This window comes from Pseudarthrobacter sp. 1C304 (genome assembly GCF_052245515.1).
In the GTDB taxonomy this organism is placed as follows: domain Bacteria; phylum Actinomycetota; class Actinomycetes; order Actinomycetales; family Micrococcaceae; genus Arthrobacter.
The window spans coordinates 172,125-227,688 of the sequence record NZ_JBQQCH010000002.1; the positions used below are offsets into that span (position 1 = coordinate 172,125).

The 55,564-nt window shown below is 69.5% G+C and carries 56 protein-coding genes and 1 riboswitch; of the genes, 23 read left to right on the plus strand and 33 right to left on the minus strand.

Annotation, left to right across the window (positions count from 1 at the left end):
* The first annotated feature begins 304 nt into the window (after positions 1-304).
* From ACTWQD_RS04805 to ACTWQD_RS04815, 3 genes are all read left to right on the plus strand, one after another.
* A complete protein-coding gene (locus ACTWQD_RS04805; protein WP_443195041.1) occupies positions 305-1,381 on the plus strand; it encodes a methionine ABC transporter ATP-binding protein in 1,077 nt (358 codons plus the stop codon).
* Positions 1,378-2,049: a methionine ABC transporter permease gene (locus ACTWQD_RS04810; RefSeq protein ID WP_066432690.1), complete on the plus strand. Its 672-nt coding sequence runs from the start codon at positions 1,378-1,380 to the stop codon at positions 2,047-2,049. Before ACTWQD_RS04805 ends, ACTWQD_RS04810 begins: the two co-directional genes overlap by 4 nt.
* Positions 2,050-2,211: 162 nt before the next feature.
* Positions 2,212-3,054, plus strand: a complete 843-nt coding sequence (locus ACTWQD_RS04815; protein WP_443195042.1) for a MetQ/NlpA family ABC transporter substrate-binding protein — start codon at positions 2,212-2,214, stop codon at positions 3,052-3,054.
* Positions 3,055-3,166: 112 nt separating this feature from the next.
* Here ACTWQD_RS04815 and hemL read toward each other — a convergent pair whose 3' ends face one another.
* The 10 genes from hemL to hemE form a co-directional block, all read right to left on the minus strand.
* The gene (hemL, locus tag ACTWQD_RS04820) at positions 3,167-4,498 is read right to left on the minus strand and encodes a glutamate-1-semialdehyde 2,1-aminomutase (RefSeq protein ID WP_443195043.1); all 1,332 of its coding nucleotides are present in this window, start codon (positions 4,496-4,498) and stop codon (positions 3,167-3,169) included.
* A 22-nt stretch (positions 4,499-4,520) separates the two neighbouring features.
* Positions 4,521-5,627 carry an LLM class flavin-dependent oxidoreductase gene (locus ACTWQD_RS04825; RefSeq protein ID WP_443195044.1) on the minus strand — a complete coding sequence of 369 codons (1,107 nt, stop codon included), beginning with the start codon at positions 5,625-5,627 and terminating at the stop codon, positions 4,521-4,523.
* Positions 5,624-6,607, minus strand: a complete 984-nt coding sequence (gene hemB / locus ACTWQD_RS04830) for a porphobilinogen synthase (protein WP_443195045.1) — start codon at positions 6,605-6,607, stop codon at positions 5,624-5,626. The genes ACTWQD_RS04825 and hemB overlap by 4 nt, the downstream gene beginning before the upstream one ends.
* Complete coding sequence (locus ACTWQD_RS04835; protein ID WP_443195046.1) at positions 6,604-7,584, minus strand: uroporphyrinogen-III synthase; 981 nt, start codon at positions 7,582-7,584, stop codon at positions 6,604-6,606. Before ACTWQD_RS04835 ends, hemB begins: the two co-directional genes overlap by 4 nt.
* A 20-nt stretch (positions 7,585-7,604) precedes the next feature.
* Positions 7,605-8,603 (minus strand): hydroxymethylbilane synthase, encoded by a 999-nt coding sequence (gene hemC, locus ACTWQD_RS04840; RefSeq protein ID WP_443195047.1) that lies wholly within the window; start codon positions 8,601-8,603, stop codon positions 7,605-7,607.
* Positions 8,600-9,862 carry a ferrochelatase gene (locus ACTWQD_RS04845; protein ID WP_443195048.1) on the minus strand — a complete coding sequence of 421 codons (1,263 nt, stop codon included), beginning with the start codon at positions 9,860-9,862 and terminating at the stop codon, positions 8,600-8,602. Before ACTWQD_RS04845 ends, hemC begins: the two co-directional genes overlap by 4 nt.
* Positions 9,859-10,572: a hydrogen peroxide-dependent heme synthase gene (hemQ, locus tag ACTWQD_RS04850; protein WP_443195049.1), complete on the minus strand. Its 714-nt coding sequence runs from the start codon at positions 10,570-10,572 to the stop codon at positions 9,859-9,861. Before hemQ ends, ACTWQD_RS04845 begins: the two co-directional genes overlap by 4 nt.
* Positions 10,573-10,705: 133 nt before the next feature.
* Positions 10,706-11,374: a hypothetical protein gene (locus tag ACTWQD_RS04855; RefSeq protein ID WP_443195050.1), complete on the minus strand. Its 669-nt coding sequence runs from the start codon at positions 11,372-11,374 to the stop codon at positions 10,706-10,708.
* A 244-nt stretch (positions 11,375-11,618) separates the two neighbouring features.
* Positions 11,619-13,106, minus strand: coding sequence for a protoporphyrinogen oxidase (hemG, locus tag ACTWQD_RS04860; RefSeq protein ID WP_443195051.1), 1,488 nt, complete (start codon positions 13,104-13,106; stop codon positions 11,619-11,621).
* A 3-nt stretch (positions 13,107-13,109) separates the two neighbouring features.
* On the minus strand, positions 13,110-14,207 hold the full coding sequence (gene hemE / locus ACTWQD_RS04865; RefSeq protein WP_066440414.1) for a uroporphyrinogen decarboxylase: 1,098 nt from the start codon (positions 14,205-14,207) through the stop codon (positions 13,110-13,112).
* A gap of 182 nt (positions 14,208-14,389) precedes the next feature.
* Between hemE and ACTWQD_RS04870 the strand changes: the two genes are divergently transcribed.
* Entirely contained in the window at positions 14,390-15,718 is a 1,329-nt protein-coding gene (locus ACTWQD_RS04870; protein ID WP_443195052.1) for a glutamyl-tRNA reductase, read from the plus strand.
* A gap of 67 nt (positions 15,719-15,785) precedes the next feature.
* Here the strand turns inward: ACTWQD_RS04870 and ACTWQD_RS04875 are convergent, their stop codons facing one another.
* Complete coding sequence (locus tag ACTWQD_RS04875; RefSeq protein WP_443195053.1) at positions 15,786-16,487, minus strand: TetR/AcrR family transcriptional regulator; 702 nt, start codon at positions 16,485-16,487, stop codon at positions 15,786-15,788.
* A gap of 105 nt (positions 16,488-16,592) precedes the next feature.
* Here ACTWQD_RS04875 and ACTWQD_RS04880 point away from each other — a divergent pair, with 105 nt between their 5' ends.
* Positions 16,593-17,804, plus strand: coding sequence for a glycosyltransferase (locus ACTWQD_RS04880; protein WP_443195054.1), 1,212 nt, complete (start codon positions 16,593-16,595; stop codon positions 17,802-17,804).
* 63 nt (positions 17,805-17,867) lie between these two features.
* Here the strand turns inward: ACTWQD_RS04880 and moeB are convergent, their stop codons facing one another.
* A complete protein-coding gene (moeB, locus tag ACTWQD_RS04885) occupies positions 17,868-19,079 on the minus strand; it encodes a molybdopterin-synthase adenylyltransferase MoeB (RefSeq protein WP_443195055.1) in 1,212 nt (403 codons plus the stop codon).
* Between the two features lie 6 nt (positions 19,080-19,085).
* On the opposite strand from moeB, the gene ACTWQD_RS04890 reads away from it, so the two are divergent.
* The 3 genes from ACTWQD_RS04890 to ACTWQD_RS04900 all read left to right on the plus strand — a co-directional run bounded on the left by ACTWQD_RS04890 (position 19,086) and on the right by ACTWQD_RS04900 (position 20,484).
* Positions 19,086-19,829: a TetR/AcrR family transcriptional regulator gene (locus ACTWQD_RS04890; protein ID WP_443195525.1), complete on the plus strand. Its 744-nt coding sequence runs from the start codon at positions 19,086-19,088 to the stop codon at positions 19,827-19,829.
* 77 nt (positions 19,830-19,906) lie between these two features.
* On the plus strand, positions 19,907-20,131 hold the full coding sequence (locus ACTWQD_RS04895; protein ID WP_066440444.1) for a DUF3107 domain-containing protein: 225 nt from the start codon (positions 19,907-19,909) through the stop codon (positions 20,129-20,131).
* Between the two features lie 50 nt (positions 20,132-20,181).
* Positions 20,182-20,484: a hypothetical protein gene (locus tag ACTWQD_RS04900; protein ID WP_443195056.1), complete on the plus strand. Its 303-nt coding sequence runs from the start codon at positions 20,182-20,184 to the stop codon at positions 20,482-20,484.
* Between the two features lie 101 nt (positions 20,485-20,585).
* On the opposite strand, the gene ACTWQD_RS04905 is transcribed toward ACTWQD_RS04900, so the two are convergent.
* The 4 genes from ACTWQD_RS04905 to ACTWQD_RS04920 form a co-directional block, all read right to left on the minus strand.
* Positions 20,586-20,915, minus strand: coding sequence for a 4a-hydroxytetrahydrobiopterin dehydratase (locus ACTWQD_RS04905; protein ID WP_443195057.1), 330 nt, complete (start codon positions 20,913-20,915; stop codon positions 20,586-20,588).
* Positions 20,916-20,950: 35 nt separating this feature from the next.
* Positions 20,951-21,778 carry a thiazole synthase gene (locus tag ACTWQD_RS04910; protein ID WP_443195058.1) on the minus strand — a complete coding sequence of 276 codons (828 nt, stop codon included), beginning with the start codon at positions 21,776-21,778 and terminating at the stop codon, positions 20,951-20,953.
* Positions 21,779-21,783: 5 nt separating this feature from the next.
* The gene (gene thiS, locus ACTWQD_RS04915; RefSeq protein WP_443195059.1) at positions 21,784-22,020 is read right to left on the minus strand and encodes a sulfur carrier protein ThiS; all 237 of its coding nucleotides are present in this window, start codon (positions 22,018-22,020) and stop codon (positions 21,784-21,786) included.
* Complete coding sequence (locus tag ACTWQD_RS04920; protein ID WP_443195060.1) at positions 22,017-23,453, minus strand: FAD-dependent oxidoreductase; 1,437 nt, start codon at positions 23,451-23,453, stop codon at positions 22,017-22,019. The genes thiS and ACTWQD_RS04920 overlap by 4 nt, the downstream gene beginning before the upstream one ends.
* Positions 23,447-23,575: riboswitch (TPP riboswitch) on the minus strand. (Overlaps the previous gene by 7 nt.)
* A gap of 26 nt (positions 23,576-23,601) precedes the next feature.
* Between ACTWQD_RS04920 and thiE the strand changes: the two genes are divergently transcribed.
* Positions 23,602-24,315: a thiamine phosphate synthase gene (gene thiE / locus ACTWQD_RS04925; protein WP_443195061.1), complete on the plus strand. Its 714-nt coding sequence runs from the start codon at positions 23,602-23,604 to the stop codon at positions 24,313-24,315.
* Positions 24,316-24,371: 56 nt separating this feature from the next.
* On the opposite strand, the gene ACTWQD_RS04930 is transcribed toward thiE, so the two are convergent.
* Complete coding sequence (locus ACTWQD_RS04930) at positions 24,372-25,043, minus strand: ferritin-like fold-containing protein (protein ID WP_443195062.1); 672 nt, start codon at positions 25,041-25,043, stop codon at positions 24,372-24,374.
* Positions 25,044-25,084: 41 nt separating this feature from the next.
* Here ACTWQD_RS04930 and ACTWQD_RS04935 point away from each other — a divergent pair, with 41 nt between their 5' ends.
* The 3 genes from ACTWQD_RS04935 to ACTWQD_RS04945 all read left to right on the plus strand — a co-directional run bounded on the left by ACTWQD_RS04935 (position 25,085) and on the right by ACTWQD_RS04945 (position 29,590).
* Entirely contained in the window at positions 25,085-26,632 is a 1,548-nt protein-coding gene (locus tag ACTWQD_RS04935; RefSeq protein WP_443195063.1) for an RNB domain-containing ribonuclease, read from the plus strand.
* A gap of 301 nt (positions 26,633-26,933) precedes the next feature.
* Positions 26,934-28,712 (plus strand): DEAD/DEAH box helicase, encoded by a 1,779-nt coding sequence (locus ACTWQD_RS04940; RefSeq protein WP_443195064.1) that lies wholly within the window; start codon positions 26,934-26,936, stop codon positions 28,710-28,712.
* 8 nt (positions 28,713-28,720) lie between these two features.
* Positions 28,721-29,590, plus strand: coding sequence for a DNA-methyltransferase (locus ACTWQD_RS04945; RefSeq protein WP_443195065.1), 870 nt, complete (start codon positions 28,721-28,723; stop codon positions 29,588-29,590).
* Positions 29,591-29,668: 78 nt separating this feature from the next.
* Here the strand turns inward: ACTWQD_RS04945 and ACTWQD_RS04950 are convergent, their stop codons facing one another.
* Together ACTWQD_RS04950 and ACTWQD_RS04955 are read right to left on the minus strand one after the other, a co-directional pair.
* Positions 29,669-30,514, minus strand: a complete 846-nt coding sequence (locus ACTWQD_RS04950; RefSeq protein ID WP_443195066.1) for a PHP domain-containing protein — start codon at positions 30,512-30,514, stop codon at positions 29,669-29,671.
* Positions 30,515-30,523: 9 nt separating this feature from the next.
* The gene (locus ACTWQD_RS04955; protein ID WP_443195067.1) at positions 30,524-31,927 is read right to left on the minus strand and encodes a DUF2254 domain-containing protein; all 1,404 of its coding nucleotides are present in this window, start codon (positions 31,925-31,927) and stop codon (positions 30,524-30,526) included.
* Between the two features lie 63 nt (positions 31,928-31,990).
* Here ACTWQD_RS04955 and ACTWQD_RS04960 point away from each other — a divergent pair, with 63 nt between their 5' ends.
* Complete coding sequence (locus ACTWQD_RS04960) at positions 31,991-33,574, plus strand: aminopeptidase P family protein (protein ID WP_443195068.1); 1,584 nt, start codon at positions 31,991-31,993, stop codon at positions 33,572-33,574.
* Positions 33,575-33,676: 102 nt separating this feature from the next.
* Here the strand turns inward: ACTWQD_RS04960 and ACTWQD_RS04965 are convergent, their stop codons facing one another.
* On the minus strand, positions 33,677-34,546 hold the full coding sequence (locus tag ACTWQD_RS04965; RefSeq protein WP_443195069.1) for a general stress protein: 870 nt from the start codon (positions 34,544-34,546) through the stop codon (positions 33,677-33,679).
* A 77-nt stretch (positions 34,547-34,623) separates the two neighbouring features.
* Between ACTWQD_RS04965 and ACTWQD_RS04970 the strand changes: the two genes are divergently transcribed.
* The 3 genes from ACTWQD_RS04970 to ACTWQD_RS04980 are packed head-to-tail and all read left to right on the plus strand — an operon-like array spanning position 34,624 to position 37,854.
* Complete coding sequence (locus ACTWQD_RS04970) at positions 34,624-35,907, plus strand: magnesium transporter MgtE N-terminal domain-containing protein (RefSeq protein ID WP_066440376.1); 1,284 nt, start codon at positions 34,624-34,626, stop codon at positions 35,905-35,907.
* A complete protein-coding gene (locus tag ACTWQD_RS04975) occupies positions 35,900-36,661 on the plus strand; it encodes a DUF1003 domain-containing protein (protein ID WP_443195070.1) in 762 nt (253 codons plus the stop codon). The genes ACTWQD_RS04970 and ACTWQD_RS04975 overlap by 8 nt, the downstream gene beginning before the upstream one ends.
* 11 nt (positions 36,662-36,672) lie before the next feature.
* Positions 36,673-37,854 (plus strand): Mrp/NBP35 family ATP-binding protein, encoded by a 1,182-nt coding sequence (locus tag ACTWQD_RS04980; protein ID WP_443195071.1) that lies wholly within the window; start codon positions 36,673-36,675, stop codon positions 37,852-37,854.
* 17 nt (positions 37,855-37,871) lie between these two features.
* On the opposite strand, the gene ACTWQD_RS04985 is transcribed toward ACTWQD_RS04980, so the two are convergent.
* The 3 genes from ACTWQD_RS04985 to sigE form a co-directional block, all read right to left on the minus strand.
* Positions 37,872-38,270, minus strand: coding sequence for a Sec-independent protein translocase TatB (locus ACTWQD_RS04985; protein WP_443195072.1), 399 nt, complete (start codon positions 38,268-38,270; stop codon positions 37,872-37,874).
* Positions 38,271-38,351: 81 nt separating this feature from the next.
* Positions 38,352-39,407 carry a hypothetical protein gene (locus ACTWQD_RS04990; RefSeq protein ID WP_443195073.1) on the minus strand — a complete coding sequence of 352 codons (1,056 nt, stop codon included), beginning with the start codon at positions 39,405-39,407 and terminating at the stop codon, positions 38,352-38,354.
* A gap of 23 nt (positions 39,408-39,430) precedes the next feature.
* A complete protein-coding gene (gene sigE / locus ACTWQD_RS04995) occupies positions 39,431-40,066 on the minus strand; it encodes an RNA polymerase sigma factor SigE (protein ID WP_443195074.1) in 636 nt (211 codons plus the stop codon).
* Between the two features lie 338 nt (positions 40,067-40,404).
* Between sigE and ACTWQD_RS05000 the strand changes: the two genes are divergently transcribed.
* A complete protein-coding gene (locus ACTWQD_RS05000; protein ID WP_443195075.1) occupies positions 40,405-41,037 on the plus strand; it encodes an O-methyltransferase in 633 nt (210 codons plus the stop codon).
* A gap of 109 nt (positions 41,038-41,146) precedes the next feature.
* Here ACTWQD_RS05000 and ACTWQD_RS05005 read toward each other — a convergent pair whose 3' ends face one another.
* The 4 genes from ACTWQD_RS05005 to ACTWQD_RS05020 all read right to left on the minus strand — a co-directional run bounded on the left by ACTWQD_RS05005 (position 41,147) and on the right by ACTWQD_RS05020 (position 44,307).
* Entirely contained in the window at positions 41,147-41,314 is a 168-nt protein-coding gene (locus tag ACTWQD_RS05005) for a DUF3117 domain-containing protein (protein ID WP_443195526.1), read from the minus strand.
* Positions 41,315-41,557: 243 nt separating this feature from the next.
* The gene (locus ACTWQD_RS05010; protein WP_443195076.1) at positions 41,558-42,970 is read right to left on the minus strand and encodes a hypothetical protein; all 1,413 of its coding nucleotides are present in this window, start codon (positions 42,968-42,970) and stop codon (positions 41,558-41,560) included.
* The gene (locus ACTWQD_RS05015) at positions 42,960-43,328 is read right to left on the minus strand and encodes a DivIVA domain-containing protein (RefSeq protein WP_443195077.1); all 369 of its coding nucleotides are present in this window, start codon (positions 43,326-43,328) and stop codon (positions 42,960-42,962) included. The genes ACTWQD_RS05010 and ACTWQD_RS05015 overlap by 11 nt, the downstream gene beginning before the upstream one ends.
* Before the next feature lie 43 nt (positions 43,329-43,371).
* Positions 43,372-44,307: a TIGR00730 family Rossman fold protein gene (locus ACTWQD_RS05020; protein WP_443195078.1), complete on the minus strand. Its 936-nt coding sequence runs from the start codon at positions 44,305-44,307 to the stop codon at positions 43,372-43,374.
* Between the two features lie 204 nt (positions 44,308-44,511).
* Between ACTWQD_RS05020 and ACTWQD_RS05025 the strand changes: the two genes are divergently transcribed.
* The 4 genes from ACTWQD_RS05025 to ACTWQD_RS05040 all read left to right on the plus strand — a co-directional run bounded on the left by ACTWQD_RS05025 (position 44,512) and on the right by ACTWQD_RS05040 (position 47,788).
* Positions 44,512-45,267 carry an amino acid ABC transporter ATP-binding protein gene (locus tag ACTWQD_RS05025; protein ID WP_443195079.1) on the plus strand — a complete coding sequence of 252 codons (756 nt, stop codon included), beginning with the start codon at positions 44,512-44,514 and terminating at the stop codon, positions 45,265-45,267.
* 60 nt (positions 45,268-45,327) lie between these two features.
* Complete coding sequence (locus ACTWQD_RS05030; protein ID WP_443195080.1) at positions 45,328-46,209, plus strand: glutamate ABC transporter substrate-binding protein; 882 nt, start codon at positions 45,328-45,330, stop codon at positions 46,207-46,209.
* Positions 46,210-46,307: 98 nt separating this feature from the next.
* Complete coding sequence (locus ACTWQD_RS05035; protein ID WP_443195081.1) at positions 46,308-46,958, plus strand: amino acid ABC transporter permease; 651 nt, start codon at positions 46,308-46,310, stop codon at positions 46,956-46,958.
* The gene (locus ACTWQD_RS05040; protein WP_443195082.1) at positions 46,955-47,788 is read left to right on the plus strand and encodes an amino acid ABC transporter permease; all 834 of its coding nucleotides are present in this window, start codon (positions 46,955-46,957) and stop codon (positions 47,786-47,788) included. Before ACTWQD_RS05035 ends, ACTWQD_RS05040 begins: the two co-directional genes overlap by 4 nt.
* 105 nt (positions 47,789-47,893) lie before the next feature.
* Here ACTWQD_RS05040 and dapE read toward each other — a convergent pair whose 3' ends face one another.
* A complete protein-coding gene (gene dapE, locus ACTWQD_RS05045; protein WP_443195083.1) occupies positions 47,894-49,048 on the minus strand; it encodes a succinyl-diaminopimelate desuccinylase in 1,155 nt (384 codons plus the stop codon).
* A gap of 58 nt (positions 49,049-49,106) precedes the next feature.
* On the opposite strand from dapE, the gene dapD reads away from it, so the two are divergent.
* Positions 49,107-50,117 carry a 2,3,4,5-tetrahydropyridine-2,6-dicarboxylate N-succinyltransferase gene (gene dapD, locus ACTWQD_RS05050; protein WP_443195084.1) on the plus strand — a complete coding sequence of 337 codons (1,011 nt, stop codon included), beginning with the start codon at positions 49,107-49,109 and terminating at the stop codon, positions 50,115-50,117.
* Between the two features lie 68 nt (positions 50,118-50,185).
* Positions 50,186-51,034, plus strand: a complete 849-nt coding sequence (locus ACTWQD_RS05055; RefSeq protein WP_443195085.1) for a hypothetical protein — start codon at positions 50,186-50,188, stop codon at positions 51,032-51,034.
* On the opposite strand, the gene ACTWQD_RS05060 is transcribed toward ACTWQD_RS05055, so the two are convergent.
* The 5 genes from ACTWQD_RS05060 to fdxA all read right to left on the minus strand — a co-directional run bounded on the left by ACTWQD_RS05060 (position 51,023) and on the right by fdxA (position 55,508).
* Positions 51,023-51,634, minus strand: a complete 612-nt coding sequence (locus ACTWQD_RS05060) for a hypothetical protein (protein WP_443195086.1) — start codon at positions 51,632-51,634, stop codon at positions 51,023-51,025. The genes ACTWQD_RS05055 and ACTWQD_RS05060 overlap by 12 nt on opposite strands.
* 57 nt (positions 51,635-51,691) lie before the next feature.
* Positions 51,692-52,339: a TetR/AcrR family transcriptional regulator gene (locus ACTWQD_RS05065; RefSeq protein ID WP_443195087.1), complete on the minus strand. Its 648-nt coding sequence runs from the start codon at positions 52,337-52,339 to the stop codon at positions 51,692-51,694.
* Between the two features lie 169 nt (positions 52,340-52,508).
* Positions 52,509-53,792 (minus strand): citrate synthase, encoded by a 1,284-nt coding sequence (locus ACTWQD_RS05070; RefSeq protein ID WP_443195088.1) that lies wholly within the window; start codon positions 53,790-53,792, stop codon positions 52,509-52,511.
* A 228-nt stretch (positions 53,793-54,020) separates the two neighbouring features.
* The gene (dapC, locus tag ACTWQD_RS05075) at positions 54,021-55,169 is read right to left on the minus strand and encodes a succinyldiaminopimelate transaminase (protein WP_443195089.1); all 1,149 of its coding nucleotides are present in this window, start codon (positions 55,167-55,169) and stop codon (positions 54,021-54,023) included.
* A gap of 12 nt (positions 55,170-55,181) precedes the next feature.
* Positions 55,182-55,508 carry a ferredoxin gene (fdxA, locus tag ACTWQD_RS05080; RefSeq protein ID WP_226762298.1) on the minus strand — a complete coding sequence of 109 codons (327 nt, stop codon included), beginning with the start codon at positions 55,506-55,508 and terminating at the stop codon, positions 55,182-55,184.
* Between the last annotated feature and the right edge of the window lie 56 nt (positions 55,509-55,564).

The following is a 55,564-nucleotide window of genomic DNA, read 5'->3' on the forward strand; positions in this document are numbered from 1 at the left end:
CGCCTGCCCCTCCCGCCGCGGCCCGCCACCTACCGCAGCCCCCGGCCGCCGCGGGGGCTTTGGGAGGGAAATCACACCCCGCTCCGGCGCGCTGCGGACAGAGCGGCCCAACGGGGATTCCGCCGTCCGGGGCCTCACCCGCCCCCTTTCCACCCTGCAACGGCCTGCGCCGAATTTACCGCGCCGGAACCGCCTTTGTTACGAACATGCTGCGCGAGTGGCCGCCGAATTGCCCCCCTGACATAATTTAGTTCAGAGCCGGGCGTGTGTTATGCCGCCTTGGCACCCAACCGCCAAGGGATCAATGATCACAGTTACTGACCTGCGCAAGGTCTACCAGCAGGGCAAAAAGGAAGTGGTGGCCCTCGACGGCGTCACCCTCTCCGTGCCGAAGGGCTCGATTCACGGCATCATCGGCCACTCGGGCGCGGGCAAGTCGACCCTCGTCCGCTGCCTGACGCTGCTGGACCGTCCGACGTCGGGCTCTGTCAGCATCGACGGCACCGAGCTGAGCTCCGTGAAGGATTCCGAAATCCGCGCCGCGCGGCGGCGCATCGGCATGGTCTTCCAGCACGCGAACCTGATGGATTCCCGGACCGCAGCCGGGAACGTGGCGCACCCCCTCGAACTCGTTAAGACTCCCAAGGAGCAGATCCGGACCAAGGTTGCCCAGCTCCTGAAGCTCGTGGGACTCGAAGGTTTCGAGAACGCCTACCCGTCTCAGCTGTCCGGCGGCCAGCGCCAGCGCGTCGGCATCGCCCGCGCCCTCGCGGCGGACCCGGACGTGCTGCTGTGCGACGAGCCCACCTCGGCCTTGGACCCGGCCACGACGGACGAGATCCTGGACCTGATCCAGGACCTCACCAAGCGCCTGCAGCTCACTGTCCTGATCATCACGCACGAGATGAACGTCGTAAAGCGGGTCTGCGGGTCCGTCTCCCTGCTGGCCAAGGGCCGCATCGTGGAACACGGTGCCCTGCAGGACGTGGCCGGCGACCTGGACAGCAAGCTGGCCCGGGCGCTGCTGCCCCTGCCGGCGTCGGAGCCCCTGGCCGGTGCCCTGCAGCGCGGCCCGGTGCTGGAGATCCTCTTCTCCGGCGAGAGCGCCAAGGAACCCGTCCTCACCGGCGTCGCCCGGCATTTCGACATTGACCTCAACGTCCTGGCCGGCAGCGTCGAGACCCTCGGCGGCGAGCAGTTCGGCCACCTGCGTGTGCAGCTGGCCGAAGACGCCGACGCCGACGCGGTGCTGGACTACCTGCACCAGCGCGGCATCGGCGCGAAACGCTCGCCCGCCGCCGCGGCCCCGGACCCCGACTTCGCGCACTCCGCGCCCGCAGCCCCCGTCCCCGCCAGCGGCGACCAGGGAGGTAACTCATGAACGACATTTTCAGCAACCCCGTCCTGGCCAAGGCACTGCCCGAAGCCATTCTCGAGACCCTCCAGATGGTGGGGATCTCGTCCTTCTTCACGGTGCTGATCGGACTTCCGCTGGGCGTGTTCCTGCACGTCTCCGCACCGGGCGGGCTGCGCCCGATGCCGGTCACCAACCGCGTGCTCAGCGACGTGGTGGTCAACATCACCCGCTCCATCCCGTTCGCCATCCTGATGGTGGCGCTCATCCCCGTAGCCCGTGCCCTCACCGGCACCAGCCTGGGTCCGGTGGCGGCGTCCGTCTCGCTGTCCATCGGCACCATCCCGTTCTTCGCCCGCCTGGTGGAAAACTGCCTGCGCGACGTGCACCACGGCAAGATCGACGCCGCCCAGGTGATGGGGTCCACCAAGATGCAGGTCATCAACAAGGTGATGCTGCGCGAATCCCTGCCCGCCCTCGTTGCGGCTGCCACCACCACGGTGGTCACGCTGGTGGGCTACTCCGCGATGGCCGGCCTGGTGGGCGGCGGCGGCCTCGGCAAGCTGGCCTACAACTACGGTTTCCAGCGCTTCGACGTCACGGTCATGCTCGTCACCATCGTGCTGATCATTGTGCTGGTCCAGGTCATCCAGCTGGTGGGCGAGCGGATCTCCCGCAGCCTCGACCACCGCTGACGGGCCCGGCGCCAGCCACCCACAACACCGGCCGCCCGGGCCGCACCCCGGCCCGGCGGACCGCCACATACCACCGACCCTGCAGCGGGTAGCCGCCCTCTGCATTTGCGCGGATCACGCCCCCTGGCCGTGAATCCTGCTATTTCGAAAGGAACGCATCCAATGCGTAAGTCACTCTCCCTCCTGGCCACCGGCATTGTCACTGCCCTGGCGCTGACGGCTTGCGGTGGTTCGTCCACCCCCAGCGCCCAGGTCACCACTCTGGACCCGGCAACCCCCGCCACGCTCACCGTCGGCGCCAGCCCGGTGCCGCAGGCGAAGATCCTTGAGTTCATCAACCAGGACCTCGCCCCGAAGGCCGGCCTGAAGCTCGACATCAAGGAAATCGAGGATTACCAGACCCCGAACACGGCCCTCAGCGACGGTTCCCTGGACGCCAACTACTACCAGCACCTGCCGTGGTTCGAAGACCAGGTGCAGACCAAGGGCTACAAGTTCGGCCACGGCGAGGGCGTCCACATCGAGCCGTACGCCGCGTTCTCTGAGAAGGTCCAGGACATCCAGGACATCCAGGACGGCGCCAAGGTTGCCATCACGAACGACCCGTCCAACCAGGTCCGCGCTCTCAAGGTGCTCCAGGTTGCCGGCCTGGTCAAGGACATCCAGGACGATTCCTCCGTGCTGACCCTGAGCGACGAGCAGAACCCGAAGAAGCTGAAGTTCTCCGAGAACCAGCCGGAACTGCTGATCAACGACCTCAAGGACCCGTCGGTTGACCTGGCCCTGATCAACGGCAACTTCATCCTCAAGGCCGGCCTGAGCACCAAGGATGCCCTCGCGGTGGAGTCCGTGGAGAACAACCCCTACGCCAACTTCCTGGCCTGGCGCGAGGACTCCAAGGACGACGTCCGCATCAAGAAGCTCGATGAGCTGCTGCACTCCCCCGAGGTCAAGGCCTTCATCGAGAAGGAATGGCCCAACGGCGACGTGACCGTGGCGTTCTAATCCCCGCCGCAACAACCGCTTAAACACTTTGGGCACCCGCCGCGGCGGGTGCCCAAAGTGTTTAACAGACGACGCCGGGACCGGCGCCTGCCTGCTGTGCCCGGCTCCGGCGTCAGGCCCTGGCAGCGGCCGCGGCCTTGGCGGCGGCGGGCAGGGCGTCGAAGATCCGGTTCATCGCGGCGTCGTCGTGCGCGGCGGAGAGGAACCAGGCCTCGAAGACCGACGGCGGCAGGTAGACGCCGGAGTCCAGCATCGAGTGGAAGAAGGGCGCGTAGCGGAACGCCTCCTGGCCCTGCGCGTCGTCGTAGTTGTGCACACCCCGTGCGGAGGTGCCGAACGCCACGGAGAACAGGTTGCCGGCACGCTGGATCGAGTGGTCCACGCCCGCCGTGTCCAGGGCGGAGGACAGGGCCGCGGACAGCTCCAGCGAGCGGGCGTCGACGAACGAGTACACCTCGTGGGTGGCGTGCGTCAGGGTCGCGACGCCGGCGGCCATCGCCACCGGGTTGCCGGACAGCGTGCCCGCCTGGTAGACGGGGCCCACCGGGGCGAGATAGTCCATGACATCCGCGCGGCCGCCGAGGGCCGCCGTCGGCATGCCGCCGCCAATGACCTTGCCGAAGGTCAGCAGGTCCGGGGCCCACGGCTCGGCGGCGCCGGCCGCCCCGCCGGTCAGGCCCCAGTAGCCCGCGTAGCCGGTCCGGAAACCGGTGAGGACCTCGTCGAGGATCAGCAGGGCGCCGTGCTCGCGCGTGATCCGGGCCAGCCCGGCATTGAAGCCCTCACCCGGGGTGACCACGCCCATGTTGGCCGGCGCGGCCTCCGTGATGACAGCGGCAATGTTGGGTCCGTGCGCCTGGAAGGCCGCCTCGACCGCGGCGAGGTCGTTGTACGGCAGCACCAGGGTCTCGGCGGCGGTGGCGGCGGTGACGCCGGCGGAGCCGGGCAGCGCCAGGGTCGCCAGGCCGGAGCCGGCGGCGGCGAGGAGTCCGTCGAGGTGGCCGTGGTAGCAGCCGGCGAACTTGATGATGAGGTTCCGGCCGGTGAACCCGCGGGCCAGCCGGACCGCCGTCATGGTCGCCTCGGTGCCGGTGGACACCATCCGGACGCGCTCAGCGGCGGGAACGCGCTCCTGCACGATCGCAGCCAGGTTGGCCTCGTCCGGCGTGGAGGCGCCGAAGGACAGCCCGCGGTCGACGGCGGCATGCACCGCGGCGAGGACCTCCGGGTGGGCATGTCCCAGCAGCGCCGGGCCCCAGGAGCACACCAGGTCCACGTACTCGGCGCCGTCGGCGTCGGTCAGGTACGGGCCCTTGGCGGAGACCATAAAGCGCGGGGTTCCGCCGACGGAGCCGAACGCGCGGACCGGGGAGTTGACGCCGCCCGGCATCAGGTGGCGGGCGCGGTCGAAGAGTGCCTCGTTGCGAGGGTGGCTGGAAGTCATGGTTCCTATTCTTTCAGTTCCGTCAGTCGTTGGGGGCCGCGGCCAGCAGGCTGGCCACGCGGGGCGCCACTACCGTGCCGAACAGCTCGATCGAGCGCATCATGGCCTTGTGCGGCAGCGAGCCGCTGCCGTATTTGAGGTCGAAGCGGTCCACGCCCAGGTTCTGCTTGAGCAGGAGGATCTTCTGCGCCACGGTCTCCGGGGATCCGACGTACAGGGCTCCCTCCGGGGTGCACATCGCGTCGAATTCACGCCTGCTTCCCGGGCCCCAGCCGCGTTCGGCCCCCAGCCGGTTCCGCAGGCCCAGCCAGTGCGGGAAAAACTCCTCGCGGGCTTCCTCGTCCGTTTCGGCTACATGGCCCGGCGAGTGGGTGGCGACCTGCTGCATCGGGTGCCCGTACCTGGCCATGGCCTCGCGGTAGAGGTCGGCCAGCGGCGCGAACGACCGGGGTTCCCCGCCGATGATCGCGAAGATGATGGGGTACCCGTATTCGGCGCAGCGCAGCACGGATTCAGGGGTTCCGCCCACACCGATCCAGGCCGGCAGCAGGTGGTGCTCCAGCGGCGGATAGACGCTCAGTCCGTTGATGGCCGGGCGGGTGCGGCCTTCCCAGCGGATGGGCTTCTGGGCGCGGGCCTTGTCGAAAAGCTCCAGCTTCTCCTCGAACAGGACCTCATAGTCGGCCAGGTCCAGGCCGAACAGCGGGAACGACTCAATGAAGGAGCCACGGCCCAGCATGACCTCGGCCCTGCCGTTGGAGATGGCGTCAACTGTGGAGAAGCGCTGGAAGACCCGGATGGGGTCATCGGAGCTCAGGACGGTGACGGCCGAGCCGAGCCTGATGCGTTTGGTCCGGGCGGCCGCCGCGGCGAGGAACACCTCGGGTGCCGAGACGGCGTAGTCCTGGCGGTGGTGCTCCCCCACACCGAACGCGTGGAGGCCCACCTCGTCCGCGAGTTCGGCCTGCTCCAGCAGCTGGCGCAGCACTTGGGCGTGCGGGACGGGGTGCCCGTCCGGGAAGACACCTACGTCGCCGAAGGTGTTCAGTCCCAGCAGGATGCGTTCCGGGCCGACGGGGGCCGTGGGGTTCGCCGGCGACGCCGGGTCGAGTGCGGCCGCGGCGTTCACCGGGCCTCCTTCAGCCAGCCGGCGAGTTCGCTGGCCCAGTAGGTCAGGACCATGTTGGCCCCGGCCCGCTTGATGCCCAGCACGGATTCCGTGATGGCGGCCCGCCGGTCGATCCAGCCGTTGGCGGCGGCTGCCTCGATCATCGAGTACTCGCCGGAGATCTGGTAGGCGGCCACCGGCACGGGGCTCATGGCGGCGACGTCGGCGAGGATGTCGAGGTAGCTCATGGCGGGCTTGACCATGACCATGTCGGCGCCCTCCTCAAGGTCCAGTTCCACCTCGAGGAGCGCCTCGCGGCGGTTGGCGGCGTCCATCTGGTAGGTGCGGCGGTCACCCGTCAGCTGGGAGTCGACGGCCTCGCGGAACGGGCCGTAGAAGGCCGAGGCGTATTTCGCGGCGTAGGCGACGACGGCGGTGTTGGCGTGCCCGGCGTCTTCGAGCGCCTGTCGGATCACGCCGATCTGGCCGTCCATCATCCCGGACGGGCCGAGCACGTGGGCGCCGGCCTCCGCCTGGGCCACGGCCATGCGGCCGTAGATCTCCAGGGTGGCGTCGTTGTCCACGTAGCCGTGGGCGTCGAGGACACCGCAGTGCCCGTGGTCCGTAAATTCGTCCAGGCAGACGTCGCTCATCACCACCAGGTCGTCCCCGACCTCGGCACGGACGTCCCGGATGGCCTTGTTCAGGACGCCGTCGGGGTCGAGCGAGGCGGTGCCGGCGGCGTCGCGGACGGCGGGGATGCCAAAGAGCATGATGCCGCCGACGCCGCGTTCCACGGCCTCGGCGGCGGCGCGCTTCAGGGTGTCCGTGGTGTGCTGCTGGACGCCCGGCATCGAGGCGATGGGGTTCGGCTCGGTGAGCCCCTCGCGGATGAAGGCCGGCAGGATCAGCTCCGCGGCCGAGAGGCGGTGTTCGGCCGTCAGCCGGCGCATGGCGGGGGTGGTGCGGAGCCGGCGGGGGCGGTGGGTCGGGAAGCTCATGGGGTGTCCTTTGCTGGAGTCTCGGCGGCGGGCGGTGCGGCTGATGGGTGCGGGGCGGCAGGAGGGCCGGCCAGGGACCGGAGGACGGCGTCCACCAGCCCCGACGCCGTGGGTTCGTCGGCGACGGCGGCGACGGCCAGGCCCAGCGTCTCCGCCTCGGCGGCGGTGGACCGTCCGATCGCGACGAAGCGGCAGGGGCCCAGCGGGGCGAGGTCCCCATGGATGCGGCGTGCCGCGCTGGGCGAAGCGGCGACGACGGCGTGCACCCGTCCGGCGTCGACCTCGGCTTTCGCCTGGGCCGGGGTGAGCACGGCCGCCGGGGTGCCTTGCTCGGGGCTCTCCCGCTCCACGTCGTCCCGCTCTGTATTATCCCGCTGCGGCGGCAGGGACGCGGCGAGGCTGCGGCGCGGGTCGGCAGGGTAGTCCACGGTGCGGTACGCGGTGACGGCCTGCACGGAGGCGCCGCGGGCCACCAGGCCGCGGCGGAGCCGGGGGTCGGCAATATCGGCCTGCGGCAGGAGCACGCTGCCCTGGTGCTCGGGCCAGATGTCCAGCAGGCCGGCTCCGGACTTCTGCCCCGTCGGGCAAAGGTCGACGGCGACGCCGCGGGATTCGAGGAAACGCCGGGTGGCGGGGCCGATCGTGGCCACGAGGAGGTTGCCCGGCAGCCAGCTGCTGAGGGTAGTGCCCCGTTCGGCGGCCTTGGCCTCAAGCGCCTGGACCGTGGTCACGCTGCTGACCACCAGCCACGCATAGGCGCCGGCGCCGAGCGCGTCGAAGGCGACATCCAGCGAGTGCTGGTCGCTGGCGACTTCGAAGTCGATGAGCGGCAGCAGCAGGGGTTCGGCACCGGCGCCGCGCAGGGCGGTGACGAGCTCCGCCGCGCGGTCCGGGCTGCGGGCGACGAGCACCCGGGCGCCGGACGGGGCGCGCGTTCCGCGCGGCCCGTCCCCGGAAGGGGCACTGTGCCGTCCCATGGACTGGTGGCCGCCGCGGTTCAGGAGGCGGCCAGGTCCGCGATGTCGCCGGCACCGCGGGCCAGCAAGACTTCGGCGAGCTCTATCCCGAGCAGGGTGGCCCCGACCTCGGTCAGCCCGTCCGTGGCCTTCTGGTCCCGGACAGTGGCTGTCCCGTCGACGGCGCACACCACGGCCTCAAGGTGCAGCATGCTGCCCTTGCGGTAGGCGTAGGCTCCCACCGGCGCGGCGCACCCGGCTTCGAGCCGGGCCAGGAGTGCCCGCTCGGCAGTGACGGCCAGGCGGGTGTCGGGATCGTCGAGGGCAGCGAGGGCCTGCGCCAGCACACCCTGGGACCCTTCGGTGGATCCCGCCTTCCGGGGTGCGTCGGCGGAACGGCACTCGATCGCGAGGGAGCCCTGTCCGGCGGCGGGCAGCATGACCCCGGTATCGAGGTACTCGCTGACCGCGTCGAGCCGGCCGATCCGGTGCAGTCCGGCGGCGGCGAGAACCACCGCGTCAAGATCGCAGCTCTTGCCGTCCACCACGGCGTCGGTGGTGTTGCCCGGCAGCCCCGGGACGCGGCCCAGGCGGGTTTCCACGTTGCCGCGGATATCCCGGATGTCCAGGTCGGGGCGGGCGGCGCGCAGCTGGGCCGCGCGGCGCGGCGAGCCAGTGCCCACGGTGGCGCCCTGGGGCAGGTCGGCCAGCTTGAGCCCGTCGCGGGCGCACAGGACGTCCCGGACGTCGACGCGTTTCGGCGTCGCGGCGAGGCTCAGTCCGAGGGCCGGCCCGGTGGGCAGGTCCTTGAGCGAGTGCACCGCCACGTCGCAGGCGTCCTGAAGCAGGGCATCGCGCAGGGCGGCGACGAACACGCCGGTGCCGCCCATCTGCGACAGCGAGCCCTTGAGGACATCGCCGTCGGTACGGATGCGGACCAGTTCAACCGGGAACCCGCCGACGGCGGCGAGCTGGTCCGCGGTCTGCTGCGTCTGGGTCAGGGCCAGTTTGCTGGCCCGGGTGCCGATCCGGACGGTCACGGTGCTTCCGTGCCTGCCGGAGCGGAGGAACCTGCCGGGTAGGGGTCGTGGCCGGTCCCGACGGTGGTGTCGGCCCCCGCGATGGTGGGCTTTTCGCCGCGGAAGTTGGCGCAGCAGCCCGGGCGGCAGACGTCGTACCAGGGGCCGAGGTCCGTCAGGTGCGGCCTGTCGGCGATGTTGTTGGCAGCCGTCCGCTCGCAGACCAGGTCCACGATGCCGGCGACGAACTTGCGGTGCGTCCCGGGCGTGGGGACCCGGCTGGCGGCGAGGCCCAGGTTGGCGCACGTTTCGAGGGCTTCAGTATCGAGGTCCCAGACAACTTCCATGTGGTCGCTGACGAAGCCGAGCGGCACAATCACAATGCCCTGGACGCCCTGGTTGGCGAGTTCCTCGATGGCGTCGTTGATGTCCGGCTCCAGCCACGGCACGTGCGGGGCGCCCGAGCGGGACTGGTAGACGAGGGACCAGGGGGCGGTGTCGCCGGTTTCGGCTTCGACCCGGCGGATGACCTCGGCCCCGGTGGCGAGGTGCTGCGCGACGTAGGCGGAGTCCTCCTCGAAGCGGCGCGGTTCGGCGTCGGAGCGCCCGGCTGCCTCCGCATCGCGGGTGGGGATGGAGTGGGTGGCGAAGAGGACGTGCACCGGCGCGTCGGGGGTGCCGGCCGCGGCCAGTTTCGCGCGGACCTCGGCGAGGCCGGCCGCGGTGCCTTCAATGAATGGTTCGACGAAGCCGGGGTGGTCGAAGTACTGCCGGACCTTGTCGACTTCGAGCTTTCCGTCGAGGCCGGTCTCGGTCAGGGCCATGCCGATGTCCTCGCGGTACTGGCGGCAGCTGGAGTAGCAGGAGTAGGCGCTGGTGGTGACCATCAGGACCTTGCGGTGCCCGGCGTCGTAGATGTCTTGGAGGGTCTGCGGGATGTAGGGGTCCCAGTTGCGGTTGCCCCAGAACACCGGCAGGTTGATTCCGCGGGCGGAAAGCTCGGCCTCGATGCCGGCTTTGAGCGCACGGTTCTGGCCGTTGATGGGGCTGATGCCGCCGTTGGCGCGGTAGTGGTGCGAAACTTCTTCGAGCCGCTCGTCCGGGATGCCGCGGCCGCGGGTGACGTTGCGCAGGAACGGAATAACGTCGTCCTGGCCCTCGGGCCCGCCGAAGGAGGCGAGGAGGACGGCGTCGTAGTCCTTGGGGGCCATCCGGCCGGCCTCGGTCACCGGGTTGAGGGACGTGGCGGCGGCGGTGGACTGGTTTTCCAGCGGGCTCATGACAGGACCTCGGCGATCTCGGCTGCGCTCACGCGGCGGCCGGTGTAGAACGGGACTTCTTCACGGACATGGTGGCGGGCTTCGGTGGCGCGCAGGTGGCGCATCAGGTCCACGAGGTCCACAAGCTCGGGGGCCTCGAGGCCAAGGATCCATTCCCAGTCGCCCAGGGCGAAGGAGGACACGGTATTCGAGATGACCTGGGGGAAGTCGCGGCCCAGCAGCCCGTGGTCGCGGAGCATGGCGCCGCGTTCGGCGTCGGGCAGCAGGTACCACTCGTAGGAGCGGACGAAGGGGTAGACGCACAGCCACTCCGCCGGTTCAACGCCCCGGGAGAAAGCGGGCGTGTGGTTCTTGGCGAACTCCGCCTCCCGGTGCACGCCCATGGCGGACCAGGCAATCTCGGTGCCGGTGAAAAGTTTGCTCCGGCGGATGTCCCGGACGGCCCGCTGCAGGGCTTCGGGCTGGGGACCGTGGAGCCAGACCATGATGTCCGCGTCTGCGCGCATGGCGGAGACGTCGTAGCTGCCGCGGTGCACCACACCGGCCTCGGCCAGCCGCGCCGTCAGGGCGTCGAACTCGGCGGCAGCATCGGTGCTGCGGAGCACGTCCGCGGAGCGCTTGAAAACCGTCCAGAGCGTGAAGAACTGCTCCCCTGATTCTTCGCTGGCTGTTTCAGTTTTAGTGACAGTTTCGGCAGAAGTGTGGCTCATGGATACCAGTTTGCCCCTTCCCCTCAGCTAAGTCGAAATAAAGCACTTCTACAGCGCGTAGAAGTGCTTTATTTCACAAAGCCGGCTGCTCTGTCGCTGGGGCTGGGGCTCCTCCGGGGTGCCGGGCCGGGACTCAGGCCCGGCGCATCCGCAGGACCACGACGCCGGCGACGAGGGACAGGGCAACAAGGCCGACGCCGAGGCCCAGCAGCGGCGACGGGCCGGCCGGTTCACGGGTGGACGTCGCCTCCATGGAGGTGCTGCCGGAGCGTGGCGTGGCGGACGGTGTCGCCGTGCCAGCCACGGCTGACGGGGACGCAGCTGACGGGGAAGCGGCCGCCGGGGCGGGGGCCTGGGCCGGAGCCTCCGCGGCGGGGGTGCCGGCCGGGACCTCCGTCACGGGGACGGCGTCGGCCGGTGCCGGCTGCTTGGCCGGCGCGGCCGGGGCGGGCACGGCCGGAGCAGCGGGAGCGGCGGGTACTGCCGGCTGCGGCGCAGCGGTCGGGGCCGGTACCGGGGCGGCGGGCGGCGCAACAGGCTGCGGGGTGACCGACGGCGGCGGGGACTTGCTTGGGGGCTGGCTGGGCTCCGGATCGTCCGGGTCGTCCGGGTCCTCGGAGGGGGTGGGCTTCGGTGAGGAGCCCGAGGGTGAGGGAGTCGGCGAGGGGTGCTTCGCGGGGCCGAAGAGGCCGTCCACCAGACCGTTGAGGTCGAGGGACAGCACCTGTGCCGCGGCCGGAGCGGATGTTTGTGCGCCCGCGGCAGCGTGCGCTGCAGGAGCGCCTGCGGAAAGTGCCAGCACCACTCCAAGCGCTGCAGCTGCCGTGCTGCGCCGGAGTCCCCCATGGCGGCCGGCCTGCGTTTTTTTAACGTGGGACCTGTGCGTAACCATGGTCATCGAGCCTAGCCGCCCGGGCGGGCGGGGGAAAATTTGCCGTTCCCCCGGATTCCGGGTATCCGCCGCGCGTTCCGGCGTGTTCCGGCGGCCGGACCGGCGCCTGTTCCGGCGGCTGTTCCGACGCCTCGAGGCGGCGCGCCGGAGACGCTCAGGACAGCAGGTGCCGGACCTGGTCCGGGGTGTCGGCGGCGATCGCCGCGAGCCCGTTGCCGGAGAGCCAGCCGCCGACCACGGCCACGGTGCCGTCCGCGGCGCAGATGCCGCGCACCTCGGCCACGCGCTGCTTGTGTCCGAGCGAGGCGAAGGGCAGGGCGCCGCCCCACCGCACAACGTCCCAGTCCACAACGTTCCCGGCCGTGACCTGCGCGGACAGCAGGGCTGAGGCGTCCTGCAGCGCCGCCTGGAACAGCTCGCCGTCGGTGCGGGGCTCCGGCCGCTGGCGGACGCCGTGGCGTGCGTCGCCGCGGCCGTAGGAGAGCCGGAGGACGTGGGTACCGGGGCGGGTCTGCTCCGCGAGCCAGCCCCATTTGGCGGTGGCGTGGGTGAGGGCCTTGGCCTGGATTCCCGGGCTCTGCGGCGCGACCAGGACGCCGGTGCCGCGCGGCCTGGCGTCGAGCTGCGGGAGGTCCACAACAAGTGTGACGAGGCTGACGTCGGGCCCGGCGTCGGGACGGAGGGCGGCCAGCCCGGGCAGGGCCCCGGCGAGCAGCTCGACGGCGGCCGGTCCTTCCACCGCGACCACCAGGAGCCCGGCGTCGTGCGCAGTGCCGCCGGCGGATACCCGCCAGCCGCCGGCGGTGCGCTCCACAGAGTCAGCGCGGGTTCCGGCGAGCAGCGTTACTCCCTGGCCGCGGAGCTCGGCGAGCAGTGCGGAAATGAGTGTGTGCATCCCGCCGCGCAGCCCGGCAACGGCCGATCCCGCCTTCTGCAGCCCCGCCGGGGGCGACATCCGGGACGACGCCGGGGCCGGCCCTCGGTTGCGCTGGATTCCCCTGCTGCGCTGGGCGGCGACGGCGGCGGCGAGGGATCCGTGGCTCCTGATCCCGGCGCGCAGGCCGGGCGCCACCATGTCGATGTCGAGGACGTCCGGATCTGCGGAGTGGACCCCGCCGACCACCGGCGCCACCAGCCGTTCGAGCACGCGCCGGCCCATCCGGGCCCGGACCAGCGCCGAGACGCTGGTCGCCTGCTCCCGGGTGCCCACGGACGCGGGCAGCAGCCTGTCGAGCGAGGCCCGGAGCGAGCCGGCCAGGCCGAGGGAGCGGCGGACTTCCGGGTCCCAGGGGCTGGCCGGAATGCCAAGCACCCCGGTGCGGGGAAGTTCGCGGGGGCCGTCGGGCAGCTGCACCCAGGCGCCACCTGGATTCGGTGTCACGATGGCGCCGGCAAGGCCCAGCTCTGCCGCCAGATCCGCCACCGCGGAGGACCGGGTGGCGAAGGACTCGGCGCCGCTGTCCAGGGTGAGGCCTGCCACCACGTGGCTGCCGACGCAGCCGCCCCAGGTGGCGGCGGCCTCCAGCACGGTGGTGCTGACACCAGCCTGTGCCAGCGTGCGGGCTGCGAGCAGGCCGGAGATTCCGCCGCCCACCACCACGGCTGTCCGGCCAGGTGTGACGGGCGCGGCGGCTGCCTCCATGGCCTACTCCGGGGAGATCGAGTGGATGAGTTCCACCACGCGCGTCAGCACGGTGGGGTCCGTCTCCGGCGGCACACCGTGGCCGAGGTTCAGCACGTGGCCCGGGGCTGACGCGCCGGCGGCGATGACGTCGCGGACGTGCGCCTCCAGCACCTCCCACGGAGCGGACAGCAGGGCCGGGTCGATATTGCCCTGCAGCGGCACGGTGCCGCCCAGCCGGCGGTTGGCCTCGTCGAGCGGCAGCCGGTAGTCCACGCCCACGACATCGACGCCGACGTCGCGCATGGCGACCAGCAGCTCCGAGGTTCCGGTGCCGAAGTGGATCAGCGGGGCGCCCAGTCCCCGGACGTGGTCCAGGGCGCGGGAGGAGGCCGGCGCGACGAAGCGCTGGTAGTCGGCAAGGCCCAGGGAACCCGCCCACGAGTCGAAGAGCTGGCCCGCGGAGGCGCCGGCTTCCAGCTGGGCACGCAGGAACATGCCCGAGGCGTCCGCGGCCCAGTTCGCCAGCGCGGTCCAGGTTTCGGGGTCGGCGTGCATCATGGTGCGCGGGCCGAGGTGGTCGCGGGACGGCCTGCCTTCCACCATGTAGGCGGCCAGGGTGAACGGCGCGCCGGCGAAGCCGATCAGCGGTGTGCTGCCCAGCTCGGCAACGGTGAGCCGGACGGCCTCGCGGATCGGTTCCAGCGCCTCCCAGGTCAGCTGCGGGAGGGCCGCGACGTCGGCTGCGGTGCGGACCGGGGCGTCCAGCACGGGGCCGACGCCGGGGACGATGTCTACCCCCACACCCGCCAGCTTGAGCGGGATGACGATATCCGAGAAGAAGATGGCGGCGTCGACGTCATGCCGGCGGACCGGCTGCAGGGTAATTTCTGCGGCCAGTTCGGGCCGGAGGCAGGAATCCAGCATCGCGACCCCCTCGCGCACCTTCAGGTACTCGGGCAGGGAGCGCCCGGCCTGCCGCATGAACCAGACGGGCCGGCGGGAGGGCTTGCCGCCGCGGTAGGCGGTGATCAGCGGGGAACCCGCGGTGCGGCCGTCCATCAGGGGGTGCCCGGCGCCGAGGCCGGAGATTTGGGGAGTTGCCGCAGTGCTAGGAGTCATGACTCCGATTGTGCCGAAAATCGGCTCCAAAAGATAACGACAGCCTGTCACCGGCAGTGCCTTGCGGCCCGGCCGGAACGCGCGCGGCTCCTGCCCGTGGCCGGAATCACATCCCTGCGTGTGCGGTCACACCCCCGCGCAGTTGTTCTACGGGGGAACGAAAAAGCTATGATGATCCTGCTGTGGTTCTTTTTTCTCTGGTGGCGACTCACGCCGACATCGACCTCGAGACCGTTGCTCAACTGAGCACCGGCGCTTCAGCGCTCGCCACATCCGCCCTTGCCGGATCGCCGGCCGTCGCCGGCGCCATTGTCCTTTCCACCTGCAACCGCTTCGAAATCTACGGCGAAGCCCCGCACCCGGATGACGTCGACAGCGCCCGGGCTGCCCTGATTGCCCAGCTCAGCGGATCCACCGGACTCAACGAACAGCTCGTCGCGCGGTCCTTTAATACCCACACGGGCCCGGACGTCACCCGGCACCTGTTCTCGGTGAGCTCCGGGCTCGATTCCGCCGTCGTGGGCGAACGCGAGATCGCCGGCCAGGTGCGCCGGGCCCTGATCACCGCCCAGCACGAGGGCACCGCCAGCTCCGGCCTGGTCCGGCTGTTCCAGGCCGCGTCAAAGACCGCCAAGGACGTGGGGGCGCAGACCGCCCTCGGCGCCCGCGGCCTGTCAGTCGTCTCCGTGGCCCTCGACCTCGCCACGGAACTTTCCGAAAATCCCGACTGGTCCGCCAAGAAGATTGTTGTCTTCGGCACCGGAGCGTACGCCGGCGCCACCATGTCGCTCCTGCGCGAACGTGGCTGCACCGACGTTTCCGTCTACTCCTCCTCCGGCCGCGCCGCCGGCTTTGTCGCCACCCGGGGCGGGACGGCGCTCGACGCCGAAACGCTTCCGGCCGCCGTTGCCGCCGCCGATGTGATGATCGGCTGCAGCGGCGCGGACACCCGCGTCGAGGCCGCAGAGCTCGCCGCCATCCGGGCGGACTCGCCCCAGCCCCTGATCGCCATCGACCTCGCCCTCACCCACGATTTTGATCCGGCCGTCGGTTCGCTCGACGGCGTCGAGCTCCTCACCCTGGAATCGGTGCGCCTGGCCGCCCCGCAGGAACAGGCCGAGTCGCTGGCCCAGGCCAGCAGCATTGTGGCCGGCGCGGCCAGCGCTTTCGAGCAGGAACGCGAAGCCCGCTCGGTGGACTCGGCCATCGTCGCCCTGCGGCGCCACACCATGGATGTGCTGGACTCGGAAATGGAGAAGGTCCGGGCGCGCCACGGCTGCACCGCCGCGGCCGAAGAGGTGGAGTTCGCCCTCCGCCGCATGGTCAAGCAGCTGCTGCACGTCCCCACGGTCCGGGCCCGCGAGCTGGCCTCCAACGGCCAGCAGGAGGACTACGTCGCCGCCCTCGAGGCGCTGTACGGCATCACCGTGGAGCCGGCCGCTGCAAAGCCCGCCGCCGAGTGCCCCGTTGTCCACGATGCCGGGGACGAAGCCCGCCGGCACACTGCCTAAGCGGACCGCCGCTCCCCCGCACGCCGTGGCGGTCCAACCGCAGGCCAAGCTGCAGGCTCAGCCGGACTCAAGCCGTACCCGAGGCCGGAACCCCCGCGCCCGCCAAGTAAGTGGTGAGGACGCTGGTGAATACTTCTTCCGGCCTCTCGGGTTCGTGCTGCCCGGTCATTGCGCCGGCAAGCAGCGGGTAATCCCCGGACATAAGAACCTCGGTGACGTACCGCGCGCGTGCCGGTGCGGCGCCGTCGCCAGTCCCGGCCACGGCGGCCAGCTCATTCTGCACAAAGGCTGAGGTAATGGCCGTCATCATGGCCACAGTCTGCAGCTTGGCGGGGCCGGGCATGTCCACCGCCTGCAGGGCAGCCAGGGCCCGCTCGAGGTAGCGGAGCGAATTGGGCCCCATCGAGGGCCGGGTCAGCAGCAGCGGGGCCAGCCACGGATGCCGGTGCATGACGGCCCGCCCCTGCAACGCCAGATCCAGCAGCTGGGCCCGCGGCGGTCCGGCGGAGGGGCCGACGCCGTATTCACCGCTGACCGTGTCCATCATGAGTTCGACGAGTTCGTCGTGGGATTTCACGTAGCGGTACAGGGACGCGGCACCGGCCCCGACAGCGGCAGCGACGCCCCGGATGGACACCGCTGCCAGGCCGTCCCGGTCGGCGATCGCTACCGCCGCGAGCGCGATTTCCTGGCGCGAGTGCCCCGGCTTAGGGCCGACGCCCGCGCGCTCCGGCCGCCGCCAGATATCGGTGGGGTCATTTAATGGCAACTCCGTCCCGCCTTTCATCCCGTCAACTGCACTTGTCCCAGTACCCATTCCACTCTATCTTTAACTGCGAACACTGATTGCAATTAGGGGAAATGAGGGAACGGCATGCGGGTACTTATGGTGACGCCCGGGACCCGGGGCGATGTAGCCCCGATGGCGGGGCTGGGCAGCAGGCTGCGGCCTTTGGGCTTCGACGTCGCCATCGCGGCCGATGCCGCCTATGCGCCGCTGGTCACCACGGCTGGGTGCGAGTACCGCGAACTGCCCGGGGACATGAGCCACCTGGTCAGCCCCGCGCCTCCCGGACAGAAGGCCACCGGCGCAGATTTGCGCTGGTATCTGCGTGAACTCGGTGACTATTTCGCCCTGGCCGCAGCCGGTACGGTGGCCGCGGCCGAGGCAGGCGCCGACGTGATTATGGCCAATGCGGTGGCCCCGTTCGCCTACGACGTCGCCGAGGCTCTTGGCGTCCCCGCCCTCGGCGCCCACCTGCAGCCCAGCGAACCCAGCGGCGCCTACCCGCCCGTGGTCCTGGGGACCGCCCGCAGCCTGGGCCCGGTTGCCAATAAACTGCTCGGCTCGCTGGTCTCCGCCGGCAAGGCGCCGTATGACGCCCCGGCAGCGCGCATCCGCCAAGACCTCGGACTGGACACAAAATCCCGGGCCGCCGCCGAGCGGCACCGCAGAAAAGCCAACAGCCCCATCCTCCACGGCATCAGCCCCACTGTCCTGCCGCGCCCGGCGGACTGGCGGTCCGGACTCGCCTTGACCGGCTACTGGTGGCCCGGGGCCGAGCCGGGCTGGCAGCCATCCGCCGAGTTGCTGGGGTTCCTCGCGGACGGACCGCCCCCGGTCTTCGTCGGCTTCGGCAGCAGCGCAGCCCTGGACGCGGATTTTATGCTCGACGCCGCCCGCCGCGCGGGCGTGCGCGCGGTGCTGCAGGGCGTGGAAGGTGTCTCCGATCCCGGAGCCATCGGCGTCGGAGCCGTGCCGCATGAATGGCTGTTCCCGCAGATGGCCGCGGTGGTCCACCACGCCGGGGCCGGGACCGCCGCGGCCGGGCTCCGCGCCGGTGTGCCGACGGTCAGCGTGCCGATCTACACGGACCAGCCGTTCTGGGCCGCGCGGATCGCGTCCCTCGGCGCGGGCCCGCCAGCGGTCCCCTACAAGGAACTTTCGGTTGAACGGCTGGCTGCCGCCATCACGCAGGCGACGACGGCGCCGGGGTACGCCGCACAGGCACGCCGGCTGGCGGCCGCCCTCGCGTTGGAGGACGGAACCGCGCCCGTCGCAGCCGCACTTCGGGCCGCCGGATAGCACACGCCGGCCCGCGGGCCCGGCGCGTCACGCCCTTTGCCGCGGCAGACACCGGCTGATCCGTTAGTAGACCGGCTTCCCGGGCTCAACGTCCCGCACCCAAGCCAGGATGCCGCCGTCGAGGTGGCTGACCCGTTCGTAGCCGGCGGCCCGGGCAGCGGCGAGGACAGCTGCGGACCGGGTGCCGGCCTTGCAGTGGAACACGATGTCCGTGTCCTGCGGCAGCTCCTGCCATGCCTCCCCGGCGAGGATCCGGCCCTGCGGGATCAGCACCGCCCCGTCGATCCGGACGACCTCGTATTCCCCGCTTTCGCGCACGTCCACGAGGTGGAAGTCCTTGAGCCCGGCGGTGCGGGAGGCCAGCATCGTGGCCAGCTGCGTCGCCGTCACGGTGTGCTCGGTGCCCGCCTCGGCGGGCGGTGCGATGCCGCAGAACGCCTCATAGTCCGTCAGTTCCGTGATCCGCTCCGCCTCAGGATCGCGGGAAACCTTGATTTCGCGCCAGGAGCCGCCGAGGGCGTCGAAGAGCGCCACGCGGCCCAGCAGGGACCGCCCGACGCCGGTGATCAGCTTGACGGCCTCCGTCACCATCAGCGAGCCGACGGCTGCGCAAAGCATGCCGAACACGCCGCCTTCGCCGCAGGACGGCACGGAGCCTGCCGGCGGGGCTTCGGGGTACAGGTCGCGGTAGGTGGGGCCGTATTTTTCCCAGAAGACGCTGACCTGTCCGTCGAAGCGGAAGATCGATCCCCAGACATAGGGCTTGCCCAGGATCGCCGCGGCGTCGTTCACGAGGTAGCGGGTGGCGAAGTTGTCGGCGCCGTCGAGGATGAGGTCGTACCCGGCAAACAGTTCCAGGGCGTTGGAGGCGTCGAGGCGGACGTTGTGCAGCTGCACCTTAACGAGCGGGTTCAGGGCGGCGATGGCGTCGCGCGCGGACTCGATTTTGGGCCGGCCCACGTCCGCCACCCCGTGGATGACCTGGCGCTGGAGGTTGCTCAGGTCCACGGCGTCGTCGTCGATGATCCCCAGGGTCCCCACCCCGGCGGCGGCCAGGTAGAGCAAGGCCGGGGAGCCGAGCCCGCCGGCGCCGATCACCAGGACCTTGGCGTTTTTCAGGCGGCGCTGCCCCACGGCCCCGATTTCCGGGATGATGAGGTGCCGGGAGTAGCGTTCGACTTCTTCCGAGCTCAGGCCATCCGCCGGCTCCACCAGCGGTCCGGGCACCGGTTCCGGGGTTGCGGGGGCTGCATGCGCGGTGTTCTTGGAAGCCATACTTCAATCTATGCCCGAAGATGCCGCCAGGTCATATTACTGCCACGTAAAGTAGGAGTAACAGCAAGCGAAAGAAGGCCGACAGTGGTTCATCAGGCACCGGTTGAGCGGGGTCACGCAGGTAAGTCGCCGGAGGCACCGGCACGGGGCGGGCAGCGGTCGGCGCGGCTGCCCCGCGATGAACGCCGGGCGCAGCTGCTCGCGGCGGCCCAGGAAGTGTTCGTCGCCAACGGGTACCACGGTGCCGCCATGGACGAGATCGCCGAGACCGCCCACGTCAGCAAGCCCGTGCTGTACCAGCACTTCCCGTCCAAACGCGAGTTGTACATCGCCCTGCTGGAGAGCCAGCTGAGCAAGCTGACCGAGCTCCTGCTGGGAGCCCTCAACTCGACCACGGACAACGATGAGCGCGTCCAGGCCGTCATGCGGGCGTACTTCCACTTCATCGCCAGCGACGATCAGGCCCACCGCCTGGTGTTCGAGTCCGACCTGGTCAACGACCCCGACGTCAGCGCCCGGCTGGAAACGTTCAACAAGACCTTCGCCGACGCCGTCGCCCGGGTCATTGCCGAAGACACGAAGCTGCCCGAACTGGAGTCCCAGCTGCTGGGCCGCGGGCTCGCCGGACTGGCGCATGTCAGCGCCCGGTATTGGCTGGAAACCGACGGCAATCTTGACCTCGATGTGGCCAGCGACCTGATCTACCGTTTAGCTTGGCGCGGAATCTCCCGCTTCCCGAAGGAAACCTAGACTACAAATAGAGTTAACGCTTTGATTTTGTTGGTCCTTGATTTTTGTTGGACTTTGATTGGCTGGGAGGCCTTGCTGTGGAAGTAAAGATCGGCATTCAGAACATCGGCCGCGAGATTGTCCTGGAATCGGCACAGGATGCCGACGCTGTGGCCAAGGTGGTGGGCGAGGCGATTGCCAAGGGCACGGAGCTGCGCCTGACCGATGAGAAGGGCCGCCAGATCATCGTTCCCGCGAACGTGCTGGGCTACGTTGAAATCGGCGCCCAGGAAGTACGCCGCGTCGGTTTCGGCGCGCTCTAGCACCACCGGCCGCTGCTGACCCGGTTCCCAGATCTGCGAGGAGTCCAAACGTGCTTTCCCTGATTGTGGTTGCCCTGGTGACCGTGGCCGCGGGCTTTGTGGTGTGGGCCAATGACAAACGGCACGCCAAGTACGGCATCGCCGTCCCGGCGGGTGTCTCACTCACCGCCGGGATGGTGAGCTGGATGATCCTCATCGCCGCCGGCCTGGGCTACCAGCCCGGGCTGACGTGGATTCCCTGGGTGCTGCCGATGGTCCTGGGCGCTGCCGCAGCCGTGGCGGCCGTCCTCTATCTGGGCAAGACCCGCACCGGCCGCGACACCGCCAGGCTCACCGCCATCCTGCGCGCCTAGCACTTCGCCGGGCAGCAGCCCCGCAACTGTGACCGCCACCCGCCCGGGTGGCGGTCACAGTTCGTCTAGGGCCCGCCGTCCGCCGGCGGAAGGGCGCGCGCCTACTGCGGCGGAGGCTCCGCGACGGCGCCGATCCGGGCGGCCGCGGCCGCGGCGGCCGTTGCAGCGGCGACGTCCCGCCGCGTGACCTTGCCCCCGGCGTCATGGGAGCTGTACCGCAGGAAGACCCTCCGGTAGCGCCAGTCCAGGTCGGGGTGGTGGTTCTGCTCTTCGGCCAGGCGCCCGACGGCGGCGATCAGCTCCAGCGCTGCGGCCGCCGTCGGCGCCTTGTAGACGGTGGCCAGGGCGCCGAGGCTGTGGCGCCAGTCCGGCAGCCCGGCCAGGGCCGCGTCGATCTGGCTCTCGGTGAGGACGTCCTCTGCGGCTGCCATGGCAGGCTCCCTTCTACTGAGTGGTCCGGCGGGGCCTAAAGGAATTCCGCCCGGCCCTCCATGGCGGAGGACGCCAGCGCGTGCTCCCGGCGCGGAATCCGGCCGGCCCTTTTCGCCAGCCTACCGGCGATCACCGCGTGCCTGAAGGCCTCCCCCATGAGCACCGGATTCTGCGCCCGGGTCACGGCGGTGGCCAGGAGGACGGCGTCGCAGCCAAGCTCCATGGCCAGGGCGGCGTCGGACGCGGTGCCGATCCCGGCGTCGAGCACCACGGGAACGGAGGCCCGCGCAACGATCAGTTCGATGTTGTGCGGGTTCAGGATGCCCAGGCCGGTGCCGATGGGCGCGCCGAGAGGCATCACCGCAGCTGCGCCAAGATTTTCCAGCCGCAGGGCAAGGACGGGATCGTCGTTCGTGTAAGCGAAGACCTTGAACCCCCGGCCCACAAGTTGCTCGGTGGCTTCGACGAGTTCGACGGCGTCCGGCAGCAGGGTGTGCTCGTCCGCGATGACCTCCAGTTTCACCCAGTCCGTTTCGAGGGCTTCGCGGGCCAGTTCGGCGGTCAGCACCGCGTCCCGGGCGGTGAAGCAGCCCGCGGTGTTGGGCAGCACCCGGATGTTGTGGTCCAGGAGCAACTGGAACAGCGACCCGGTTTCCGCCGTGGAGTAGCGGCGCATGGCGACGGTGGTCAGCTCGGTGCCGGACGCCAGCAGTGCCGCCCCCAGCCCGTCGAGGCTCGGTGCCCCGCCGGTGCCCATGATCAGCCGCGACCCCAGCTGCACGCCGTCGACAATGAACGGATCCTTGGCCGCGGTAAACGTGTCCGGCGCCGCGCCCGCTGCCTGCACCGTGTTTTCCTGCACGCTGCTCATCCTCCCTGCACCGCCGTGACCAGCTCGATGTCGTCGCCGTCGGCGAGCGCGGTGCCGTGCCACTGGCTGCGGGGCACCACCTCCGCGTTGCGTGCGACGGCGACGCCCAGCTTCCGGCCGTCCGCCGACTGCCCGTCCGGGGCGAGCTTCCGGCCGGTGACCCGGCTGACCAGGGTGCCTACCGAAGCGCCGTCAGGCACGGTGTGCCCGGTTCCGTTGAGTGTGATGTTCATGCCGTGTCCTTGCTGTGCTCGGGGGTGGAGTGTGTGCTGGTGGATGCTGGGTCCCGCGTGGCGCCGGCCGGGACGCCGAGGGGCCTGCCGTCAGCGGCAAGCGTGCCGGCGGCGAACCTGTCCGGCCGGAAGCGGTACCACCGGGGGTCCTCGGTGCCGTCCAGCAGCTGCCGGCAGATCTCGCCGGCCGCGGGCGTCAGCAGGACGCCGTGCCGGAAGAAGCCGGTGGCAATGACCAGCCCGGCAATGTCCCCCGTCCCGCCCCGCTCCGCCACCCGGCCCAGCAGCGGCGCATTGTCCGGGGTGCCGGGGCGTGCCCTGGCGGTGGCTTCCAGCAGCTCCAGTTCGGCGACGGCGGGGACCAGCTGCTGGGCGTCCCGCAGCAGCTGGTACACCCCGCCGGCGGACACAGCTGAACCGGCCGGAGGGCCGTCCGCCGCGTGGCCGGGCGCTGGCGCCTGCACGTTTTCGCCGAGGGCGTCCTCCCGCTGCGTTGCTCCGATGACCACCGTGCCGTCCTGCCGGGGCACGATGTAGACGGGCACCCCGCGGACCAGTCCCCGCACGGTGGAGGTCAGCAGCGGCCGCAGCTTTTCCGGCACCCGGAGCCGGAGAATGTCGCCGTGGACCGGCCGGAGCGGCAGGCGGAGACCGCAGGGCAGGCCCTCAAGCGCGCCGGCGCCCAGGCCGTTGGCGACGATGGTTTCGGCAGCCAGGACGGTGCCCCCGCCGGCGAGGGTCGCCCCAGCGACCTTCCCGTCCTCCCAGAACAGCCCGGACGCGCGCCGGGGAACCATCCGGTGCCGGCTGTCCGCGGCAAGGAGCTCCCGGAGCCGGGCGAGCAGCCGGCGGGGGTCCACCTGATGGTCGGCGGGGATGTCGAAGGCGCAGGAGATGCCGGGGCTCAACAGGGGTTCACGGACGCGGGCTTCCCGGACGGTCAGCGGCTCCACCGCCAGCCCGGAGGCCCGCTGCACGGTGCGCAGGTCCGCGAGCGCCCGGCGGTCGGCGGCGTCGGCCCCCACGGCGAGGGTCGGCGTCGTGAGGTAGCCGGTGCTGTTCCCCGCTCCCCCGGCGCTGCGCTTCAGTTCAACTTCCTCCAGTCCGGTTCCCTCCAGTCCGGCGGCGAAGTCCGGCCAGAGGCGGGAGGACTCCAGCATCAGCTCAAGGAGGGCTTCCTCCTGGTAGTGCAGTTCACTGACGGGGGCCAGCATGCCGGCGGCTGCCCAGCTGGCGCCGCTGCCCGGGGCGTCGTCGATCAGGGCAACCGTCCGGCCTGAGCGCCGCGCTGCCCACGCGATCCCGTGCCCCACCACGCCGCCGCCGATCACGGCGACGTCGTAACATTTCCGGGCTTCGGCGTCATCAGCGGCCCCTGCAGTCGGCGGAGCATCTCTGGCCGCGGCCGGGCCCGGGACGGGTGTGGTGCCCATGGGGTATTCCTTCCCTACGCCGGTACTAACCGGATCAGGTCAAGCGGTCGGCTCTGACGCCCTCTCAGCCTGCCGCTCCGGACACCAGGGGCGTGCGGCGGCGGGCTCCCGCGGTATGCGCCCAGTGTAGAGGAACTAGGCTGGGGCCATGAGCCAGGATGCCCTCCCCACCGCTGCCCGCCTGTACCTTTGCACCGATGCCCGGCAGGAGCGCGGCGACTTCGCGGACTTTGTGGACGCGGCCTTTGCCGGCGGTGTGGACATCATCCAGCTGCGCGACAAGTCGCTGGAGGCAACCGAGGAGCTGGAGCTCCTGGACATCCTGAACCAGGCGGCGCAGCGCCACGGCCGGCTCTGGTCCGTCAATGACCGGGCGGACCTCGCGTCGCTTTCCGGGGCCCCGGTGTTCCACATCGGGCAGAAGGACCTCCCCGTCGGAGCGGCCAGGGAATTCCTGGGCGGGGACACCCGGATCGGGCTCTCCACCCACACCCCGGAGCAGGTGGATGCCGCCATCGCGTCCGCGGCCGCCGGCAACAGGCTGGACTACTTCTGTGTGGGTCCCGTGTGGGCCACACCCACCAAGCCGGGACGCGCCGCCGTCGGGCTGGAGCTGGTGCAGTACGCCGCGGACGCGACTCTGCGCGCAGCATCGGACAGCACTGCAGCGGCGGACAGCACTGCAGCGTCAAACAACACCGTGCCGTGGTTCGCCATTGGCGGCATCGACCTCGGAAACGTGGAGCAGGTGGTGCTGGCGGGTGCGCGCCGGATTGTGGTGGTCCGCGCCATCACCGAGGCCGATGATCCCGCGGCAGCCGCCGGAGCGCTGCTCGAAGCCCTCGACGCCGCAGCGAACTGACCCACGCCGCCCGCCTCAGCACGCCAGGCGCGGCCCGTCAGGCCAGCCGGGCCGGCTCAGCCGGTCAGGCCCAGCTGCGTCATCCGGCGGGAGTGGTTGGCCGCCAGCTCCGCCATGAGCACGCGGGACAGCTCCGCGGCGCTGTCCTCATCGGCGCCGGCCAGGCCGCCGACAAACCCGTGCTCGACGCTCACCCGCTGGGCCTGGGTCAGGGCCTCACCGAGCAGGCGCCTGGCCCACAGCGCCAACCGTGACGCCAGCCGCGGGTCATCGGCAAGGGCCGCCTTGAGCCGCTCCCGGAGTACGGCCGTGGCCTCCTCGTCGGCCTGGATGTGCTCCACCAGCGCCCGGGTCTCGGCGTCGACGTGCCGCGAAATGGCGCGGTAGAAGTCGGCGGAGACCGTGTCGATCACGTAGGCCTTCATCAGGGATTCGTACCAGTCCGCGGGGCGGGTGCGTTCGTGGAAGTGGTCCACGGACGGCTGGAACGGCACCATGGCGGCCTCCGCATCGAGTCCTATGGCGTCGAGCCGGGCGCTCACCAGTTCGTAGTGCTGGAATTCAATCACCGCCAACCGGCCCAGCACTGCGCGGTCGTGCAGGGACGGCGAATACCGGGCATCGGAGGAGAGCCGTTCGAAGGCGGACAGTTCGCCATAGGCCATCACGCCCAGCAGATCCTTCAGGAAGCTGTTGTAGCGGGCGGGATCAGCCTGGGAGGTGGTCATCTTCCAAGACTAATGGCGCAAATGGAGCTAATCTGATTTTCGTGTCCCATCATCGCCTGACCCCGAGCGTCCACCGGCAAAAAAACCAGCTGGCGGAGGCGCTGGGCGCGCTCCGGACAACGCTTGAGCTGCCGGGGCCGTTTCCCGAGGATGTGCTGCGGGAGGCTAAAGAGGCCGTGGCCAACCACCGGCTGCCGGAGCTGGATTTCACCCATATCGAGTTCGTCACCATCGATCCGGCGTCCTCCACCGACCTGGACCAGGCCCTCTTCATCGACCGCTCCGGCGAGGGCTACAAGGTCTTCTACGCGATCGCCGACGTCCCCTCCTTCGTGGCCCCCGGCGGGGCCCTCGACGCCGAGACCCGCCGCCGCGGCCAAACCATTTACACCCCGGACGGCCGGATCCCGCTGCACCCTGAAGTCATCAGCGAAGAAGCCGGCAGCCTGCTGGCCGGCCAGCCGTGTGCCGCGTTTGTGTGGGAGTTCGAACTGGATGCCGACGCCGAGGTCGCTGCGGTGCAGGTCCGCCGGGCCACGGTCCGCAGCCGGGCGAAGCTCAGCTACGCCGGGGTGCAGGCGGACCTTGACGCCGGCACCGCCGCGCCGGTGCTGCAACTGCTTCGGGAAGTCGGGATGAAGCGGGTTGAGCTGGAGCGGCTCCGAGGGGGCGCCAGCCTGAACATGCCGGAACAGGAAATCGAGCAGCTGCCCGACGGCGGCTACCGGATTGTCGCTGCCCCGGCCCTGCCGGTCGAGGACTGGAACGCGCAGATTTCGCTGATGACGGGGATGGCGGCCGCCGGAATCATGCTGGCCGGCAAAGTCGGCATCCTGCGCACCATGCCGGCCCCGGACGCCGCCTCGCTGGCGCACTTCCACCGCCAGACGCACGCCCTGGGCAAACCCTGGGACGGCGAAGTCAGCTACGGGGAGTACCTGCGCACCCTCGACCCCACCGACCCGCAGCAGCTTGCGATCGTGCACTCGGCCGGCATGCTGTTCCGCGGCGCAGGCTACACACCGTTCGACGGAACGGTTCCGGAGGCCGCCGTCCAGGCCGCCATCGGCGCCGCATACGCCCATTCCACGGCCCCGCTGCGCCGGCTGGTGGACCGCTTTGTGCTGGTGATCTGCGAGGCACTCAGCAACGGCACGGCCGTTCCGGCGTGGGCCCGGGAGGCCCTGCCCTCCCTGCCCTCGATTATGGCGGCCTCGGACCAGCTGGCCGCGAAGCTGGAACGCCTCTCCCTGGATACCGTGGAGGCGGCGCTGCTGGTCAACCACATTGGCCAGGAGTTCGACGCCGTCGTCATTTCCGGTTCCAAGAACGCCCGGAACGGGAAAAGCGCCGACGGGAAGAACGGCGACGGGAAAAGCGCCGACGGGAAGGGCGCCAACGGCAGGAACGGGAACGGCGGCAGCACCAAACCCGGCAACGGCAACGGCCCCTCCGGGATCGTGCAGATCGCCGAGCCTGCGGTGACGGCCCGCTGCCCCGGGGAACTGGAGCCCGGAACCCAGGTCCGGGTGCGGATTGTGTCCGCCGACATCGCCACCCGGGAGGTCCGGCTGGAGCTGGTGGGTTAGGCCCCGGATGGTGTTTCCCGCGCGCCGCCGCCTGCGGCAGTCGGGGATCCTTGCCGCATACGGCTAGACTGGAAGGGTAGATATGGATGCCCGGTCGTTGATTTCCTTGATTTTCGAATTCAACAAGCCCGCCCCTACGCGATCTTGAGTCAGACCCGCTGGTCCCCAGTGCCAGCATTTAGATAGCCCGCGATCGGCTTCCACTGGATTTGCCTGCGCGCCCGAGCGTGCTCCGGAACGGCCACTTGGCCGGCCCCGTTGAGCAAGCAGCGCAGCCCAAAATGAATAAGGAAACTCCCAGTTGAGTGAATTGCACACGCACCAGCTTCTGACCGACGAATCCGGAACGGAATCGATCGAGCCGGAAGAGACCATCATCTCGGACGAAAAGCCGCACGAGATCGCCGAGAAGACCTTCGCCGACTACAACGTCCGCGCGGACATTGTGGAGTCCCTCGCGGACGCCGGCATCACCCACCCCTTCCCGATCCAGGCCATGACCCTGCCCGTCGCCCTGGGCGGCCACGACATCATCGGCCAGGCGAAGACCGGCACGGGCAAGACCCTCGGCTTCGGCATTCCGGCACTGCAGCGCGTGATCGGCCGGGACGACACCGGATACGAAAAGCTCCCCGCCCCGGGCGCCCCGCAGGCCCTGGTGATCGTGCCCACCCGCGAGCTGGCCGTCCAGGTTGCCAGCGATTTGCAGAACGCCGCCCGCAAGCGCAACGCCCGCATCACCACCATCTATGGCGGCCGCGCCTACGAGCCCCAGATCGAGGCGCTGCAGCAGGGCGTCGAGGTGGTTGTCGGCACGCCCGGCCGCCTGATCGACCTCTACAAGCAGAAGCACCTGGTGCTGAAGAACGTCAAGATGGTCATCCTGGACGAGGCCGACGAAATGCTGGACCTGGGGTTCCTGCCCGACGTCGAGACCCTCATCGCCGGCACGCCGCCCGTCCGCCAGACGCTGCTGTTCTCCGCCACCATGCCCGGCCCGGTCATCGCCATGGCCCGGCGCTACATGACCCAGCCCACCCACATCCGCGCCGCCGACCCGGATGACGAGGGCCTCACCAAGCGCGACATCCGCCAGCTCATCTACCGTGCCCACAGCATGGACAAGGTGGAGGTCGTCGCCCGCATCCTGCAGGCCCGCGGCCGCGGCCGCACCATCATCTTCACCAAGACCAAGCGCACAGCCGCAAAGGTTGCCGAGGAACTCGTGGACCGCGGCTTTGCCGCCGCCGCCATCCACGGCGACCTCGGCCAGGGCGCCCGCGAGCAGGCCCTCCGCGCCTTCCGCAACAACAAGGTGGACGTCCTCGTGGCCACCGACGTCGCCGCCCGCGGCATCGACGTCGACGACGTCACGCACGTCATCAACTACCAGTGCGTTGAGGACGAGAAGATCTACCTGCACCGCGTCGGCCGCACCGGCCGCGCCGGCAACAAGGGCACCGCCGTCACCTTCGTCGACTGGGACGACATGCCCCGCTGGGGCCTGATCAACAAGGCCCTGGGCCTGAGCGTCCCCGAACCGGTGGAAACCTACTCCTCCTCACCGCACCTCTTCGAGGACCTCGACATCCCCGCAGGCACCAAGGGCCGTCTGCCGCGCGACAAGCGCGTCCTGGCCGGCGTCGACGCCGAGGTCCTTGAGGACCTGGGCGAGACCGGCAAGAAGAACACCGGCGGCCGCGACAGCAGCCGCACTGGCGGACGCGATAGCGGCCGCGACGGAAGCCGCAGCGGCTCACGGGACAGCGGCTCACGGGACAGCGGCTCGCGGGACGCTAACTCGCGGGGCGGCGCAACCCGCGACGGCGGCCGTGAATCCCGCCGCAGCGGCGGCAGCAAGGACAGCGCGCGCTCCGGCGACCGCCGTCGCCGTCCGGCCGAGGCGGAAGCCGCCACCGGCCCCGCCGCCGAGGCTCCGGCCCGGTCCGCCGCGAGCGCGCCGACCGAGGTTGACCGCGCCACCCGCGCCCGCCGCCGCACCCGCACCCGCCGCCGCAACGGCGAAGTGGTGGCCGGCGAGGCGCAGGCCGGGGCTCCGGCAAACAGCACCGAGGCCTAAGCCCCTGCATGGCTGAGACCGTCTGGGCGCCGGACGGCAGCAATCTGGTGGTACACGCTGACAACGCGGAGTACCTCCCGACGCTGCCGGACGGCGCCTTCACACTGATATACGTGGACCCGCCCTTCAACACCGGCCGCGTCCAGAAGCGCCAGGAAACCAGAATGGTGCTCAACGCCGGCGGCGTCGGTGACCGGGTCGGGTTCAAGGGGCGGTCCTACGACACGATCAAGGGCGCCCTGCACAAGTACGACGACGCGTTCAGCGACTACTGGTCCTTCCTGGAGCCGCGGCTGGTCGAGGCCTGGCGGCTGCTGGCCGACGACGGCACCCTGTACCTGCACCTGGACTACCGCGAGGTGCACTACGCCAAGGTCATGCTGGACGCCATCTTCGGCCGCGAATGCTTTCTGAACGAGATCATCTGGGCCTACGACTACGGGGCCCGCGCCAAGTACCGCTGGCCCACCAAGCACGACAACATCCTCGTGTACGTCAAAAACCCCGCGAAGTACCACTTCGACAGCGCCGAAGTGGACCGGGAACCGTACATGGCGCCCGGCCTGGTGACCCCGGCCAAACGCGAGCTGGGGAAGCTGCCCACCGACGTCTGGTGGCACACCATCGTCTCCCCCACCGGGAAGGAGAAGACGGGCTACCCGACGCAAAAACCCGAAGGGCTGATCCGCCGCGTGGTGGCGGCCTCCAGCCGCCCCGGCGACTGGTGCCTGGACTTCTTCGCCGGCTCGGGCACGCTCGGCGCCGTCGCCGCGAAGCTCGACCGGAAGTTTGTCTGCGTGGACCAGAACCAGCCCGCGATCGATGTGATGGCCAAGCGCCTCGCCCGGCACGCCGACTTCACCGTGTTCCCCACTTAGCCGCGTTGCCCCATCACCTGTGGTGCCTATTCCGGCCGGATAGGGACCGCGTCTGATAGCTCAAAGGGCGGGTTCAGGTCAGCGGACGACGGCGGTCCCGGTTCCCTGTTCCTCGATCCGGGCGAACACCTCGGGCGAGGTCAGGTTCTCGCCCAGCAGGTTCGGCTTCCCGGCCCCGTGGTAGTCGGAGGAGCCCGTGACCAGGAGCCCGTGCCGGTCCGCGAGCCTGCGCAGGAACGCCCGGCCCTCCTCGGGGTTGTCCCGGTGGTAGATTTCCAGGCCGGCCAGGCCGGCGTCGATCATGTCCCGGTAGGTGTCCTCCCCCACGATCCGTCCGCGGGAGGACGCCACCGGATGTGCGAACACCGGGACCCCGCCGGCGGCGCGGACCAGTGCGACGGCGTGGGCCGGGTCCGGCGCGTAGTGCTGCACGAAGTAGCGCGAGCGTGAGGTGAGGATGGACTCGAACGCCTCGGTGCGGTCCGCCACCACGCCCGCGGCCACCAAGGCATCGGCGATGTGCGGCCGGCCCAGGGTTGCCCCAGGAGCCACGTGATGGATGACATCGTCCCAGCTCAGCGGGTAGTCCTCGGCGAGCAGGCTGACCATCCGTTCGGCGCGGGTGAAGCGGGCGTCCTTGGCCTTGGTGATTTCCTCCAGCAGCCCGGCGTGCGCCGGATCGTGCAGATAACTCAGGAGGTGGACGCTGATGCCCTCCGAGGTCCGGCAGGAGATCTCCATGCCGGGAACCAGGGCCACGCCGTGGGCGCGGGCGGCGTCGGCTGCCTCGGCCCAGCCGTCAGTGGAGTCATGGTCGGTCAGGGCGACGACGTCGAGCCCCGCCTCCGCGGCCGAGGCCACCACCGCGCCGGGTGGCTGGGTGCCGTCAGAAACATTCGAGTGGGCATGCAGGTCGATCCTCACCCCACCAGCCTAGTAGATCGGCCGGCCGCGCTGTGCGGTCACCGCGGCCTGCGCCCGCTGGTACCGTTCCATCAGCGTCTGCTTTTCGGCGCTGGTGTAGTGGTGCTGCCCGATGCCCTCGCGGAGCTCGGCGAGCCCCGCCTGCAGGACGTGGCGCTGGGCGCCGGACCGGTCACACCAGCTGACTTCCTCGAACAGGGCCAGCAGGCGCAGGGCCACCTGCACGTCCTGCATCCCGTAGTGGCGGATCTGCGAAACCGCAGTGGACAGGAAATGTCCGAACCCCGGCCCGGCGAGGACGGCGCGGACGCTGCCGTCGCTGTCCTGCACGGTGCGGTCGCCGAGGTCCCGTTCCACCAGGTCGCACAGCAGGCTGGACAGGTGGCCTATGACGTGCACCGCCGTCGTGGGGTCGTTGGTGCCGGGCGAGAGGGCCCGCGCCCCGACGTCGGCCAGTTGCCTAAACCCGAAGGCGGGATCCTGGTCGTTCGTGCGTTCGAATCCCACCGTCACCGTGCCGCCGATCCGCCGGCTGAGGTCCTCGAGTTCAGCGGCGGTGAACCGTCCGGCGCCGGCCCAGACGGTGGCGAACGGGACCCCTGCTATGACCGAATCCCCCATACACGCGTTGATCCGGACCACGGCGCCCGCGTCCCGGGCCACTGCTGCCAGCCCCGGCTCGTCGATCAGGGTCAAAAAGCCCGACGTCGCCGCCTCGACCGGCTGGCCGTCCGGCGCGGCCAGGGCCTCCGGACCGGACAGGCTGCCCGCCGCGGCTGCTGCGTCCGTGTCCGGGGACGGCTTCCGGGCCAGTACGCGCTCAATCGTCGCGGCCGTCTCGGTGTGGACATTGCGCATCATGGTCTCCACCCGGATTTCGCGGGTCAGGTGGGCCAGGAAGAGAACCAGGCCTATGACGCTGGCGATGGCCAGGAGGAATGCAACCGTCACCGCGATGTCCGGGACGAACTCCGTCCCGCCGTCGGTGCCGCTCCGGACGCTCCGCAGGACGGTGAGTGAGTACGAGAAGGTCCCCAGGAAGAGGGCAAGGGTCCAGTGGACGAAGCGGTCGCTGGTGAAGGTGCGGAGCAGCCGCGGCGAGAACTGGCTGCTGGCCAGTTGCAGGGTGACCACCGTGAGGGAAAAGGTCAGGGACGTGACGGTAATCAGTGACCCGGAGATGGCTTCCAGCACCGACCGGGCCGCCGACGCACCGCCGCTGAAGAGATACACCTGCAGGACTTCGGGAAAACGCTCGTCATACGCCTGGTCCAGCGCCGGCAGCACCACCCCAAGCGCCACGGCGGCCGCCACCGCGAAAACCGGGATCGGCCACAGCCGGGAGCTGACCGCGGCCCGGAGCTTTTGGGTTCGCACCGGCGGAACGGACGGGGTCCTGGAATCATGCGCCATGCCGTCGAGTCTAAGCGCAGCCCCTGTTGGCCTCAGCCGCTGCGCTGGTGAGACTATGGATGCGTGAACGATGCAGATAACACCCCAGTCTCCGCTTCCCAGCCCCTCGACGAGCGCGTCAACAACCGCTCACAGCGGCCCAGTTCCGAGGCCTTCAAGGCGTTTATGGCCAGCAACTGGGCTCCGTCCCGGGAGCAGCTGCCGGAACGCGACGCCGTCGCCGGCCACGCGGCCACCCGCCGTCGCGCCATTTCAGAGCAGTTCAAAGGCGAACGCCTGGTCATTCCCGCCGGCCCCCTGAAGGTCCGGTCCAACGACTGCGACTACCGTTTCCGCCCGTACTCCGGCTTCGCGCACCTCACGGGCCTGGGCCTGGACCACGAGCCGGACGCGGTGCTTATCCTCGAACCCGTGGAGGAGGGCAAGGGCGACGACGGCGGCAACCATCACGCCACGCTGTACTTCCGCCCGCTGGCCGGCCGCGACACCGAACAGTTCTATGCCGACTCCCGCTCCGGTGAGTTCTGGATCGGTGCCCGCCCCACCCTGGCCGAGTTCAAGGCCCGCCTCGGGCTGGACACCGCCGACATCAGCGAACTCGAGCTCGGCATCACCAAGAACGTCGGTGCCCCCGAAATCGGCGGCATCTCCATCCGCCTGGTGCGGAAGGTGGACGAGAACATCGACGCCCTCGTGGACACCGCCCGCTACAACACGGCCAAAGACCCGGAGAACCTGGACCTGGGCGTCCTCGACGCCCTGGACGAGAAGCTCTCCGAAGCCCTCTCCGAACTGCGCCTGATCAAGGACGAGTGGGAAATCGAGCAGATGAAGGCCGCCGTCGCCGCCACCGTGCAGGGGTTCACCGAGGTGGTCAAGGTCCTGCCGCGGGCACTCACCCACCAGCGCGGCGAGCGCGTCGTCGAAGGCGCGTTCTTCGCCCGCGCCCGGGAGGAGGGCAACGAACTCGGCTACGACACCATCGCGGCCTCCGGCAACAACGCCACGGTGCTGCACTGGACCCGCAACACCGGCAAGGTCAACGCCGGCGAGCTGCTCCTGCTGGACGCCGGCGTCGAAGCGGACTCGCTGTACACCGCGGACATCACCCGCACCCTGCCGGCCAACGGCACCTTCTCCGAGGTCCAGCGCAAGGTCTATGAGGCCGTCCTCGACGCCGCCGACGCCGGCTTTGCGGCCGCGCAGCCCGGCACCAGGTTCCGCGACATCCACACCGCGGCGACCACCGTGCTGGCCGAGCGCCTCGCCGACTGGGGGCTGCTGCCGGTGTCCGTGGAGGAAGCCATCAGCGCCGACGGCCAGCAGCACCGCCGCTGGATGCCGCACGGCACCAGCCACCACCTGGGCCTCGACGTGCACGACTGCGCCCAGGCCAAGCGCGAGCTGTACCTCGACGGTGTACTCACCCCCGGCATGGTCTTCACCATCGAACCGGGCCTGTACTTCAAGGACGAGGACCTCGCCATCCCCGCGGAATACCGCGGCATCGGAGTCCGCATCGAGGACGACGTCCTCATGACCGCCGAAGGTCCGGTCAACCTCAGCGCGGCCCTGCCCCGCAAGGCCGACGACGTCGAGTCCTGGATGGCGGGCATCTACCAGGAGGCGGACAGCACCACGCCGTAACCCCGCGCCGGCGCCCGTTTCCGCCGCACACATGAAAGAAGGCCTCCGTCCCGGTCATGACCGGGTCGGAGGCCTTCTTTTATTCCGCGAAAAGGCGGCCGGTTACTGCGGCGAGCCCGAGCCGTCCTGGCCGGGCTGCTGCTTGGGCGCATCGGTGATGCGGACACCGTACTGCGGGCGGCCGTCCGGAAGGTCCGGGTAGGCGAAACCGGAGGGCTTGGCGGGCTCTTCCGGGGCCTGCTCGGCACCGGCGGGCGGCTGGGAGGACGGCGCAGCAGGCTGGCCCTGTGCCGGCTGGTCGCCGGGCTGCTGTCCGGCCGTGGGGGTCCGCTGGCCGTAGGGGTCGTTCCAGGCCGCGGGGCGCTGCGGGGCATGTCCCTGCTGCGGGCCCTGGCCCTGGCCGGGCTGGTACGGCTGGTGCTGGTAGTCGCGCTGGGGGTATCCGCCCGGCGCCGAGGCGTCATGCTGCGTCATGGGCAGCTGGTGGAGCAGCCGGCGCGCCTCATTGGCCGCTTCGAAGGACACCACAACGTCGTAGTTGGTGGCCACCACCTGGCTCGTGGAGGTGAAGTCGCGCTTGCCCTTCTGCATGGCGTACGTGACGATGCCGAACAGCATAAAGAACGCCGCGCCCATGAGCACGGAAGTCACGATCGAGAAGTAGCCCGGCGTGGTGGCGAAGAAGGACAGCATGATGCCGACGAACAGGCCGAACCACATCCCGCTCAGCGCCCCTGAGAGGGCCACCCGGGGGTAGGTGAGCCGGCCGGTGACCCGCTCCACCATCTTCAGGTCGTTGCCGACGATGGAAACCATCTGCACCGGGAACTGCTGGTCCGCGAGGTAGTCCACCGCCTTCTGGGCATCCAGGTAGGAGTTGTAGGACCCAACCGTGTCCCCCTTGGGAACACTGCGGGCCTCGTCCTGGCCATTGGGGGCACCAGCCCTGGGAGCACCAAAAATGTTTGACATACGCCTATTCTTACCTATCCTGCTGGGCACCGGCTGTAAATTCAGCTAAAAGAGAGCGGACTCGGTAGCCTGTACAGGTGAGCACAAATGTTTCGCGGGTGTTTGTCGCGCGCCTGCTCGGACTCGACGTCTTCGACCCGCTCGGTGACCGGCTGGGCCGGCTGCGCGATGTTGTTGTGCTCTCCCGCGGCACCCGCGGCGCCCCGCACGTGGTGGGCATCGTGGTCGAGGTCCCCGGGAAGAAAAGGGTCTTCGTGCCGATGACCCGGATCACCTCGATCGACCAGACCCAGATCATCTGCACCGGCCTGGTGAACCTGCGCCGCTTCGAACAGCGCGGGGCCGAGACCCTGGTGGTGGCCGAGATGTTCGACCGGCGGGTCACGCTGGCCGACGGCAGCGGGGACGCCACCATCGAGGACATCGCGATGGACAAGCACCGCTCCGGCGACTGGTTTGTCAGCAAGCTCTTCGTCCGCCGCGGCCACTCCCTGTCCCCGCTGAGCAGGCTGCGCCGCAACGAGACCCTCATCATTGACTGGGCCGACGCCCGGCAGGGGGCCCGCACCGAGCCGCAGGCCGCCACCCAGTTCGTGGCCACGCACGAGGACCTCAAGCCCGCCGACTTCGCCGAAGCACTGCAGGAGATGAGCGACAAGCGCCGGTTCGAGGTCGCCAGCGAGCTCCAGGACGAACGGCTGGCCGACGTGCTGCAGGAGATGCCCGAAGGCGACCAGGTAGAGATCCTCTCCGCCCTCGACGTCAACCGCGCCGCGGACGTGCTTGAGGAAATGGACCCGGACGACGCCGCCGACCTCCTCGCGGAACTCCCCAGCGACCAGGCCGAGGAACTCCTCCAGCTGATGGAACCCGAAGGCGCCGAGGACGTCCGCCGGCTCCTCGAATACGACGAGGACACCGCCGGCGGCCTGATGACCCCGGTCCCGGTCATCCTCCCGCCGGAAGCCACGGTCGCCGAAGCCCTGGCCCACGTGCGCCGCGAGGAGCTCTCCCCCGCCCTCGCCTCATCGATCTTCATTGCCCGGCCTCCCCTCGAGACCCCGACGGGCCGGTTCCTCGGCGTGGTCCACATCCAGCAGCTGCTGCGCTTCCCGCCGCCGGAACCGCTGGGAAACCTGGTGGACAAGACGCTGGAGCCGGTATCGGACCAGGCCCACATCAGCGAGGTGGCCCGCACGCTGGCCACCTACAACCTCAACTCGCTCCCCGTCGTCAACAGCGACGGTCGGCTTGTGGGGGCGGTGACTGTTGACGATGTGCTGGACCATCTGCTGCCGGATGACTGGCGGGCCCACGAGGACGATGCCCCGATAAGGAAGCTTGGAGGCCGCATTGGCTGATAACAGCGCACCCCGGAAGCCCCTCCCGCGGCAGGGCGGCAAGCCGGCCAAGGGTGGCCTCGACACCCCCCTGAGCGGCCGCCAGCGGATCCTGCCGAAGTTTTCGCCCAACCCGGACGCTTTCGGCCAGTCCACGGAAGGCTTCGCCCGCTTCATGGGCACGCCGCAGTTCCTGGTCTACATGACGGTGTTCGTCGTCGTCTGGCTGGCGTGGAACACCTTCGCCCCGGAGGCGTGGCAGTTTGATTCCCGGGCGCTCGGATTCACTTTGCTGACCCTCATGCTGTCGCTGCAGGCCTCCTACGCCGCGCCGCTGCTGCTCCTGGCGCAGAACCGGCAGGACGACCGCGACCGCGTCTCCCTGGAGCAGGACCGCCAGCGCGCGGAACGCAACCTCTCCGACACCGAGTACCTCACGCGTGAACTTGCCTCGCTGCGGATTGCCCTACGCGAAGTGGCCACCCGCGACTACGTCCGGGCCGAGCTGCGCAGCCTGCTCGAGGATATGCTGGAGGCGCAGGAGGAACTCCGCACCCATGATCCCTCGGCGGGCGTGCACGAGTCGCCGCGGGACAAAGTCAAGGACAAGAAGGACCGCCGGGACAAGCAGCGCAGCCCCCGGACCCAGCAGATCCCCCGGGTCAGGGCCGACGGCACCGGGCCCAGGGCCGGCAAGCGCGCCGACACCCCGCCGGACACCCTGCAGCCGGACACCGCCGGCGGCCCCCAGAACCCCGCTTCCCCCGAGAGCTGAGTATCCACCGCATGAACCCCACCCAGGACAGCAGTTTCCAGGGAACCAACACGCAGGACACTCCCCCTGCCTCCGCCGTGGAGAAGGCGGCCCGGGCCGCCCTCGCCGCCGTCATCGACCCCGAGCTCCGCCGGCCGATCACCGAACTGGGCATGGTGGACGCGGTGGAAGTCTCCGACGGCGGCCGGGTGCGGGTCACGGTGCTCCTCACCATCGCCGGGTGCCCCCTGCGCGGCACCATCACCGCCGACTGCGAGGCCGCGCTGTCCGCCGTTCCCGGGGTCACGGGCGTCGACGTCGAACTGAAGGTCATGACCCAGGAGCAGCGCGACGCGCTCAAGGAACAGCTCCGCGGCCCCGGCGGGCAGCGCGGGATCCCGTTCAACGAGCCGGGTTCCCTGACGAAGGTCTACGCCGTCGCCAGCGGCAAGGGCGGTGTGGGCAAGTCCTCCGTGACGGTGAACCTCGCCTGCGCGCTGGCTGCCCAGGGCCTCCGGGTGGGGATCGTCGACGCCGACGTGTACGGCTTCTCCGTCCCGGCGCTGATGGGCATCACCCAGGCCCCCACCCGCGTGGACGACATGATCCTGCCGCCCGTCGCCTACGGCGTCAAAGTCATTTCCATCGGCATGTTTGTCACCGGCAACCAGCCGGTCGCCTGGCGCGGCCCCATGCTGCACCGCGCCCTGGAGCAGTTCCTCACCGACGTGTACTTCGGGGACCTCGACGCCCTCTTCCTGGATCTCCCGCCCGGTACCGGGGACATCGCGATTTCCGTGGCGCAGCTCCTGCCGCAGGCGCAGATCCTCGTAGTGACCACGCCCCAGGCCGCCGCCGCCGACGTTGCCGAGCGAGCGGGCGCCATCGCCACCCAGACCGGCCAGAGCGTCGCAGGCGTCGTGGAAAACATGTCGTACCTGGAGATGCCCGACGGCGGCCGGATGGAGCTGTTCGGCAGCGGCGGCGGCGCCGTGCTCGCCGAACGGCTGTCCGCAACAGTGGGTACCGACGTGCCTCTGCTGGGCCAGATCCCGCTGGACATCCTGCTCCGCGAAGGCGGGGACACCGGGGTGCCCCTGGTGCTGGGGCGTCCGGACACGCCGTCAGCGGCCGCCCTCCTGGAAGTTGCCGGCAAGCTCGCGGCGGTCCCGCGCGGGCTCAGCGGAAAGCCGCTGGGCCTGCAGCCGCGCTAAGGCGTGATGCGGGCCCTTTAGGTGGCCTCGGAGTCGAAGGGAGCATCTTCGCCTTCGGGGAGCCGCTCCGCCACCCGGACCGGCCGGCGGTCGGCTGCCGCAGCGGAGGCCGCGACCACGGTGGCCGCAGCGGCCGGGGCGCCGGCGCTGACGGGCTTGGTGTCGTCCTCCAGCAGCGCTTCCTTGATGATCCTGCGCGGATCGTACTGCCGCGGATCGTACTTCTTCCAGTCGACGTCATCGATGTCGATGCCGACTTCTTCCTTGATCTGTTCCCGCGCCCCCGACGCCATCCGCCGGACTTCCTTGACGATGTTGGCCAGTTTCTGGGTGTATTCGGGCAGCCTGCTGGGACCAATCACCAGAAGGCCGATGATCAGCAGAAGTAAAAACTCCGGTCCATTGATTCCAAGCACTGTAGGAAGATTACCCTCTCAACCGGGACTGGGACGATTCGGCCGCGGCGCACGACGCGCGCCGTGGGAAGGACCTCCCGCTCAAGGCGCCAGCAGCTCCAGAATCCTGCCCAGCCCGCGCTCCAGCCGCACGGTGAAATCCGCGCCGGTACTGGAGCCGTCCGCGGCTGCTCCGGCTCCGTCGGCCGGGGCGGCTGTGCCAGGAGAGGGTCCGCCGCCGGCCCGCACCAGCGCGGCCACACCGTCGTCGGCCAGCTCCACGGGCTGGTCCGAGACTAAGGTGAAGGTGGCGCCGTCGGCCTGGTAGATGGCGGCGAAGGGGGCCCGGTGGTTCACCCACAGGGTCCCGCCGCGGGGACCCGTCCCGGCCGGCGCGGCGGTGAAGCCGTCCGCAGCCGCGGAGCGGCCCGTGAGCACGTTCACGGGAGCCAGCTGCTGGGCACCATTTTGCCGTTCGTCGGGGTGCTGTTCGACGATGGTGGCGAAATTCCGTCCGTCGGTGAGGCGGAGCTCCACGATGTCGGCACCGGACAGCACTCCGCCGCGGGCCCAGACCAGATGGTAGCCGAGTTCGCGGAACTCGGGGCACGTCCACCCCTCGGAGCGCAAGGTGGCGAGCTGCGCCGCGGTCAGTGCACCCTCCGGGGTGAAGTCCGGTTCGCCGGTGAGGCTCCAGCCCGCCGGCGCGCCGGGGCCAGCGTCGACGGCCGCCGGGGACGAGGCCGACAGGTCGCGTTGCAGAAACACCGGGGACCCAGCGCCGCCGGCCTGCGGTGCGGGATCCCCGCCCATCAGGTAGGCGGACCCGCCCAGCAGGGCGGTAGCTGCGGCCGCACCGCCCGCCGCCAGCGCCGCGGCCCGCAGCGCCGGGCGGCGCCGGCGTGCGGCCGGAACGGACACGGGACGGTACGGCGACGGCTGCCCGGCACCAGCCAGATCTTCCGTGCGGGCCAGTTCTTCCGTGCGGGCCAGCAGGCGCGCCGTCAGGTCATCGCTGGCGCGGGGAACCTCGGCGCGGCGGAGCCGCTCCAGGTACTGGCGCGCCCGGTGCTGCCGCAGCCGGCACTGCGCGCAGGACTCCACGTGCCGGGGCTGCCCGTCGTGGGGGCCCCGGACCAGCCGTTGCAGAAAACCCATGATGTGGTGGGGTATCTCTGGGGTCAGAGCAGGCCGGCGATGCGCGGCATCTTCAGGCGCGGTTTCAGCGACGACTTGGCGGACTCCTGCGGCCGCGGGTCGCGGTGGGCCAGTTTCTCCCGCAGCATGGTCCGGCCGCGGTGGATCCTGGAGCGCACGGTGCCCAGCTTGATGCCCAGGGCGACGGCCACCTCGTCGTAGGACAGGCCTTCGAGGTCGCAGAGCACCACGGCGGCGCGGAAGTCCGGGGGAAGCTCCTCGAGAGCGGCTTGCACGTCGACATCCAGGTTGTTGAACTCGAAGCTTTGCTCCGGTCCCGGCTCGCGGCCGGGCAGGCGGGATTCGGCGTCCTCGGCGAGGGCGTCAAAGCGGATCCGGTTCTTGCGCCGGGCCTGGTCGAGGAAGAGGTTGGTGGTGATCCGGTGCAGCCACCCGTCGAGCGTGCCGGGCTTGAAGTTATCGAGCGAACGGAAGACGCGGACGAACACTTCCTGGGTGAGGTCTTCGGCGTCGTACTTGTTGCCGGTGAGCCGGTACGCGAGGCGGTACACCTTCGCGGAGTGGTTGGTGACCACTTCCTCCCAGGTGGGACGGACCCATTCGGCATCTGCCGCGGGCCGGGTCTCTTCAGTTACAGGGACATCTGCCAGTACCGACATTGTCCGCTCCCCTCGTGGATGGTGCCTACGCCGTGGACGGTGCTTGCGGCTGCAAGCGCCTGCATCCTTTATTCGACGCCGATCACCACGCGGATGAGCGGATATCCATCATTTCAAAACAAGCTGGGAATTTGCTGACGTCCCGGGCCCTTCCGCCCACGGCGGAACCGGTGCCCGGCGCCGCGGCCCGGCCCGGCCGCGGGGCGGGGCGGGGCCCGGCCCGGCTCACGCAGGAGTGAGGGCCATCACGTCCGCGGCAGGGGCGCCTCCCGGCCGGGCTGCACCGGACACAGTACGCTGGGAGGAACAATCCCCCTGCCGCCCAGAAAGCGAAGTCCATGAGCGCCGATAAGTCCACGAGCTGGTCCTACGCAGAAGATCTGCCTGCCGAGGATGAGGTCCTGCTGCACGCGCGCGAACGGTCCTTCGAACTGGGCGTTACCCCCGTGGGCCCCGGCGTCGGTGCGGTCCTGACCGTGCTGGCCGCGGCGTCCAAGGCGCAGACCGCGGTGGAGATCGGGACGGGCGCGGGGGTCTCCGGCGTCTGCATCCTGCGCGGCCTGGGACCGCAGGCCGTATTGACCACCATCGACGTCGACGTCGAGCACCTGAAGGCCGCACGCGAGGCCTACCAGGAAGCCGGCAGCCCGGCGAACCGCACGCGGACCATCTCCGGCCGCGCCCGGGACGTCCTTCCCCGGCTGACGGACGGCGCCTATGACCTGGTCTTCATCGACGCCGACAAGCCCAACTACCCCGGCTACGTGGAACAGGCCATCCGCCTGCTCAAGTCCGGCGGCCTGCTGATCGTCAATGACGCCCTGGACCAGGACCGGGTCGCCAATCCGGCCGCCCGTGCCGCCACCACGGTGGTCCTTCGCCAGGTGGGCAAGGCCATCCGCGAAGACGACCGCCTGGCCTCGGCCATGCTGCCCACCGGCGACGGCCTGCTGGTGGCCGTGAAGAAGTAGCACCCCGCACTCAGCGGTCCTGACACGCAAAGAGGGGGCCTGAAACGCAAAGAGGGGGTCCGCAGCCATCCGGCTGCGGACCCCCTCTTCGTCAAAGAGTGCAGTAAAGCTATTCAGTGGCGCCGACGAGGCATTCCTTCAAGTTGGAAGCTTCGGCAGAGTTGAGTTCGACCACGAGCCGCCCGCCGCCTTCGAGCGGGACACGCATGATCAGGCTGCGCCCCTCCTTGGTCACTTCCATCGGGCCGTCGCCGGTGCGTGGTTTCATAGCCGCCATAAGGAATATCCCCTCCATTAGTCCAGTGACACACCAGCCCGGCCGGGCTGGTCCGCTAAGCCAATCAAGCCGCCCGGCGGCCGTGATGGAAGCCATCAGGGCCTTATACTCAGTTTGCTTCTTGTCCTTGCTTAGCTCCTATTATCGCGTAACAACGCGGCGGTAGCTAATCGTTGGACTTTTCGACGCGCCGCCTCATGACCCCGCCGGTGCTGATCCGGGAGGCGGAAAAGGTGCTGTGCGTCACGGCGGATAGTCGCCTCCGCCGGGCAACGGAGCCCAGGCCCAGAGCCAGACGATCCAGACGATCTGCAGAAGCACGAACATCACCACCACCGTGCCGCGGTACGCGCGGGAGCGCGAGATCAGGGCGGCGCTGAGGGCCAGCGGGAAGAGCGGCAGCAGCATGCGGAACGTGCTTGTCTGGGGGTGCAGGAAGAGCAGCAGGTAGCCCATGTAGCAGACGCACCACAGGCGGAGTTCCGTGCCCAGCGCCCGCACGGGACGGCACATCATGAACAGGGCGAACAGCGCAGCGAACACGAAGGGCGCCACGACGCCCAGCACCGGGCCGAAGAGCAGGATGCCGGTGTCGAACCACGGTTTGAACGGCACCAGGTCGTGGCCGCGCCACACGGTTTCGGTCTTGGTGTACGCGCGGATGTCCCCGGTGACGGCCCACGCGATTGCCGGCCACATGAGGGCGGCCAGGCCGCTGACCGCCGTCAGCCCGGCCAGCGACCACAGCTGCGAACGGGTGTGGGGCGCTGCTGCTGCGTGCCCTGGCTCTCCTGGTTCCGTCCCTGCCGGCTCCGTCCCTGCCGGCTGCGTCCCCGACGGTTCCGTTCCTGAAGGGGTTGGCAGGGCGGCGGGACGGCCCTGCCACAGGCGGTAGAGGAGCAGCAGCCCCACCATGGCCGCGAAGGGAACGCCGGTGGGCCGGGACAGGCACATCAGGACCACCACGGGCATGGCCCACAGGTACCGGCGTTCCACCACCAGCAGCAGGGCGGCGGCCAGCAGGAGAAGGTTCAGAGATTCGGCGTAGGGCACCTGCAGCACCGGCGAGACCGGGAAGGTGGCGACGAACACGGTTGCCCAGAGCGCAGTGCCGTGCCGGGCCCGCCGCCGGAAGAGGCTGTAGATGGCCAGCGCCGCGCCGAGCCCCGCCACCATGGCGATGAGCGTCATGCTGAACGCCGGGTGCATTCCGGTCAGACCGGCGAGCGCCCGCCCCAGGAACGGAAACAGCGCGTAGAACGCCCAGGCGTTCTCCTGCACCGTGCCCGCGCCGTCGGTCGGGAGGACCTCGGGGTAGCCGTTCTGGAGGATCTCGCCGTACCAGCGGGCGTCCCAGATGTTGACGAAGGACCAGTAGTCCGGCTTGGCCGGAAACCACGGGTTGACGCCCTGGTGCAGGGCTGCGGCCATAAAAATGCAGGCGCTGACCAGGCGGGCGGCGATGTAGAGGACGCTGACCTGGACCCACCAGGGCCAGCGGGCCGCCCGGTCGCCTGCCCGTGCGGCCCAGGACCAGGCTGCGGAACGGGGTTCCCGGGTGCCGGGGCTCTCCGCCGCCTCCGGCGCAGGGTGGTGCCGGGGTGCGGCCTCCGGCGCAGGGTTGTGCCGGGTTCCGGCCGGGTGGTCACCGCCCATGGGAGCGCCCCGGCTCGTGGCGCAGGCGGCCCAGTTCGGTGCCGAGGTCTGCGATCTTACGGTCTCTGGCGGCCAGCTGGTCCCGCAGTTCGTCCAGCACCTGGTCCACCTGGTCCATGCGGTATCCCCGCAGGCCCACGGCGAAACGGAGGCGGTCGACGTCGGACGGTTCCACGTCAGCCGGCAGCAGGACGGGCGGGAGGTTGGCCACCGGCTGGTCGAAGCCGTCATCGAGGGCACGCTGGCCGCCGTCGTCCCTGGGACGGCGGCCGCGGAAGAGACCGGACGCCCTGCCGGCGCCGAGGAGGAACGCGGCGCCGACCAGCGCGATCGCCAGGAACACCAGGAAGAAACTCACTCCCCCATGGTGCCAGACGGCGGCGGGTCCGGCAGGTGGCGCGTCAGCCCCGCGTGCCGCCGGCGGGCCCTGTCCCGTTGCCGGTGGTGCTGCCGTTGGGATTCCGGTGCCGGGCGGCGCCCTCGACCACCAGCTCCACGGCGAGCGCAGGATCGTCCACCACCTGCAGCAGGTCCAGGTCCTCCTCGGACATCATGCCCTCGGCCACCAGCGTGGTCTGGATCCACTCCACCATCGGGCTCCAGAACGCTGTGCCGACCAGGACGATCGGGAAGGAGGTCACCTTGCGGGTCTGGACGAGGACCATCGCCTCGAACAGTTCGTCCAGCGTTCCCAGGCCACCCGGCAGCACAATGAACCCCTGGGCGTACTTCACGAACATGGTTTTGCGGGCGAAGAAGTAGCGGAAGTTGATGCCCAGGTCCACCCACTGGTTCATCCCCTGCTCGAACGGCAGTTCGATGCCGAGGCCCACGGACACCCCGTTGCCCTGCACAGCACCCTTGTTGGCGGCCTCCATCGAACCTGGGCCTCCGCCGGTGATGACCGCCAGCCCGGCTTCGGCCAGCTGGCGGCCCACCTCGACGGCGAGTTCATAGTTCAGGCTGCCGGGAACGGTCCGGGCCGATCCGAAGACACTGACGGCCGGGCCCAGGTCCGCCAGGGCGCCGAACCCTTCCACGAACTCGCTCTGGATCCTCAGCACGCGCCACGGGTCCGTGTGGACAAACTGCCCCGGGCCTTTGGTGTCCAGCAGCGTCCGGTCCGACATGGTGACCTTGGCGGCTTTGCGGCGCAGTTCCAGCGGCCCCTTATGCCGTATGCCGGCCGCGGGCGGCGTGTCCCGGGTTTCACCGGCGGGACCGGCGGCCTGCGTGCCGGCCTGCCCACTTTCCTGCCTGTCGGCCTTTCCTGCCCGGTTTCCGGCGCTCTTTCCGGCTGGCGCCGGGATTTTCTGGTCCTGCGGATCGGTACTCATGCCCACAGGGTAACGCGGATGTCCGGCCGCGCCCGTCCCGGGAGGCACCGGCGCGCGGTCCCCGTGCCGGATCCCGCGGGCGGCCCCACAGCCCGGCCGGACCTGCCCGGCGGTGCCTGACCTGCAGGTATCTCTTGAATCACGATCTATAGGAAGTCGGAGTGATTGCGGTCATAACGCCGTAATGTTCGCTAGATTCTTCTTATGACTACTCAAGTGCCCGGCGACGCGCTCGTCTCCCTGAACGCCGTCAATAAGCATTACGGCCAGCTGCACGTCCTGAAGGACATCAACCTCAATGTCCGCAAGGGCGAGGTTGTTGTTGTCATCGGACCGTCGGGTTCCGGCAAGTCGACACTTTGCCGGGCCATCAACCGTCTCGAGACCATCGACGACGGCGTCATCAAGATCGACGGCAGGGAGCTTCCCGCCGAGGGCAAGGAACTCGCCAAGCTGCGGGCCGACGTCGGCATGGTGTTCCAGTCGTTCAACCTCTTCGCCCACAAAACGATCCTCGAGAACGTCACCCTCGGGCCGATCAAGGTCAAGGGCATCTCCAAGGCCGAGGCCGACAAGGAGGCCATGGCGCTGCTGGAACGCGTCGGCGTCGGGCACCAGGCGCCCAAGCTGCCGGCGCAGCTCTCCGGCGGCCAGCAGCAGCGTGTGGCCATTGCCCGCGCCCTGGCCATGAAGCCGAAGGTGATGCTTTTCGACGAGCCCACCTCCGCCCTGGACCCGGAAATGATCAACGAGGTCCTCGACGTCATGATCCAGCTGGCCAAGGAGGGTATGACCATGATCGTGGTCACCCACGAGATGGGGTTTGCCCGCAAGGCCGCGGACCGCGTCGTGTTTATGGCCGACGGCCAGATCGTGGAGGACGCCACTCCCGAGGAGTTCTTCACCAACCCCAAGAGCAGCCGCGCCAAGGATTTCCTTTCAAAGCTGCTGACCCACTGATTTCCGCTACGAGTTCGCACCCTGGCCGCCGCGAGGCGGCCGACCAATGAAAGGAATGTCATGAAGGCATTTTTGACCCGGAGGAAATCCCTTCTGGTGGCCGCCTCCGCAGCCCTGGCACTCAGCCTGAGCGCCTGCGGCGGCAGCAGCACCACGTCCAACCCGCCTGTCGCGGAGAAGCCGAGCTTCGCCGCCGACTCCACCATGGCAAAGCTTTCATCCGCCGACAAGATTGTCATCGGCACCAAGTTCGACCAGCCCCTGTTCGGCCAGAAGGGCCTCGACGGCAAGCCGGTCGGTTTCGACGTGGAAATCGGCAAGCTGATCGCCGCCAAGCTGGGCATCGCCGCGGACAAGATCGAATGGGTCGAGACGGTTTCGGCCAACCGCGAGCAGTTCATCAAGCAGGGCAAGGTGGACCTGATCGTCGCCACCTACACGATCAATGACAAGCGCAAGACCGAAGTGGACTTCGCCGGACCGTACTACGAGGCCGGCCAGGCGCTGATGGTGAACAAGGACAACACGTCCATCACCAAGCCCGAAGACGTCAAGGGCAAGAACGTCTGCTCCGTGACCGGTTCCACGCCGGCCGCCACGATCGTCGAGAAGTACGGTGCAGTCCTGGTTCCGGCCGCGACCTACTCCGCCTGCCTCGAGCCGCTGCGCAACAAGCAGGTTGAAGCGATCACCACTGACAACGTCATCCTGGCCGGTTTTGTGGCCAAGGAACCGGATGCCTTCAAGCTGGCATCGGATGAGACGTTCACGAAGGAGCCCTACGGCATCGGCCTGAAGAAGGACGACACCGCGTTCCGCATGTGGATCAACGACCAGCTGGAAGCCTTCGACAAGGACGGTTCCTACAAGAAGGCCTGGGAAGACACCGCCGGAGAGGTCATCAAGACCGCTCCCGCCCTGCCCACGATCGACCGTTACTAGCCTGGTGTGGCGGTTGCCGGGGTTCGCGCCCGACGCGGCTCCGGCAACCGCCATTCCCGTCTCCCGCTCCACTTCCCTCAAGGCAGCCTAAGGAACCTATGGACGTCATCATTGATAACCTTCCCGCATATGTGGACGGTTTTCTCAGAACCCTCTTCCTGTCCGTGGTCTCGGGGATCTTCGCACTGATTTTCGGCACGCTGCTCGCGGCGGCCCGGGTCTCGCCCATCGCCGCCCTGCGCGGCTTCAGCATGACCTACGTGGAGATCGTCCGGAACACCCCGCTGACCATCGCGTTCTTCTTCGCCGCCGTGGTCCTCCCCCGGCTTGGGGTGACGTTCCAGCAGTTCGAGGTCGCCGCCATCATCGCCCTGAGCGCCTACACCTCGGCTTTCATCGCCGAAGCGGTGCGCTCCGGCGTCAACAGCGTCCCGGTGGGCCAGGCCGAGGCCGCCCGCAGCATCGGCATGAAGTTCAGCCAGGTCCTCAACCTGATCATCCTGCCGCAGGCCCTGCGCACGGTAATCCCGCCCATGATCAACATCCTCATCGCCCTAGTGAAAAACTCCTCGGTGGCCGGTGCCTTCTACGTCCTGGAACTCTTCGGCTATGGCCGTCAGCTCGCCAACGCCAACGGCGACGCCGTGCTGTGGGTCCTCGTGGGTGTCGCCTTCTTCTACCTGCTGATAACCGTCCCGCTTGGCTACCTCGCCAACGTGGTTGAACGAAAGGTGGCGATCGCCCGATGAGCTCGGTCCTTTACGACGTCCCCGGCCCCAAAGCCCGCCGTGTCTCCCTGATCGGCTCCATCGTCGGCGCGGTCGCGATCGCCGGGCTTCTCTGGTGGGCGGTCTCCATCCTCGCCCAGCAGGGTATCTTCGAGCCCGAACGGTGGGCCGTTTTCCAGATTCCCGAGGTTTGGGTGCTGATCGGCAACGGGATCGTCGCCACCCTGACCGCCGCGGCGGTCGCCGCCGTCATTGCGTTCCCGCTGGGCCTGGTGCTGTGCCTGATGCGCATCTCCGACGTCGCCTGGATCCGGATCCCCACCCGGATCGTGCTGGAATTCCTGCGCGGCATGCCCGTGGTCCTGATGATGTTCTTTGTGCTGCTGGTGTTCGCCACCGGTTCGTTCGTCGCCGTCGTCGCCGGCCTGGTGCTCTACAACTCGGCGATCTTTGCCGAGATCATCCGCGCCGGCATCCAGTCCCTGCCCAAGGGCCAGCGCGAAGCCGGCCTCGCGATCGGCCTGACCAGCTTCGCGTCCCGCCGGAGCATCGAACTGCCCCAGGCGATCCGGCGTATGCTGCCGTCGCTCGTGGCGCAGCTCGTGGTGCTCCTGAAGGACACCTCGCTGGGCTACATCGTGTCCTACGAGGAACTGCTCCGCAAAGTGCAGATCATGGCCGACTTCCTCGGCCCGGACTACCTGTTCCCGGTGTTCTTCGTGGCGGCGGCGATCTACATCGCCATCAACTTCTCCGTCTCCCGGCTTGCGATCTGGATCGAGAAGCGCGGATCCCGGAAGGCCGCCGGCGGCATGGTGCATGTCCCCGTCGCGGGGATCCCGGCCAAGTAGGCCCCCGCTCACACAAATGGTCCGGAACCCCGCACGGGGTTCCGGACCTTTTGCGTTGGCGGCCCTGTTGTACCGGCGGCGCGTCCGCGCGGCGGCCCGGCGGGCTCAGGCGGCGAGCCAGCTCCGCAGCGCGCGCAGGCATTCGCGGACCGCGTCGGCCTCGACGTGCTCGTTGTCCTTGTGCGCCAGCAGCGGGTCGCCGGGCCCGAAGTTCACCGCCGGGATGCCCAGCTCACTGAAACGCGCGACGTCGGTCCAGCCGTACTTGGGTTTCGGCGCGGCACCGACGGCGGCCACAAAGGACGCCGCGGCGGGATGGCTGAGTCCCGGCCGGGCGCCGGCGGCACTGTCGGTCCGGACGACGTCGAACCCTGCCAGCAGTTCCTGCACGTGCTGCTCCGCCTCATCCGGGGTCTTGTCCGGGGCGAAGCGGTAGTTGATCTCCACGACGCACCGGTCCGGGATGACGTTGCCGGCGGTCCCGCCGTTGATCCTCACGGCGTTGAGGCTTTCCCGGTAGTCCAGGCCGTCCACGGTGACGGTCTGCGGCTCGTAGGTTGCCAGCCGGGCCAGGATGGGGGCGGCTGCGTGGATTGCGTTGCTGCCCATCCACGCCCGTGCGGAATGCGCGGCCTCGCCTGAGGTGGTCGCCTCGAACCGGATGGTGCCGTTGCACCCGCCTTCCACCGTCCCGTGGGTGGGTTCCAGGAGGATCGCGAAGTCCCCGCCGAGCAGGCTGCCGTGGTTGCGGACCAGCCGGCCGAGCCCGCTCTTGACCGCTTCGACTTCCTCGTGGTCGTAGAAGACGAACGTGACGTCCCGGTCCGGCTCCGCCCCGCCGTCGAACAGGCCGGCGGCCAGGGCCAGCTGCACGGCGACCCCGCCCTTCATGTCGGTGGCGCCGCGGCCGTAGAGGGCCCCCTCACCGGGCACCCCGGACGGCCAGTAGGACGGGACGGCCCCCAGGGACCCTTCAGTGGTGGGCAGCGGCACAGTGTCCAGGTGCCCGGCGAGGATCACACGCTCGGCACGGCCCAGGTTGGTGCGGGCGATGATGGAGTCGCCGTCGCGGACCAGCTCCAGCTGCGGGATGGCGCGGAGGGCATGTTCCACGGCGTCGGCCAGCTCCCCCTCCGCCCCGGAGACGCTGTAGATGTCGATGAGCCGGGCGGTCAGCAGGGCAACGTCCTGGCGCAGGTCCAGGCGTGCGGCGGCGGGGCGGGCGGTGGGGCGCGGGTTCAGGTCCGGGGCAGTCACCATCACACTTTATCGGTCTTCAGTTTCAGCCACCGCGGACGCCGTCTATAGACTTGGGGGCATGACTGAAACCGCTTCTTCCGCCGTGCCCGCAGACAACCGCTCCGCCTATGGTTACGGAGTCGCCACGATCGCCACCGGCAACGGGGACGCCACCGTGCTGGATGTCTGGTTCCCGGCACCGGCCCTCGGAATCGCGGCGGAAAACCTCCGCGACGTCGCCAACGCGGACCAGTCGCTGCTGGCCATCGCCGAGAACGGCGACGACGCCGACCGGGGCACCGAGCAGAAGGTCGTGTTCGTCCAGATCCACCTCGACGAAGCCCCCGCGGACACGGCGGACGCGTACCTGCGCCTGCACCTGCTCTCGCACCGGCTGGTCCGGCCCAACAGCATCAACCTCGACGGGATCTTCGGCAAGCTCCCCAATGTGGTCTGGACCAACTTCGGTCCCGCGCCCGTCGAAGGCTTCGAACTGACCCGCGCGCGGCTGCGCCGGCGCGGCGCCGTCACCGTGTACGGCGTGGACAAGTTCCCGCGCATGGTGGACTACGTCATCCCCACCGGCGTGCGCATCGCCGACGCCGACCGGGTCCGCCTGGGCGCGCACCTGGCCGAGGGCACCACGGTCATGCACGAAGGGTTCGTCAACTTCAACGCGGGCACCCTGGGCACGTCCATGGTGGAGGGGCGCATCTCCGCCGGTGTCGTCGCCGGTGACGGGTCCGACGTCGGCGGCGGCGCCTCCATCATGGGCACCCTCTCCGGCGGCGGCAAGGAAAAGATCTCACTCGGCGAACGCGTCCTGCTGGGCGCCAACTCGGGCGTGGGCATCAGCATCGGCGACGACTCCGTGGTCGAGGCCGGACTCTACGTCACAGCCGGCACCCGGATCCGCGTCGTGGGCGCCAGGGACGCCGACGGGGAGGACACGAGCCAGATCGTCAAGGCCGTGGAGCTCTCCGGTGTGCCGAACCTGCTCTTCCGCCGCAACTCCTCCACCGGTGAAGTGGAAGTCCTCCCCCGCAAGGGCCAGACCGTGGAACTCAACGAGGCCCTGCACGCCAACTGAGGTTGGGGCGGACAGCCTGACCCGTTAGAAGAATGTACCGGCCCGGACGGGCCTGAGGGAGTAGTTTCGTGGCACGCAAAGGCAGCCTGCGCCGTCGGATCGTGCTGCTGCTGACCCTGGCAATGGTCGCCGGCGGGGTCTACACGGCGGTGGCCTTCGTGCAGCGTTCGGAGGTCCTCATTACCGAACGCTGCACGGCGGCCGGTGCCGGCAGCGCCGAACTCGCGACCGACCAGGCCGCGAACGCGGGGCTGATCACCGCCGTCGCCGTCCGCCGCGGGCTCCCGGCCCGCGCCGCCAGTATTGCCCTGGCCACGGCGATGCAGGAATCGAAGATCCGGAACATCGGCCACGGCGACCAGGCCGGTCCGGATTCCCGCGGGCTCTTCCAGCAGCGCCCCTCGCAGGGCTGGGGCACCACGGAACAGGTGATGGACCCGTACCACGCGAGCAACGCCTTCTACGACGCGCTGGTGAAAGTGCCCGGCTACGAGGGCCTGGACATCACTGTCGCCGCGCAGCGCGTCCAGCGCTCCGCGTACCCCGACGCCTACGCACAGCACGAAGTGATGGCCCGGGCCTTCGCCTCGTCCCTGGCCGGTCACACCCCTGCCGGCCTCGACTGCTCGCTGCGCGCCCCCGAGACCGCGGGTGACCCCGCCGCCGTGGAGGATAAGCTGTCGGCTGCGTTCGGCGGCGTGGCCGCCACCACCGAGGGCAGCACCCTGGTGCTGGACGCCGAGGGCGAGATGGCCTGGGCCATGGCCCACTGGGCCGTTGCCAGCGCCAAGGGCCTGTCCATCACGGAAGTCCAGACGGAGGGCCGTGCCTGGATGCGGGAGGACCGCAACGGCTGGCAGCCCTCCGGGGTGCCGGCGGGGCAGGTCCGGATTACGGTCGCCGGTTCAGACGAGTAGGTCCACCACGGGCTGGACGTAACTGCGGAACAGCTCCGGCTGGGACAGCAGGTCCGAACTCATGATGATCTTGTCCGGCTCCAGGTACCACGCCCGGGGCTCCGTGAGGGGCAGTTCAATGATGGTCAGCGTGAAGTCGTTGGCGGCTCGGCCCACCTCGAGCAGCCGGTCATCCACCATGTCCTGCAGCAGCCCCACCCCGCCGGCGGCCTCGCGTTCGGCTTCCAGGGCCAGGTACTCGCCGCGCCGTTCCCGCGCCCAGGACAGGGCGGCACCGAAGTGCGCCTGCAGCACGCGCCGGAGGGCGGGTGAATTGCTGAAGCTGCGGAAGCCGGGCGGGCCCAGTTCCGGCGACATCTCGGGGTGTGCCTTCAGGAGCTGTTCCCACCAGGCTTCCCACTCAGTCTTGAGCGCGCCGAGTCCGCCCACCTCGGCAATGAGATGGGTGTGGTCCGAGGGCCGGATCTTTGGAGCCGCGTGGCACAGGGCCGGGTGCCCGGCACTGTCCAGGCCGGCGGCGTCGCGAATGTACAGTGCAATGAGCATGGGACCCGAAGTGTCCATGGTGATCCGCCAGCCCGGCCCGCCTGTGTGGTGCATCCAATTGCCTCCTTGGCAAGACGTACGTTCCCAGTGTATTCCCGAAGTTAACGCACGTTAATGGCTGCCAGCGTAGCTGGCCAGCCCGGTGAGGTGGGACTCCAACACGTCCCGGCACATCTGTGCTGTCATCCATTCGGGCTGCAGCAGGGCGTGCATGGTGAGCCCGTCGAGGGTGGCCAGCAGTCGTTCCGCCTCGGTCACCAGCCGCTGCTGGTCCTGGGGATCACCGGTGCCGTCCGCTGCGGCGCCGGCCGACAGTTCCATCACCAGGCGGCCCACCACCGCGGCCACGGCGCGGTGGCTCCGGTCGGCTTCGGCGGCCAGGAACGGCTTGGTTCTGGCCGCGTTCTTGAAGGCCATCCAGACGCAGGCATCCACCGCACGTTCCTCGTCGAGCGGTAGCAGCTCGCCCAGCAGGGTTAACACGCCCTGGTGGTGCTCCGGGGTGCCGGGCTCCGCCTCCGCGAGACGGTCGTCGGCGGCCGTCAGCCGGGTCACGATCCGGTCCACGACGACGCCGAAGGAGTGGGCCAGGAGCTCATCACTGCTGGCGAAGTAGTGCCGGACCGACCCGACGGCCAGTTCGGCCTCGTCCGCGACCTCGCGGAGCGAGGCCCGCTCGAGTCCGTCTGCTGCAACGATCCGGAAGACCGCCTCGACCACTTCCTGGCGCCGCAAGGCGGCGTCGACAAATTTGGGCATTCGTCTTTTTTAGCACGGATGTGCCCGAACGGCGCCGGGGCACACCGGCGGGCAGGGGCCTGACCTGCACAAATGCGCACAGTGGTCCGGGCCAGGACGCAAACGACGCCGGCCGCGCACCCCGTGGGGTGAGCGGCCGGCGTCGGACGTGCTTACGCTGCCTGCGGTGTCAGACCGAAGGGTAGTTGCGCTCCGGCTCGCCGATGTAGAGCTGCCGCGGGCGGCCGATCTTGGTGTTGGGGTCGCTGATCATCTCGCGCCACTGGGCAATCCAGCCCGGCAGGCGGCCGATCGCGAAGAGTACGGTGAACATCTTCTCCGGGAAGCCCATGGCCTTGTAGATCAGGCCGGTGTAGAAGTCCACGTTCGGGTAGAGCTTGCGCTGGATGAAGTAGTCATCATTGAGCGCCTTCTCTTCGAGGCGCAGGGCGATGTCGAGCAGCTCGTCGTTGCCGCCGAGCTTGCCGAGGATCTCGTGGGCCGTGGCCTTGACGATCTTGGCGCGCGGGTCGTAGTTCTTGTAGACGCGGTGCCCGAAGCCCATGAGGCGGACGCCGTCTTCCTTGTTCTTGACCTTCTCCATGTAGTCCTCGGGCCTGGTGCCGTCGGCCTGGATCTGGCGCAGCATCTTCAGCACGGCCTCGTTGGCGCCGCCGTGGGCGGGGCCGAAGAGGGCGTTGATACCGGCAGACACAGAGGCGAAGAGGTTCGCGTTGGAGGAACCCACCAGCCGGACCGTGGAGGTGGAGCAGTTCTGCTCGTGGTCGGCGTGCAGGATCAGGAGCAGGTCCAGCGCCTTGGCCACCACCGGGTCCACCTCGTACTGCTCGGCCGGGAGGCCGAAGCTCAGGCGCAGGAAGTTCTCCACGAGGTTGTGGGAGTTGTCCGGGTACAGCATGGGCTGCCCGATGCTCTTCTTCAGGGCGTAGGCCGCGATGACCGGCATCTTGGCGAGCAGGCGGTAAGTGGAAACCTCAACCTGCTCCGCGTTGAAGGGGTCCAGCGAGTCCTGGTAGAACGTGGACAGCGCGGACACGGCCGAGGACAGGACCGGCATCGGGTGCGCGTCGCGCGGGAAGCCGCTGAAGAAGCCCTTCAGCTCTTCGTGCAGCAGGGTGTGGTGGCGGATGCGCTGGTCAAAGGCTTCCAGCTCCGCGGGGCTCGGCAGGTTGCCGTAGATCAGCAGGTAGGAAACTTCCAGGAAGCTTGAGTGCTGGGCGAGCTGCTCGATCGGGTAGCCGCGGTACCGCAGGATACCGGCGTCGCCGTCGATGTAGGTGATCGCGGAGGTGGTTGCCGCGGTGTTCATGAAGCCGGGGTCGAAGGCAACGGCACCGGTCTGCTTCAGCAGCTTGGAAACGTCGTAGCCTTCGTTTCCTTCTACAACCTGGATGCGCGGGAGTTCGAGCTCGCCGCCGGCATGGCGCAGGGTTGCGCTGGTGGTCTCAGTCATGGAGTCTCCTCTGGGGCGTCGGGGCCCCTGTAGAAAGCTGGTCCAACTTCTGGTGAAGCCGCCCACGGAACCTGTTCTAGACACGGATTCCAACGGCTGCGCTGCCTTCTTGTGGAAAGCCACCATTGATAGTCAGTTAAAAACTACCGGCAGTTTCCGGGTGGCACTAATCCAAGGCCCTCCGGAACCGGCCAAAACGCGCCAGTTGTGGTACGGGTCACATCATTGTTATGGCCCTGTGGCCAGGCGGTCCGCCGCGGCGTCGATCCGCTCGTCGCTGGCCGTCAGCGCGACGCGGACGAATCCGTTGCCGGCGTCGCCGTAGAACACGCCCGGGCCGACCACGATCCCGCGGTCCGCGAGCCGTCCCACCGTATCCCAGGTCGCCTCGCCCGCGGTGGCCCAGAGGTACAGCCCGGCCCGGGATTCGTGGATGGCGAGCCCGAAGCGCTCCAGCGCAGGCACGATCCGTTCCCGGCGGCCGCGGTAGAGGTCCTTCTGCGCCTGGACGTGGGCGTCGTCGCCGAGGGCAACCCGCATCGCTTCCTGGACAGGGTACGGAACGATCATGCCGGCGTGCTTGCGGCTGTTGACGAGGTTCGCCATGATGGCCGGATCCCCGGCCACGAAGGCGGCGCGGTAGCCGGCCAGGTTGGACTGTTTGCTCAGCGAGTACACGGCCAGGAGGCCCTCGTGGGAGCCTTCGGCGACCCGGGGGTCCAGGATGCTGGGCACCGGCGTGCCGCCGCGCTGGACGTCCCATTCGCCCCAGCCGAGTTCGGCGTAGCACTCGTCCGAGGCCACGACGGCGCCGAGTTCCCGGGCCTGCCGGACCATCCGGCGCAGCGATGCGGCGTCGCGGACGCTGCCGGTCGGGTTGGCCGGGGAGTTGACCCAGACCAGGCGCACCCGGGCGCGGGTGGCGGCGTCGAGCTCATCCAGGTCGTCCGCGGCGACGTGCTCTGCACCGGCGAACGTGGCGCCGATGTCATAGGTGGGGTACGCCACCGTGGGGCGGACCACGACGTCGCCCGCTTGAAGGCCGAGCAGGAACGGCAGCCAGGCCACCAGTTCCTTGGAACCCACCGTGGGCATGATGTCCCGCGGGTCCAGCCCGGGGACGCCGCGGCGGCGGTCAAACCACGCCGCGATGGCTTCCCGGAGCCCGGCGGTGCCGTGGACCGTGGGGTAGCCGGGGGCGTTGGCCGCCGCGCGAAGGGCCTCCTGCACCACAGCGGGGGTGTCGTCCACCGGGGTCCCGATCGACAGGTTCGCTGCTCCCCCGGGGTGTTCGGCGGCCCTGGCCAGGTACGGCGCCATGGCTTCCCACGGGTAGTCGGGCAGGCTGAGGCCGAAGCTGCGCACCGCAGACGTCACCGGCGGCCCGCCCTAGCTTTCCTGGTTCTGCGGCGGAAGGGCGGCGATCATCGGGTGGTCCGTGTGGGTGTTGCCGACCTTGGCGGCCCCGCCCGGGGAGCCCAGGTCGTCGAAGAACTCAACGTTGGCCTTGTAGTAGTCGGCCCATTCCTCCGGGGTGTCGTCCTCGTAGTAGATGGCCTCCACGGGGCAGACCGGCTCACAGGCACCGCAGTCCACGCACTCGTCGGGGTGGATATACAGGGAGCGCTCACCCTCATAGATGCAATCGACGGGGCACTCTTCAATACATGCCTTGTCCTTGACATCTACACACGGCTGCGCGATTACGTACGTCACGTCCCTGGCCTCTCCACGTTGGTTCCGGCCTCGGCCGGATAACTGCTCCCGGCCTG

Coding starts and splice junctions, on each gene's coding strand:
- ACTWQD_RS04905 (WP_443195057.1), bottom strand. CDS start 20,915: ATGGCAGCCGCAGAGGACGTCCTCACCGAGAGCCAGATCGACGCGGCC.
- hemB (WP_443195045.1), bottom strand. CDS start 6,607: ATGAGCTTCCCGACCCACCGCCCCCGCCGGCTCCGCACCACCCCCGCC.
- ACTWQD_RS04930 (WP_443195062.1), bottom strand. CDS start 25,043: ATGACCACCTCCCAGGCTGATCCCGCCCGCTACAACAGCTTCCTGAAG.
- ACTWQD_RS05030 (WP_443195080.1), top strand. CDS start 45,328: ATGAAGGCATTTTTGACCCGGAGGAAATCCCTTCTGGTGGCCGCCTCC.
- ACTWQD_RS04835 (WP_443195046.1), bottom strand. CDS start 7,584: ATGGGACGGCACAGTGCCCCTTCCGGGGACGGGCCGCGCGGAACGCGC.
- ACTWQD_RS04945 (WP_443195065.1), top strand. CDS start 28,721: ATGGCTGAGACCGTCTGGGCGCCGGACGGCAGCAATCTGGTGGTACAC.
- ACTWQD_RS05060 (WP_443195086.1), bottom strand. CDS start 51,634: ATGCACCACACAGGCGGGCCGGGCTGGCGGATCACCATGGACACTTCG.
- ACTWQD_RS04990 (WP_443195073.1), bottom strand. CDS start 39,407: ATGGGTTTTCTGCAACGGCTGGTCCGGGGCCCCCACGACGGGCAGCCC.
- ACTWQD_RS05010 (WP_443195076.1), bottom strand. CDS start 42,970: ATGGGCGGTGACCACCCGGCCGGAACCCGGCACAACCCTGCGCCGGAG.
- ACTWQD_RS04880 (WP_443195054.1), top strand. CDS start 16,593: ATGCGGGTACTTATGGTGACGCCCGGGACCCGGGGCGATGTAGCCCCG.
- moeB (WP_443195055.1), bottom strand. CDS start 19,079: ATGGCTTCCAAGAACACCGCGCATGCAGCCCCCGCAACCCCGGAACCG.
- ACTWQD_RS04955 (WP_443195067.1), bottom strand. CDS start 31,927: ATGGCGCATGATTCCAGGACCCCGTCCGTTCCGCCGGTGCGAACCCAA.
- hemE (WP_066440414.1), bottom strand. CDS start 14,207: ATGACTCCTAGCACTGCGGCAACTCCCCAAATCTCCGGCCTCGGCGCC.
- ACTWQD_RS04815 (WP_443195042.1), top strand. CDS start 2,212: ATGCGTAAGTCACTCTCCCTCCTGGCCACCGGCATTGTCACTGCCCTG.
- thiS (WP_443195059.1), bottom strand. CDS start 22,020: ATGAACATCACACTCAACGGAACCGGGCACACCGTGCCTGACGGCGCT.
- ACTWQD_RS04845 (WP_443195048.1), bottom strand. CDS start 9,862: ATGAGCCCGCTGGAAAACCAGTCCACCGCCGCCGCCACGTCCCTCAAC.
- ACTWQD_RS04965 (WP_443195069.1), bottom strand. CDS start 34,546: ATGTCAAACATTTTTGGTGCTCCCAGGGCTGGTGCCCCCAATGGCCAG.
- ACTWQD_RS05040 (WP_443195082.1), top strand. CDS start 46,955: ATGAGCTCGGTCCTTTACGACGTCCCCGGCCCCAAAGCCCGCCGTGTC.
- ACTWQD_RS05035 (WP_443195081.1), top strand. CDS start 46,308: ATGGACGTCATCATTGATAACCTTCCCGCATATGTGGACGGTTTTCTC.
- hemL (WP_443195043.1), bottom strand. CDS start 4,498: ATGACTTCCAGCCACCCTCGCAACGAGGCACTCTTCGACCGCGCCCGC.
- dapD (WP_443195084.1), top strand. CDS start 49,107: ATGACTGAAACCGCTTCTTCCGCCGTGCCCGCAGACAACCGCTCCGCC.
- dapE (WP_443195083.1), bottom strand. CDS start 49,048: ATGGTGACTGCCCCGGACCTGAACCCGCGCCCCACCGCCCGCCCCGCC.
- hemG (WP_443195051.1), bottom strand. CDS start 13,106: ATGGAGGCAGCCGCCGCGCCCGTCACACCTGGCCGGACAGCCGTGGTG.
- ACTWQD_RS05025 (WP_443195079.1), top strand. CDS start 44,512: ATGACTACTCAAGTGCCCGGCGACGCGCTCGTCTCCCTGAACGCCGTC.
- ACTWQD_RS04920 (WP_443195060.1), bottom strand. CDS start 23,453: ATGGGCACCACACCCGTCCCGGGCCCGGCCGCGGCCAGAGATGCTCCG.
- ACTWQD_RS05065 (WP_443195087.1), bottom strand. CDS start 52,339: ATGCCCAAATTTGTCGACGCCGCCTTGCGGCGCCAGGAAGTGGTCGAG.
- ACTWQD_RS04805 (WP_443195041.1), top strand. CDS start 305: ATGATCACAGTTACTGACCTGCGCAAGGTCTACCAGCAGGGCAAAAAG.
- ACTWQD_RS04980 (WP_443195071.1), top strand. CDS start 36,673: ATGAACCCCACCCAGGACAGCAGTTTCCAGGGAACCAACACGCAGGAC.
- ACTWQD_RS05070 (WP_443195088.1), bottom strand. CDS start 53,792: ATGACTGAGACCACCAGCGCAACCCTGCGCCATGCCGGCGGCGAGCTC.
- hemQ (WP_443195049.1), bottom strand. CDS start 10,572: ATGAGCCACACTTCTGCCGAAACTGTCACTAAAACTGAAACAGCCAGC.
- ACTWQD_RS04810 (WP_066432690.1), top strand. CDS start 1,378: ATGAACGACATTTTCAGCAACCCCGTCCTGGCCAAGGCACTGCCCGAA.
- thiE (WP_443195061.1), top strand. CDS start 23,602: ATGAGCCAGGATGCCCTCCCCACCGCTGCCCGCCTGTACCTTTGCACC.
- ACTWQD_RS05005 (WP_443195526.1), bottom strand. CDS start 41,314: ATGGCGGCTATGAAACCACGCACCGGCGACGGCCCGATGGAAGTGACC.
- ACTWQD_RS05020 (WP_443195078.1), bottom strand. CDS start 44,307: ATGAGTACCGATCCGCAGGACCAGAAAATCCCGGCGCCAGCCGGAAAG.
- sigE (WP_443195074.1), bottom strand. CDS start 40,066: ATGTCGGTACTGGCAGATGTCCCTGTAACTGAAGAGACCCGGCCCGCG.
- ACTWQD_RS05000 (WP_443195075.1), top strand. CDS start 40,405: ATGAGCGCCGATAAGTCCACGAGCTGGTCCTACGCAGAAGATCTGCCT.